This window comes from Campylobacter concisus (assembly GCF_003048405.1).
In the GTDB taxonomy this organism is placed as follows: Bacteria; Campylobacterota; Campylobacteria; order Campylobacterales; family Campylobacteraceae; genus Campylobacter_A; species Campylobacter_A concisus_Q.
Genome location: NZ_PIQS01000004.1, coordinates 110,395 through 152,137, shown reverse-complemented (window position 1 = coordinate 152,137; position 41,743 = coordinate 110,395). Strand labels below are relative to the sequence as shown.

Below are 41,743 nucleotides of genomic sequence, written 5' to 3'. Positions count from 1 at the left end.
GTCCTGCGTTGGATTCGAACCAACGGCCCCCTCATTAAAAGTGAGATGCTCTACCGACTGAGCTAGCAAGACATTTGCTTAGAAAAGAATTGAGATTATACAAAAAACATTATTACATGTCAAGAAAAGGATGTTTAAAATTTGTTTTTAGTTAACATTGTTGCATGGTTAGGTTGGTTTGGCATCAATAAGTTTTCAAAATAAAACATATTATAAAGCCCACTTGCAAGATATGCAGACACCAAATGGATGAATATTGAATTTATTTAATAAAATTTATTTACATTTAAGTATCTTGTCCTTTAGCCTCATGTGAGCAGCTATTGCTATACGATAGATGATGCGTGATTCGTGGTAAAAATTGCGAATAATATGGATCAACGATATTGATTATACATATGGCTAAATAAGTTATTTTGAACTAATAAATTGATGCTATAGAGTTATTTAAAGACAGCATATATTTGAGATATCTACCTAAATAAATTCTAATTGCCTCGTGCAAGTTAAACCAAAATTATAAGATAGTACTTGAAAATACTTTAAACTGCAGTCAATAAATAAAAATCTATAAGAACATAAATCTAGGATATTTAAGATTAGGATTAAACCCCATTAATAGGGGTTTAGTAAATTAAATAATTATAGTCCATCAAAAGGATTTGAAACTACATCTTTGCGATCTACTATGTAAGGTATAATAGCTGCATGACGAGCTCTTTTGATCGCTTTTTCTACCATTTCTTGATGTCTTTTTGATGTGCCAGTTAAACGCCTTGGCATTATTTTAAATCTCTCTGATAAACAATACTTTAAAAGAGAAGTATCTTTATAATCTATAAAATCAATTTTTGCTTCTGTAAATTTGCAATATTTACGTGAATATTTTCTTTTTTCTGCCATTTTCTATCCTTTAAATTAAAACGGTATTTCGTTGTCGCCATCAAAATTATCGGCGTCAATGTTTATATCAGGGATTTTCTCCTCATAGTACTCTTCTTGAACTTTTTTATTTTGTGGTTGCATTTGCTGTCTTTGTGGTGCTGAATTTTGATATCCACCATTACCATAGCTATTATTTGAACCATTATTTCGTTGTTGCGAGTATGAACTATTTTGATTAAATCCACCTTGACTTTGTCCATTAGCTCCGCTATTTCCGCCAAGCATCTCCATATTTTCAACTACGATTGAGTGCTTTGAACGGTTTTGTCCATTGTTGTCGGTCCATTGATCAAATTTTAATCTTCCTTCAACCAGAAGTTTGGAGCCTTTGCTTAAATATTGATTTGCTATCTCAGCTGATTTGCCAAAGAATGATATGTCAATAAAGCATGTCTCTTCACGTTTTTCGCCGTTAGTATTAAATTTTCTAGTAACAGCAATACCGGAATTTCCTATAGCAGATCCACTAGTAGTGTATCTTAGCTCGATATCTCTTGTTAAATTCCCAACTAGTACTACTTTATTGAACATTTTTTATCCTTGATTATTCTTCTGTAAAAGTTTGCTCGTCTACTTTTTCAACTCTTGGCTCACGCGGTGCTCTTGGCTCACGAGGCTCTTTTTTTATAGTTTGTTTGATACCTTTGCAAAGTCTTTCCCAAGCTGCGATTTCGCGTTTATTTTCATATTTAACGCTTAAAAATCTTATTATATCTTCAGTGATCCTTACATTTCTTGTAAGTTCTGCAAGAAGCGCTGGTAGTGCTTTGTAATAGATAACAAAGTATGTTCCACGCTCGTATTTTTTGATGGTATAAGCTAGTTTTCTAGTACCCATCTCAACGACAGTAGCGATCTCGCCACCATTTTTTGTTATAACTTCTTTTACGAAGTCAACTTTAGCTTTAACTTCCTCTTCCGTTAATGTCGGCTTAAGAATAAATAAAAGCTCGTAATGTTTCATTTCTTCTCCTTATGGATATTTAGCTCACTTTGTGAGCAAGGATTTTGCTTTAAGCAAGGGTGGATTTTAGCTTAAAGTTACTTAATATTTGCTGTTGATATGAGATATTGTAAATTTAAAATAGTTGATAATACAAAAATTTCTTTATCCATTTTTGTGTTTGTTTTTAGCTCTAGCTCGGCTAAATTTAGCGTTTTAAATATCTCTAAGTAGGCGTTTAAATTTAGTTTTAAGCTATTTGTTTTTAATAAATTTGCAACATTTACAGGCGGTTGATAACCAATCGCCTCATCTAAATTTAAGCGACCATTTATCTTTATATAAGAGTAAATTTTAAATAGCCTAAAAAATGCTTTGTAAAGCGAGTTTAGAAGTAAAATTTCATTAAAATTTGGATCTTCTAGATAGGTAAAAAAGTCGTTTTTTATATCTTTTAGAGCCATAAATTTATTGAAAAAGTCATCAAAATTTATCCCACCAAGTCCAAAAACCAGCCTTTTTACATCATCTTGTTCGATGTGTGTGTTTAGGTTCTTTAACTTTGTTAGCTCACTTGCTGCAAGGTATAAATTTTCATTATGCGTAAAATAAAGCTCATAAAGTGCATTTTTAGTTATGTTTAGGCCTATTTTGGCTGAGTTTTTGGCTAGTAAATTTATCGCTTCATCTGGAGTTGATGGCTTAAAAAATCTCGCAAAATTTGTCCCAAAAGCCTTTTGTGTATCAAAAACTAGTTTCATATCGGCCTCATAAAGCTCAAACAAAAAGTAGTTGTCTTGACTTTTTGAGCAAAGCAAGATGAGCTCCTTTAGCTCTTTTGCTGGGATCTTTTTGTCGCTTTTTACATAGAGGATATTTTTGCCGCCAAAAAGTGACTGCTCGCCTAGGTGAGAGTTTGCTTGCGCGTAGTTGTACTCGTCAAAATAAAGGCTTAATAAATTTGCATCTTCGCTTGAGTAAAAGCTCAAAATTTCCTTACCAAAAAGTTCGATCTGAAACTCATCTGCTCCAAAAAGCAAGAAGTAGTTGCTTAAATTTGCATTTGCTAAATTTAGCTCCAAATCTTTTCTATACATCGATCTTTCTTACCACTTTTGCAAAAATTTTAGCACTTGCGATGTCGGCCTCTGTGATCTTTACGACAAGCTTTTGAAGTAAATTTGCGCTGTATCCTGTTATAAAAATCCTAGCTCCGACAAAATAATCATCAAGCTTAGCAACTAAGACATTTTGGTTTTCGCTCACATAGCAGCGCACCTCTTTGCCGATGTTTGCGGCTGCCCAGCGTGCAAATTTTCTATCCATAAAGTCGTAGGCTACCTTGTCGGCCTCTCTTTCAAGCTCGCTTAAATTTGCGCAGGTGCTTTGGATGTTTAAAAGCAAAAAGTTGTAAAGCTTGTCATCTTTTGAAATTTTAGCCTTTAAAAGCCTATGTAAAATAAGGTCGGAATAGCGTCTAATAGGACTTGTAAAGTGCGTATATCTGTCAAATCCAAGCCCAAAGTGGCCTAAATTTTCACTTGAGTACTCAGCTTTTTTTTGAGACTTGATGATGAGCTTATCTATCTCTTCGCGGTTGCCAAGTTCATCGGCTTTTAGCTGTATCTTTCTTATCAAATTTGCAAGGTCGCTCTCATAGGTAAAGTCAAGTCCCAGAAGTTGCAAGTCTTCAAGCAATGTGTCTATCTTTTTAAAATCAGGCGAAGCGTGGTTTCTAAAAACGCCCTTTGTGATGAGCTTTGCAGCAGCTTTGTTTGCTAAAAGCATGCAGTCCTCAACAAGTCTATGGGAGTCGGAGTCACTCTCAAACCTAGTTTGTAAAATTTGACCCTCTTCATCAAGGCTCATTCTAAGCTCTTTTGTCCTAAAGTCAAATGCGTGCAAAAGCCTTTTTTTGCGAAGCTTTGTGGTGAGTTTAAAAAGTGGCTTGATCCATGAAATTTCACACTCTCTTTTGCCTTCTAAAATTTCATCGATCTCGTCGTAGTTAAAGCGCCTTTTTGAAAGGATGATCGTCTCAAAAAGCTCCTCTTTTTTTACCTCATTATTCGCATCAAGTGAAATTTTAAAACAAAATGCAAGGCGCGGTACATTTGGCTTTAGCGAGCAAATATTTTCACTAAGCGCGCGCGGCAACATCGGCACTGAGATGTGCGGAAAGTATATAGAAAAGCCTCTTTTTTTAGCTTCACTATCAATGGCGCTATATGCGGTCACATACTCGCTCACATCAGCGATTGCGACGTAAATTTCTCGCTTTTTCTCATCGAAATATATGGCATCGTCAAAGTCTTTAGCATCGACTGGATCGATCGTACAAAACTCTAAATTTCTTAGATCAACCCTGTTTGGATACATGCTAGCATCGACTTCGTCGCCAAAAGCCTTTGCCTCAAGCTCACAAGCCTCGCTAAATTTATCGTTTTTATTATAAATGGCAAGCGAAATTTTCTCATCGCTTAGTGGATCTTCTAAATTTCCTAAAACCTCGACTATTTCGTTATTTAGGTTGTTTACCTTAAGTAGCGTCCCAAGTGCGAGCATCTTTAGGCTTTTTTGCGTCGCTTTTAAGGTCGTGCTTAGTCCAGTTTTTAAATTTACACCTAAAATGGCCGCTCCAAAGCGTTTTGTATAGACCACACTTGTCTCATTTGCAAGCTTTAGGCTCATTACTATTTTAGCACTTTGGCGTTTTTTCTTAAGTGGCAAAAGCTTTGCTAACACAATGTCGCCAAGGTGAGAGTTGTTTAAATTTTTATTTTCTACGATGATGTCTTGCTTGAAGCGCTTGTCAAATGGCATGATAAAGCCAGTTGCGTTTTGGCTGATGTCTAGCTTGCCACAGACGTAGCCGTTATTTAGATAAAATTTATCTTTATAGGAGCTTACGGCACCAAGATTTAAGAGATTTCGTAAAATCTCTTTATCTTCGTTTGAAACTTCTTTTTCCTTGATGCCAACTAGTAGTGAGGTTAGAAATTCTTTCACAAATTATCTTTGACTTTAGCGACAGCCATTAAAAACGTATCATGTCCAAAGCCGTATTCGTCAAGAAGAGGTAGAGTATTTTGTATGCTTATATCATCAAGTTGATTAAAGATATTTACAGCCGTTTTTATCACTTTTAGGGCTTTTGCATAGTCTTTTATATGATCTGGTGCCTCTTCTGGATTATTTGAATAGAGTATTGAGCTGCTAAGCTCTGTCTCAAGGTTCCATTGTTCAAAAATTTTAGCTGTAACTTCTTCATTTGACATATCTAAAATTTCTGTTTCAAATAGGGCAAGATCGATTGGGCTAGATATATTTTTAAGTTTTTCTCTAAATTCGATGTCTTGCTTATTTTCAGCTAATTCATGAGCGAGAACTATCTTGCCAATCTCAAGCATAAATGAAGCTGGAGAGAGAATTTCTAGACTTTTAGGATTAACTTTAGAATGCCAATTGTACATCAGTGCATTTTGTATTATCGAGATATTTAAAAAATCTTGTGTAGTAATGCCATAAGGCTCTAAATTTATAGAAAAGCTCTTTTTAATCGTACTTGAAAGTGCAAAACCTCGAATAGTAGCCATACCAAAAAGAGAAATAGCTCTTGCGATGGTTGTGATCTCTTGAGAAAACCCATAAAGTGGAGAGTTTGCTGAACGCAAGATATTTGCTGTTAGCATCGGATCCTTTTCGACCACTTTTGTAAGATCGCTTATTGAGCTATTTTCGTCCGCATGTAAGCGCTGAATTTGTATAACTGTGTCATCTAATGGTGGAAGTGCTTTGATTTTTTTAAAAACTGATTCATTCATTGAGTTATCTCTTTTTTTGAAATTTCAGCGTATTTTATCAAAATAAATTATCATAAAACTTAAAAAGAGTTTCCATATATTTCAGCCGAATTTTTGCTGGCTAAAGTTATAATTTTGCCAAATTTTAATAATAGGAGTAACAATGGCTATAAATGTTTATTATGATAAAGACTGCGATTTAAGCCTTATTCAAAGTAAAAAAGTAGCAATCATCGGCTTTGGCTCACAAGGTCATGCACATGCTGAAAATTTAAGAGATAACGGTGTAAGCGTTGTGATTGGCCTTTCAAAAGGTGGCAAAAGCTGGGCAAAAGCTGAGGCAAAAGGCTTTGAAGTAAAAACCGTAAGCGAAGCTACAAAAGGCGCTGATGTGGTTATGATTTTAACTCCAGATGAGCTTCAAGCAGAAATTTATAAAAATGAGATCGAGCCAAATTTAAAAGATCATGCTGCTATCGCATTTGGACATGGTTTTAATGTTCATTTTGGTCAAATCAAAGCTCCAGCAAATATAGATGTCATCATGATCGCTCCAAAAGCTCCAGGACACACAGTTAGAAGCGAATTTGTAAGAGGTGGTGGCATACCTGATCTTATCGCTGTTGAGCAAAATGCAAGTGGAAAGGCAAAAGAGATCGCTCTAAGCTATGCTTGCGGTATAGGTGGCGGTAGAACTGGCATCATTGAGACAACATTTAAAGATGAAACTGAAACAGATTTGTTTGGTGAACAAGCAGTACTTTGTGGTGGTTTATGTGCATTAGTAAATGCTGGCTTTGATACGCTTGTAGAGGCTGGCTATGAGCCTGAGATGGCGTATTTTGAGTGCTTGCACGAGTTAAAATTAATTGTTGATTTGATGTATCAAGGTGGCATGGCCGATATGCGTTACTCTATCTCAAATACCGCTGAATACGGTGATTACGTAAGCGGCGTAAGGGTAGTTGGCGAAGAGAGCAGAAAAGCTATGAAAGAAGTTTTAAAAGAGATTCAAAACGGTAAATTTGCAAAAGACTTCATCCTAGAGAGAAAAGCAGGATATGTTAGAATGAACGCTGAACGCGGTATAGCTGAGAGAAGTTTGCTAAATCAAACTGGCAAAAAACTTCGCGCAATGATGCCTTGGATAACTAACGGCAAACTTATAGATCAAAATAAAAACTAAGCCTTGAGCGAAAAAAAGACTACAAAGAAGCGACCCACAAAAAATAGTGCAGGTCGCTCTCACAATAAAACCTATCTTGGTATCGGCATTATCGCAGCTATTTTGATAATAGCACTTAGCGTAGCCCTTAGTATAAAAAATAATGGTGCAGAACAGATAAGCAAAGCAAATGAGCCAAAGATAGAGAAGCAAATTTCTAAAAAAGCTGAGCCAAAGGTTGCCAGTAAAGAGAAAAAACAAGAATACGAAAAGAGAAAATACCCTCTAAAATTTGATGAAGATGAAAATTTAAGTAAAATTTTTACCGATCCTAAGCATAAAAGTGAGCTTGCTTTAAATTCAAAAGTTGAGCCAAAAGAGCAAAAAAAGATAGCTGAAGTAAAGAGTGAAGCCAAAAAAGAAGAGATAAAAAAAGAGCAAAACGATACTAAAAATTTACTTGCAAGTTATAAAAATACAGAGCCTAGTGTAATAGAAAATGAACAAAAGATAGAGCCATTTTATAGCTCAAAAGTCGAACAAAAAACTGAGTTAAAACCTCAAAATTTTGAAGCAAAAGTCGATCAAAATAAAAGTACTGAAATAGAAAAAAAAGAGAAAATTAAAAGCGAGAACATAAAAGTCGAGCCAGCTAAAAAAACTGAAAATTTAACTACCAAAAAGATAGAAAAAACAAAATACGAAGAAAAAAATATACAAAAAGATAGCTTTGAAGCGGTACCTTTTACGCCAAGCGCTAGCATAAAAGGACGTGCAAAGCTCGTCATCATAATAGACGATGTGGCGACATTTGAACATGCGAGTATGATAAAATCGCTTGGCCTAAAAATCACGCCGTCTATTTTTCCAGCGACAAAGACTCATCCAGATACGCCAAATATCGCAAGAACATTTGAGTTTTATATGATACATCTTCCGATGCAAGCAAAACACTTTGATAGCCCAGAGATAGGCACTCTCACGATCAATGAGAGCTTTGAGAGCATGCACGAAAAGATAAAAAAGATACGCAAAGACTTCCCACGTGCAAAATATACAAACAACCATACAGGATCGCGCTTTACAAGCGATTTTGACGCTATGGATAAGGCTTATAGGGCGCTGATAGAGCAGGGCTTTGTCTTTGTTGATAGTAAAACTATCGCTCAAACCGCAGTAGCAAGAGCTGCAAAAAAACATAATCAGCCATACATTTCAAGAGATATATTTTTAGACGACGATCCATCGGCTAGTGCTGTTAGGCGTGAGCTTGTGGCTGCTGTAAATTTGGCTAAAAAAAGAGGCTATGCGATCGCCATTGGACATCCAAAGAAAAATACGATCTCGGTTATAAAAGAGAGTAAAAATAATCTTTTAAAAGATGTTGATGTGGTTTATTTAAAAGATATTTTATGAGACTTGACTTTATTCCAGAGCCGTTAAATAGACTAAAAAATCCACCAAAACAGCTAAATTTTATCGGAGATACTTCGATTTTATCCTTACCAAAGATCGCAGTTGTTGGCTCAAGAAAGGCAAGTGTTTATACAAAAGAGTGCGTCACAGCACTTTGCGCAGCACTAAAAAGTGCAAACGTCTGTGTGGTAAGTGGTGGAGCAATCGGCGTTGATATCGCAGCTCATAAAGCTGCTATGCCACGAACAATTGGCATTTTTGCAAGCGGACTTGACACCATCTATCCAAGCCAAAATAAAGTGGCGATAAATGAAATTTACACCAAAGCCTTGGCACTTAGTGAGTATGATGAAGGTGAGCCGCCACTTGCTTATAGATTTTTGGAGCGAAACCGCATAGTTGTGGGGCTTTGTGAAGCTCTAGTTGTCGCGCAAGCTGATCTTAAAAGTGGCTCTATGCAAAGTGCGAGGCTTGCAAATGAGCTTAAAATTCCAGTGTATGTACTGCCACAGCGCATGGGCGAAAGCGATGGGACAAATTTTTTGCTTGCAAATAAAAAAGCCGAGCTTATTGATGACTATCATAAATTTGCTTCACTTTTTGGCGAGATTAAAGAGCAAGAAAAAACTAGTGATGAGATCTTAAAATTTTGTAAAAATGGCGTAAGTCTTGATGAAGTTTTAGCAAAATTTGGCGATATCATCTATGAGTACGAGCTTGAAGGGCTAGTTGAAATTTCAAATCTAAGAGTAAAGAGCGTGCTATGAGAGAGAAATTTATGGCTATTGATGTTGGGCTAAAGCGAATAGGACTTGCCTTTGGTTTTGGCGAGATCGTGACTCCGCTTGAGCCAGTGCTTAGAAAAAATAGAAATCAAGCCGCAAAAGATGTGAGCCAAAAGGTAAATGAATATGCCCCAGATACGCTAGTAGTGGGTGTGCCAATCGGCGGTAGTAGCGAAGATGAGATGAGAAGACGCATCGAGCATTTTGTCTCACTTCTTGATGTAAAGGCAAATATTGTCTATCAAGATGAGGCCTTTAGCAGTAGCGAAGCTAGTGAAATTTATACCAATACAAGGCGAGATGGTAGGCTAGATAGCATTTCAGCCACTATTATTTTAAAAAGATATCTTAGGATAAATTAAAATCATAAGGTAAAAATTGGTCTATTTCTCAAGAGAATTTTTAAAAGCTAGCTGAAAGCTATCTGTGCTAAAAGGCTGCTTTAATACTGTGATATGATTTGGCAGATCATTGGCCGACTCATCGCTTTTACAAATGGCTACAATACGAAAATTTTTAATATTTTTAAACTCAAGTATATCTTCTAGCATCGCTTCATTTTTTAAAATTTTACTATCGATAAAAATAACAAATGGGGTAAAAATAGAATCTTTTATATGTCTCATTAGATTGCTAAGGTCGTTTTTGCCGATAACTTTTAGACCTAAAAAATTTATCTGAGCACTAATGGTGTCAAACAAAGCATCGTCATCGCAAGCGATCAAGATATTTGTATTTGTTTGATTTTTGATATTTATTTGTCTTTGGATGGCTCTATCGCCTGTTAGTACCGCACTAAAAGATATTAAAAATTCTCCATCATTGTGAGAGATCATAGATTCATTTGCTTTTTTTAGATAGTTGTTTATCTTGCTGAGATAGTAGTGGCTTGGCCTCATTACGCTATGGCTAGATTTTATCTTAATATCAAAATGTACAGATTTGGGACTATAATTTTTAAGTTGAAAGAGAATGTAAATATCTGCATATTCGGTAGAGTAAAGAAAAAATTTGCAAATATTTTCAAGTGTTTTTATGAGATTTGTAGCATCAAATTTTAAAAACCTTGGATAACTTGGGTCGTAGCTAAAAATGATGGAATTCTTAGTATCTTGCGCATCTTGGTATATGGCGCTAAGAAAAATTTCCATTCTGTTTATGATATCGATAGGCTTATCTTTCATATTATCAACATCCCGTCGCCGTATGAGTAAAATCTATACTTTTCATCAACTGCCGTTTTATAAATCCTCATCGTCTCTTCAAGCCCTATAAAGCTGGTAACTAGCATTATTAGAGTTGATTTTGGTAGATGAAAATTTGTAAGAAGGTAGTTTTGCCTGATAGGCTTATTATTTAGGTTTAAAAATAACTTGCAAAAGCCGCTTGCTTGCTTACTTCTTGCAAATTCTTCAACGCAGCGAGTAACTGTCGTACCAACGCCAAGGATAGGCCTATCTGAGCTGATGATCTCGCGTGCTTGCTCGCTTAGCTCATAAAACTCGGAGTGCATTTTATGATCATTTATATTTTGACACTCAACACCTTTAAAGGTCCCGGCACCTACGTGAAGCGTGATATAGGCAACCTTGTGTTTTGCACTTATTTGCTCTAGCATCTGTTTGCTAAAGTGTAAGCTTGCAGTAGGGGCAGCTACCGCGCCAATGTTTTTGGCAAATATGCTCTGGTACCAGCTCTCATCATCCTTTGTATCGGCTCTTTTTATATACGGAGGAAGTGGAACGTGACCGATCTTTTCTAACTCACTAAAAAGACGCGCCGTATCTAAAATAACACCATTTTTGGTGAAATTTACCACCCTTGTGCCATCGTCATTTAGCTCAAGCACATTTACTTTTAGATTATCAGGAAAATTTAAAACGCTACCAGTGCTTACTTTGCCTCTTATATAGACGCTAAATTTATTTTCGCCTATGGGCTGATTTAGCATTACTTCGCAAGCCCCTCCGCTTTCTTTTTGTCCTAAAATACGAGCTTTGATAACTTTTGTGTTATTAAAAATGACCGCTGCGTCCTCTGGGATGAGGTTGGCTAGATCTTTAAATTTGTAGTGTTTTATCTCTTTTGTATTTTTAAAATAGACAAGCAATCTTGCCTCTTCTTTTGGCAAAACTGGCTCTTTTGCGATGAGCTCTTCCGGCAAAAAATAATCATAACTTGAGACGTCGTTTATATTACTCATCGCTTGCTACGTCGCTGTCTTGTTCTTCTTTTTCGTCTTCATCGTCGCTCTTGTTAGCTCTTTTAGCGACGATTATTGAAATTCCATAAAGTCCGATAAGTGGCAGTGCCATTAAGACTTGGCTTATCACATCAGGTGGTGTAACGATGGCTGCAAAGATAAAGATAATAACAACAGCGTATCTGAAGTAATCTTTTAGCATTTTATCATCGACAAGTCCGATCTTTGCTAAAAAAAATGTAATGACTGGTAGCTCAAATGAAATTCCAAAGCCAATTAGTAGTTTTGCAAAAAAGCCAACATACTCGCCAATGCTTGGTAGTGCCGTAAAGAGCTGGCCACCAAAATTTACCAAAAATGCAAAGCCAAGTGGAATCACCACGTAATAACAAAATGCCGCTCCACACGCAAACATAAATGAAGCTGAGATGACAAATGGGATCACATATTTTTTTTCATTATCATAAAGTCCAGGAGCGACAAATAGCCAAAACTGCCAAAAAATGATAGGTAGCGCGATCACGACACCAGCAAAAAATGCAACCTTCATCGCTGTAAAAAATGGCTCTTGAATTTGAGTGAATATGATATTTGAGCCAGCTGGCAAGACTTGTTTTAGCGGTTCGCTCATCCATGCAAGCAATGGATTCCAAAACGTAAAGCAGATGCCAAAACAGATAAAAACGCTTACTATGCTTATAAAAAGTCTCTTTCTAAGTTCGATTAAATGGGGTCTTAGCTCTTCAAACATTACGCCTCTTTTTTATCGTTTAAGATCGCATCTTTAACTAAATTTGTTGGATTTTGTATATTTTCTACCGTTTTTTTCGTGTCGCTTACGACGTTTTGTATACTTTCAGTGACGTCGCTTGCGCTTTTCTTGATCTCGTCAAGCTCTTCAAAAGTAAGCTTTTTGCGCACACTTTGCGTACTTTTAGTTATGCTTTCTTTATATTTTTGGGCATCTTCTTTTAGCTCAGCTATCTTCATTTCTTGATCAAATGTTGATTTTGCGTCATTTATGCCTTTTTTAAACATTTTTAGAAATTTTGCAATCTGAACCATCGCGCTTGGCAGCTTGTCAGGACCTAAAACTAACACTGCAATAATGGCGATAACTAAGATTTCAGAAAAACTCATTCCAAACATTTTTGCCTCTATTAAATTTTATTTAAGCTTTGTATTTTATCTTGACTTTGCTCAAAATTTTATAAATTCACCCTTCGATAAAGAGTGCAATTTCGTCGCTTAATAAGAAATTTGGATTATAAAATTTACCGTTTTTAAGATCAAGTTTTTTATTTTCCACAAGCAAATTTGCTCTGTTTAGTTGTGACTTATTTAAGCGAGTAGCATCTACTCCGACTATGCTTCTAAGCCCTAAAAATATATGCTCTCTTACTAACTCACTTTGGCTTAAAATTTCTTTTTCTCTATGCGTTGGCTGCGTGATGTAGGCATCTATGTTATTCTTGACGTAGTATCTGGTGCCATCCACAAAGCCCACGCTAAAAGCTCCCACGCCAAGGTAGTTTTTGCCTTGCCAGTAGCCAAGATTGTGCTTGCAAATTTGACCAAAATTTGAAATTTCATACTGTTTAAAGCCAGCAAGCCCAATTTGTTCTATCATAAATTTAGCTAGGCTGTCGCTATCCTTTTTGTAGCTTTTTTTGCCAGCAAATGGGGTGTTTTCTTCAAGTGTGAGCGAGTATGCGCTAAGGTGAGTGATATTAAGATCTTTTAAATTTGCCACTTCAGCTAAAAGACGTTTTTTGGTATCAAATTTAGTGTCGTAAATGAGGTCTAAATTTATGTTGTTAAAGTCAGCTTTTCCAGCATTTTCTACAGCTTTAAAAATTTGCTCCCTACTGTGAATGCGACCAAGAAATTTAAGCTTATCTTCAAAAAAACTTTGAGCACCAAAGCTTATGCGATTTGCACCTAAATTTTTTACATGCTTTAGCCAAGCAAGGCTTGCTGAGTTTGGGTTTGCTTCAAGTGTGATCTCAGTTGTTGGAGTGCAAAGAGGCGCTAAAATGCTAAAAATTTCATCATAAAATTTAGCATTTACCGCACTTGGTGTGCCGCCACCAAAAAAGATAGTAGAAATTTCTTTTACATTTTGGCTTTTTAGCTGAAAATTTAGATCAAGGCAAAGTGCCTTAAAATAGGCGCTGACCTTGTTAAATTCGTCATCGCTTGAGCCAAAAGCACAGTAAGGACATTTGCTTTCACAAAATGGCACGTGGATATAAACTTGCAAATTTCTCTCTTTTTAAAATTTTGGCGATTATAAGAAATTTGGTATTTATAGCAGTTTAAAAGTAGCTTTTGGTCTTTAAGAGTTTGCTTGGCAAAAAGCCAAAATTTATCTTAAAAATTTTTGCAAAATGTGCAGTATTTGCGTAGCCTACGATATTTGCGGCTTCTTTTATGCTGATATCATTTTGCTCTAAAAGAGTAAAAGCTAGCTTTAGACGCTCTTTTGCTAAGAGCTGATAGATCGTATCTTTGAAAAATAGCTTAAAATTTTTCTTTAGCCAAAAGTCATTTGTGCCACAAAGATGAGCTAGCTCTTTGATGCTTGGAGGATTTTGCATACGACTTAGCAAGATCATTTTAGCCTTTAAAAGAGTTTTTTCTTCATCGCTGCTAAGTGAAATTTCGCTCTCTTTTTGTATTTTACTTTTATAAATAAGCTCTAAAATTTTTGACTCGGTAAAGATTTCCCTCATCGCGCCTTCATATAAATTTGTCGTCTCAAGCTCATTTAAAACGCAAATTTGAGCTAAATCTTTTTTGTATTTTAATAGCTCAAATTTATCATCAAATCTAAGTCCAGCAAATATCTCAAGCTTATTTGCATAGCTTTCGTCAAAAAGTAGTGTTTTAGTCTTATAAAATTTATTTTGATACTCAAAGACACCTTTAAAATCGTCATTAACAAGCCCAATGCAAAATTCATCTTTGTTTAAGATATACTCTTTTTTATCAAGTTTAAAGCAAAGATCGTTTTTATCCTCATTAAACATTAAAAATAGATATTTTTTAGACTTGTGACGATCTCTTTTTATCCTACCATTACATAAAATTTCACTTTTTAGATAGCTGATGCCACTACTTTGCTTGAAAAACTCCACGCTTACTTGTTTTTCCTTTTGAGATATCTTGCTCGTTCCATATTTTTTGTCTAAATTTATCATTTTATCCCTCAAGCGTTAAATTTAATCCTTTTAGCGTTACGTATGATATTGATAACGATTATTTAATTTTAGTAAAATGTGCATTAAATTTTTATAAGGAGTTTTTGTGAAAAGTGCATTAAAATTTTCTATTTGTGCGGCAATTTTTATAAATTTACCGCTTTTTGCAAATGAAGATAAAGTTCTACCAGAAGTTAAAGTAGTGAGTGCGACAGGATTTGAGCAAAATATCAAAGACGCACCAGCAACGCTTAGTATTATAACCAAAGAGGCATTAGAAAAGAAAAATCACAAAGATATCGAGAGCATGACCAAAGATATCCCAAGTCTTTTTGGGACAAGTCCCGCAGCGGCAAATAGACGAGGAATTTCTATACGTGGATTCTCTCCAAGATTTACTAAAATTTTAGTAAATGGCATGCCAGTACCAGGCGATAACGCCTATAAAGGACTTAGAAGTGTTGGAGGCTCATATAGTTTCGTCCCACCAGCAAGTGCGATAAGCCGTATTGAAGTGATACGTGGACCTATGAGCTCGCTTTATGGAAGCGATGCACTAGGCGGAGTTATAAATATCATTACAGATGAGTTTAGTAATGAATTTGGTGCAAATCTTGGCTCAAGCTATAAATTTGCAAGAAATAAAAATATAAGTGGCGAGCTTTACAATAGCCTTTATTTGCACTCTGGGCTAATAGATGATGTTTTAAGTATTTCTGTTTATGGTAAAAATTTAAATAAATCAGAAGATAAAATTTCTTATGCAAATAGAGAGCAAAAGGATAGAAATTTTGGTGCAAAACTATTTTTTAAGCCAAATGAAAATAATGATCTTATACTTGAGCTTGCAAGAAGCGATGTGAAATATAAAAGAACTAAAGGCAAAACACTATCAACTGGTACTAACTCGGTTGCTAGCGAGAGAATAGAGGGAGATATGATAAATTTAAGTCACGAAGCAAGGATTGATAATATCTTGCTTCAAAGCTATTTATCTTATGGCAAGATAAAAGAGACAGCTCAACAAAATTTGACGTTAAAGACTCTAAATTTTGATACAAAAGGCTCATATTTTACTGATAATAATGCTTTTACATTAGGACTAAACGCTAAAAAAGAAAAGCTTGACGAAAAGGCTACCACAGCAGATGCGGCAAATGTAAAAAGGTATGATGTTTCACTTTACGGCGAAGATGATTATCATCTTACAAAAGATTTTATCTTAAGTACTGGTATTCGTTATAACTACGATGAACACTATGGCTCGCACGTTTCACCAAGAATTTATGGCATCTATAGCTTAAACGACTTTTTCGCCTTAAAGGGTGGAGTTAGCACAGGTTATGCGACACCTGATATCAAGCAACGCACACAAGATCTTGCGTTGCCATTTGCTGGAGGACGCGGAGCACAGCTTGGTAGAAGCAGCCTTAAGCCAGAGACAAGCGTAAGTTATGAATTTGGTGGCGTTTATAATAATAATGAAGGTTTTGAAACGTCTTTAACTGGCTTTTACACAAGTTTTAAAGATATGTTAAGCTATAACCCTATCTGCTCAAGAGGCAGCGTTTGTATGCATAAAGGTAAAATTTATCCAAATGGTATTTGGGAGAGTATAAATATCGGCAAGGCTGAAATTTACGGAGTTGAGCTAACAAATGAGTGGCAGGTGACAAATGCTCTTAGACTAAATCAAAGCTATGTTTATACAAAATCAAAACAAAAAGATGGACCAGAAGCTGGTAAAACCTTAAACAACTATCCGCTTCATACATTTAAATTTGGAGCGAACTACGAGCTAAATAGATGGCTAAATTTCTGGTCACAGATAAATTACTATGGTAGAACTAAAAACTCTTTTAACTATGCTAATGATATGAGAGCTTACGTTATCGCAGATCTTGGCATAAACTACAATGTAACTAAAAATTTCAGCCTAAACCTAAGCGTTTATAATCTCTTTAACGAGTTTTTTACGACAAGATCAAACAGATATGATATCTTAATAGCTGATGGGCAAAAGATCGAGCTTGGCTTTAATTTGAAGTTTTAAAATGTTTAAAATTTGGCGGAAATTTCACTTAATTTTAGCTCTTATATTTGCTTTGCCACTTTTGATAATCTCAATTAGTGGAGCAATTATTTCGTATCACGATGAGATAATTGAGGCTTTTAGCAAAGATGAGATAGACATAGCAACTAATAAAAGTGCTTTAAAAATAGATGAAATTTTAAAGGTCTTTAGTAAGACTTGGCCAAATTTTAACCTTAGTTATATAAAGATAAAAGGCGAGGCAAATAGAGCTTATGTGGTAAGTGGCACAAGCGAGAGTGGCGAGTTTAAGTCATTCTTTGTAGATCCTTATACGGGCGAGGTAGTCTCTGAAAACAGTGTGGAAAAATTTATAGGGCTAGCTTTAAATTTACATAAAAATCTAGGACTAGCTCTATTTAAAAATGAAAATTTATCTAAATTTGCAAGTGAGCTAGTGGCAATTTCGACGCTTGCACTACTTGTGATTTTAATAACTGGAGCGTTTATACAATTTTGGAGATTTAGAAGCAAATTTATTAGCGCCTTTAAGCTAAATCTAAAGGCAAAGAAATTTACATTTTTATATTCCTTGCATGGATTTTTAGGGCTTTATTTGGGAGCCATTTTGCTTATTATCTGTGTTAGCGGTCTATACTTTTCTTATGAGAGCTTTGCTAAGGTTATAAATCAAATTTGTGGCGAAGAGAAGGTATTTAAAAAGCCAAATTTTACTAGCAAAAATGGCTTTAGTCTAAGTGATGAGCAAAAGGTAGAAAATCTTCAAAAAGCTTATGAAATTTTTACTTTAAAATTTGGAAATGAGTTTGACGCTTTAAATTTTATTCTCAATAAAGATGGCGTAAAATTTATGATCTTTTACTTGCCAAAAGGTGCTAGTGAGAGTGATGGCGTTAGGCTTATAGTCGATACGGCAAGTGGAGAAATTTTAAAAAATACCATGCCAAAATCTTTTGAAATTTATAAATTTATGCTTGATTTGCACGCTGGATATACATTCGGAGAGGCTGGAAAATTTATCTTTTTTATGGCTTCTTTTGGAGTGGGCGTGCTACTTTTTAGTGGCTGTGTGATTTACTACAAACGGCGTAAAAAGTAGTCTTATTTATCTATCTCTTAACTCTTTTTAGTTATTATCCCAAATAAAATTTTTGGAAAAATCATGCAAAAAAAATACAGACCAAATGTGGCAGCTGTTATTTTGTCTAGCTTGTATCCATTTAAATGTGAAATTTTAGTCGCAAAAAGGGTGGATATGGATGATATTTGGCAGTTTCCTCAAGGCGGAATAGACGAAGGTGAGAGTCCAAAGCAGGCTTTAAAAAGGGAGCTTAAAGAAGAGATCGGAACTGATAAAATCGATATCTTAGATGAGTATCCGCAGTGGCTAAGCTACGACTTTCCAGCAAACGCGGCAAAGAAATTTTATCCATTTGATGGACAGACGCAAAAATATTTTTTGGTTAGACTTAAAAATGGTGCCAGCATAAATTTAAAGACAGAGCATCCAGAGTTTAGCGAGTATAAATTTGTAGATTTTGGTAGAAGTTTAGAAGGCATAAATCACTTTAAAAAGCCTATTTATGAAAAGGTTTTGAGTTATTTTAAAGAGAAAGGATATTTTTGATGTTGATCGTTCAAAAATTTGGCGGAACTAGCGTAGGAACACTTGAACGCATCGAAGCTGTGGCAAATAGAGTCATTGAGACAAAAAATAGCGGTGCAGACGTAGTTGTGGTAGTTTCTGCGATGAGCGGAGTTACAAATCAATTGGTTGAATATAGTGAGTATTTTTCAAAACATCCAGATGGCGTCGCCACTGATATGCTTTTAAGCTCTGGAGAGCAAGTAACGACCGCGCTTTTAACGATCGCACTTAATGCAAAAGGCTATGCGTGTGTAGGTATGACAGGTGCGATGGCAGGCATTATTACTGATGATATTCATACAAAAGCAAGGATCGAAAGGATAGAGACTGATAGGCTAAAAGCCGAGCTAAAAGCTGGCAAAATCGTAGTTGTGGCTGGCTTTCAAGGTATAGATGAAAAAGGTAATATCACAACCCTTGGTAGAGGCGGTAGTGACCTTAGTGCAGTTGCATTAGCAGGGGCGCTTGATGCTGATCTATGCGAAATTTTTACCGATGTTGATGGCGTTTATACGACTGATCCAAGGATAGAAAAAAAGGCAAAAAAACTTGAGAAAATAAGCTATGATGAGATGCTTGAGCTCGCTTCTGCTGGCGCAAAGGTACTACAAAATCGCTCAGTCGAGCTAGCAAAAAAACTAAATGTAAAACTCATTACAAGAAGTAGTTTTAATCACAACGAAGGTACATTAATAGCAAAGGAAGATGACAATATGGAAGCAGTTTTAGTAAGCGGAATAGCACTAGATAAAAATCAAGCAAGAGTAACACTAAGGGGCGTAGTTGATAAGCCTGGCATTGCAGCAGAAATTTTTACAGCTTTAGCTCATGAAAATATAAACGTAGATATGATAATCCAAAACGTAGGACATGACGGAACTACAAATTTAGGCTTTACAGTGCCACAAAATGAGCTTGAGCTAGCAAAAGAGACTATGCAAAAGCTCTCAGCTGCAAAACATATAGAATTTGATGACGCTATCGTGAAAGTTTCAGTGATTGGAGTTGGCATGAAGAGCCATAGCGGTGTAGCATGTTTAGCATTTGAAACGCTTGCAAAAGAGGGTATAAATATCCAAATGATCTCAACAAGCGAGATAAAAATTTCAATGATCGTTGATCAAAAATATGGCGAGCTAGCAGTTCGCGTACTTCATGATGCCTATAAGCTAGATAAATAATGCAAGATTTTATTCAGTGGACACTAAAGGCTATTAGGGACGAAGGTCCTTTGATGAGCTGGATGGAGGAAAGGCGTGTCGAATGGACGCCTTTGCTCGCATCTAGGCTTAAATTTTTACTTGAAGGAAGGGCTTTTATAACTATAAGCGATGAAGAGCGAAGATGGTTTGAAATTTATCTTTTAAAAAAGATGAACCATTCAAAAAGTATCAGACCGTTTTTGCCATTTTTTAGCCTAAGATCGCTTTATCCATCACTTGATGAGATAGAGACAAATGAGCAAAAGCAGCTTCTAAAAGATATGCTAAGTCTTGCTTTCCCAAACGGATACTTGTTTTTTTATATTGGAAAGAGCCTTGATAAATATGCGAATTTAGCTAAAAGCGATGAGGATAGTTATATGTGGCTATTTGACGAGCAGGCACAAAATAGCTTTACTCTTAGCTCAAGCGATGAAAATTTAGACATTAAACTAATAAGTCTTTGCAAAATTTTTGATAAAAGCATCGATGCGGCGCTCTTTGCAAAGGTGATACTCTAAATGCTTAATAAAATCGTCGTTACAAGCGATTTTGAAAATTTAAAAGCTAAGCTTGAAAGCGAGTTTGGCATAAATAATTTAAGATTTTTTATAAGCGATGATTTTTTGCTAGAAAATGCAAAGGAGGTCATCGCAGAAGCATACATTGCTGAAAAAGATGAAAAAATTTTAGTAATACATGCTAATTCTTTTAGGACAGAAGCTCAAAATGCACTTTTAAAGATCATAGAAGAGCCTCCAAGAAATATCAAATTTATAATAGCAACGCAGAGTAAAAATTTACTTCTACCAACGATTAGATCAAGAATGCTCATAGAAAATAATCTCACCAAAAAGCCAAAAATAACCCTTGATCTAAATTTAAAATCGCTTAGCCTAAAAGAGCTAACAAGCTTTATCGATCAAAAGATCGCAGACGAACAAGCTCAGAAATTTGGCAAAAACGAGTTAAAAGAGCTTGTTAGTGTTATCGTGACAAAGGCGGTTGATAGCGGGTATAAATTTAGTGGCGATGAGATGGATTATTTTTTCTCAATTATTAAGCTAGCTGATCTAAACGCCAAGTCTCACGCCGTGCTAACGCCACTGCTGCTTACTATATTTCAAAAAGGACGACGTTGAAATTTTATAAGATAAATAATAAAAGTGACTTTGATGAAATTTGTAAAGCCATCTCGCCAAGCCCTGCTGGTGCGAAGCTCATGCATAAAAAGAGCGAGATAAATTTTATATTTATAGATGAGATAAAAACTCCAGCGGCAAATATTCTAAAGCAAGATGCTCTAAGCGTTGGAGCTGAGCTTGTGACGCATAAAGATACGATTTTGGGTAAGCAGAGCCTAAGTAAAGCCTTGTTAATGGCGACAGATGCGCAGCTTAGGCAGCTAGCTAAAAAAGAGAAGTTGCAAGACTTTGGACTTAAAAATTTAGCAGCCTTTTTAGAGACAAAATTTATAAAGCCGACAAAGCCTCTTATAATGGGCGTTGCAAATATAAATACAGATAGTTTTAACGAGCAAAGCCGCATAAATACGCAAAATGGCATAGCAAAGATTGAAAGTATGATAGGAGCAGGTGCTGACTACATTGACCTTGGTGGCGTTAGCTCAAGGCCAGGGAGCGAGTATTGCGGCCGCGAGGAGGAGTTTAGGCGCATAAAAGATATCATTGAAGAAATTTATAGGCTAAATTTACATGAAAAAGCGAAATTTAGTCTTGATAGCTTTGATGAGTATTGCTTAGAATTTGCTCTAAATCACGGCTTTAAAATGATAAATGACATCACGGCAAACGCCTCACTTGCCACGCTTGCGGCGCGATATGACGCTGAGTTTTGCATGATGCATATGCAAGGCGATCCAGCCACCATGCAGGTTGCGCCAAAATATAATGACTTAATCGGCGAGATAGCAGACTTTTTTGAGCAAAAGATAGCCCTAGCAAATGAGCTTGGCACCAAAAAACTAGTGCTTGATGTGGGTATTGGCTTTGGTAAGACGGCCGAACAAAATTTATTGCTTATCAAGCATTTGGAGCATTTTTTAAAATTTGGCTGCCCATTACTAGTTGGTGCTAGCCGCAAATCAGTCATAAATCACTACTACAAAAGCGAGGTCAAAGAGCGCTTACCAGGCTCACTTTACCTGCATCTAAAGGCCTTTGAAAACGGCGCTCAGATCATTAGGACGCACGATGTGGCCGAGCACAAACAGCTTTTTGATATGCATGAGGCGATGAGCCAAGCCACGCTTTGGTAGGACGAGGCTAAATTTTGATAAAAGAGGCCAGATGAGAAATTTACTTCCGCCACTTTGGATTAAATTTCCAAGTATGGATCCATTTTCCATCGGCTGGAGGATGGGCGCTGGCGAGGATTATAAGTTTAAATTTAATGACTGGCTAAAAATACTGAGCCAAGATAAGCAGTGTCAATATCAGCAGCTTTTTCCTGAGCCTGCGACCTGGCGTGGATACTGGGATGAAAGTCTAGGCTCTGATGAGAGCACGCTTTTTATCAACGATGATTTTGCTATCGACCTTTGGGAGTGCGAGCCTAGATATGGGTTGAAGTGGCTTAAAAAGCGCTACAACGCTGGCAAGTCGGATAAATTTATTCTATTTTGGGGTCATCAAAAGAGTGCAGGCATAAGTGCAAGTTGCCTTAGTCAGTGGTACGCCTCTAGTTTTTGGCAAGATGAAACTAGATACCTTTGCGCTGAGCAATATATGATGGCTAAAAAGGCTGAATGCTTTGGTGATAAAGAGGCTTTGGAGGAAATTTTATCCGCTAAAGATCCAGCGCAGATGAAGGCACTTGGCAGGCAGGTGCGAGGCTTTGACGCTAAGGTCTGGGATGAGATCAAATTTGGCGTAGTACTAAATGCGAGCTATCTAAAATTTAGCCAAAATGCCCCTTTGCGAGACTTTCTGCTCCAAACTGGTAGTAAAGTTTTGGTTGAGGCAAGCCCAGTTGATAAAATTTGGGGCATAGGTTTGGCTGCAAGCGATGAAAATGCGCAAAATCCTACAAAGTGGCGAGGGCAAAATTTACTTGGCTTTGCGCTGATGAGGGCGAGGGACGAGATAGCAAAGGTCTATAAAAATGTCCATTTATGTGACGCGAGAGAGCTAAATTTAGATCATTTATAAAGTATGTTTAAGATAAAATGCGGTGTAAATTTGGAGCAAAAATGACAAAACAAGAGTATGAAAAAGCGGTAGAGACGCTAAATGCGTGGGTAAAGGCCTACTACGACGAGGATGAGCCACTTGCAAGTGACGAGGAGTATGACGCGCTATATCACGCTGTGCTTGATTATGAGCAGACAAATCCAAGCGAAATTTCTATCTTTTCACCTACAAAACGCGTGGGCGGCACCGTAAAAGAGGGCTTTAGCAAGGCTAATCACATCAAACGAATGTGGAGTATGGAAGATATTTTTGATCTAGGTGAGCTTGATGCGTGGCTAAAGCGTGGTGATAAAGAGAACTTAACCTTTGTTGCTGAGCCAAAATTTGATGGAGCGAGCTTAAATTTGCTTTATGAAAACGGCGTTTTGGTTAGGGCGATAACTAGGGGTGATGGCGTTACTGGCGAGGATGTGACGCAAAATGCAAAGACGATAAATTCTGTTTTAAAGAGCATTAGCTACAAAGGACTTATCGAAATTCGAGGCGAAGTCGTCATAAGAAAAGAGGATTTTGAGTTGCTAAACGCAGAGCGCGCAAAAAATGGCGAGGCGCCACTTTCAAACCCTAGAAATGCAGCCGCAGGCAGTCTAAGACAGCTTGATAGTGCGGTGACTGCTAAAAGAAAGCTGCTTTTCATACCTTGGGGCGTGGGCGAGCATGCTCTTGGGCTTAAAGATCATAGTGAGGTAATGAAATTTGTGCGTGATCTTGGCTTTGAAAGAGATGATTTTTTTAAAATTTTAACAAAAGACGAGCTTGAGGCTGCATACAACGAGCTTTTAGCGAATCGTGACTCAAAGAGCGTGATGATGGATGGTATGGTGATACGTGTAAACGATCTCACACGCTGCGAAGAGCTGGGCTATACTGTTAAATTTCCAAAATTTATGGTGGCGTTTAAATTTCCAGCTATTGAAAAGGTGACTAGGCTAAAAGACGTCGCGCTTCAAGTTGGCAGAAGTGGCGTAGTAACGCCTGTTGGTGTGCTTGATGAGGTAAATATCGATGGCGCAAATGTGAAATCCGCCACGCTTCATAACTTTGATGAAATAGAGCGCCTTGGTGTTATGAAAAACGACTATATAGGCATCATCCGCTCAGGAGACGTCATACCAAAGATCACAAAGGTTTTTAAAGATAGGCGAGATGGCAGCGAAGAGGCGATAGATAGGCCAAAATTTTGTCCAGTTTGTGGCTCGCACCTACTTGATGAAGGGGTCTTTGTAAAGTGTCAAAATTTAAGCTGCAGGGCAAGAGTGGTTGGCTCAATAATTCACTACGCATCGAAAAAATGCCTAAACATAGACGGCCTTGGCGACGCGATCGTAAATTTGCTATTTGACAAGGGGCTGATCTCTTGCATAAAAGACATCTACGGTCTTAAATTTGATGATCTCATGGCGCTTGAGGGTTTTAAAGAGAAAAAGGTAAATAACCTTTTAAATGCTATCGAAGCCAGTAAAGGTGCGGAGCTTTCGCGCTTCATCACGGGGCTTGGCTGCGAGCACATCGGCGAAGTGGCGGCTAAAAAGCTCGCAAGTAGCTTTGGACATGGCTGGCTTGATGCTAGTTTTGAAGAGCTAACCTCGCTTGAAGGCTTTGGCGTGGAGATGGCAAATAGTTTAATCGACTTTACCGAGGTAAATAGGGACGAAATTTTAGCTCTAAGCCAGATCGTGCAGCCAAGCGTGACGCAGGTGCAGAGCATCTCAAATGCGCTAAGTGGCAAGACGGTCGTGATAACTGGCACGCTAAGTCGCCCAAGAGATGAGATAAAGGCGGAGCTTGAGAGCTTTGGCGCAAAGGTTTCTGGTTCAGTTTCTAAAAAAACGGACTTTGTCTTAGCTGGCGAGGAGGCTGGCAGTAAGCTAGAAAAAGCAAATGAGCTAGGCGTGCTGGTGATCGATGAGAGCGAATATGAGAGGCTAAAACTTGAGGTTTGATAACTACGTCGCAAGCGTTTTAAACATCAGTAGAAACAAGGCGAGCGAGCTTATAAAATCTGGCAAGGTACTAGCAGACGGCGTGATTTGCACCAAGGTTTCAAGCGAAGTTATCGAGGCTAAAATTTCGCTGCTTGATGAAATTTACGTTGGGCGAGGCGCGCTTAAGCTAAAAAGTTTTTTAGGGGCGATGAAATTTGACCTAGCTGGCAAAAACGCACTTGATATAGGCAGCTCAACAGGTGGCTTTATGCAAATTTTACTTGAAAGCGGCGTAAAGAGCGTGACTGGCGTCGATGTGGGCACTAATCAGCTTGACGATAGTTTAAGAAGCGATGAGCGAGTAAAAATTTATGAAAAGACCGATATCAGAGAGTTTGCTAAGCAAGAGCAAGGCAAATTTGATCTAATAGCATGCGATGTTAGCTTTATCTCTTTAGCTGAAATTTTACCAGCTATAGGCGAGCTAGCAAGTGCAAATTCGCTCATTATCACGCTCTTTAAGCCACAATTTGAGGTCGGACTTGGTGTAAAACGAAATAAAAAAGGTGTCGTCACTGATATGAAAGCTATAAATTTAGCAATGAAGAAGTTTGAAGTGATGGCTGCAAATTTAAAATTTGAGATGATAACTTGCAAAGAGTGCGAAGTAAAAGGGAAAGAGGGAAATGCCGAATTTTTCTACGCTTTTAACAAAAGATAATATCACTGCCGTTGCGATCGGGCATTTTGACGGTGTGCATAGAGGGCATAAACAGCTTTTAAAGCAGCTAGGCGAGTTTGGCGGACTTGTCGTAATCGATAAAAATAAGGCCAACATCACGCCAAAGCTAAAACGAGCCGAGTACTCAAACTATCCTTGCTTTTTGTATGATTTTGACGCTATAAAAGGGCTTAGCGGCGAAGAATTTATCACACTTTTAAAGAGGGATTTTAAAAATTTAAAAAAGATCGTTGTTGGCTTTGATTTTAGATTTGGCAGAGATAGAGCGTGGGACAAGCACGATTTGAAAAGAATTTTTGATGGAGAGGTGGTCATTGTTGATGAGGTTTGCTACGATGGTATGGGCGTGCATAGCTCAGCTATTAGGGAGCTGATACGTCAGGGCAACATTGAAGAGGCAAACAGACTAATAGGCAGGGAGTACTCGATCGAGGGCAACGTGATAAAAGGGCAGGGTATCGGTGCAAAGGAGCTAGTTGCAACGCTAAATTTAGAGATCAAAAGCTATCTTTTACCGCGCGAGGGCGTCTATGCGACAAGAACTAGGATGGGCTCATACACCTATGGCTCGGTCACTTTTATAGGCAACAGACTTAGTACAGATGGAAATTTTAGTGTCGAGACGCACATCTTAGACGAGATCGCGCCAAAAGTAACGAAGCACGTTGCCGTTTGCTTCATAAAACGCCTAAGAGATAATAAAAAATTTAATAATCTTAGCGAGCTAAAAGAGCAGATAAAGCGTGATATAAACGAGGCTAGACAGTGCGTTGGCGTGTGCGATCTCTTTTTTGGAGAGACGATGAGATATTTTGATGGATACGGAGCTGGCATATGAGAGATGAAATTTTTAAAGAGCCTATAAGCAAGCAGTTTGAGTTTGACGATTTTGTGGCGAGCGTTTTTGATGATATGATCTCGCGCTCGGTGCCGTTTTATGATGTGAGTTCAAATTTAAACGCAAAGCTGCTAGCTAAAATTTTGCCAAAAGATGCAAGTGTATGCGACCTTGGCTGCTCGACGGCAAATAGCCTGCTTTTGCTAAACAACCTTAGAAACGACCTCGTGCTGAGTGGCGTGGATAACTCTGAAGCTATGCTAGCAAATGCCAAAAATAAGGCAAAGGCATATGGAGCAAAGATAAAATTTTTGCTTGATGATATTTTAAAGTGTGAGCTAGCGGGCTTTGATGCAGTTTTGGCAAACTATACTTTGCAGTTTATAAGACCACCAAAAAGGGCCGATCTAGTGCAAAAAATTTATAACGGACTAAATGAAAATGGAGTTTTTTTGTTTAGTGAAAAGATCATTTTTGAAGATAAAAAGCTTACTAAAAGCGTCATAGAAATTTATGAAGACTACAAGCAGGCGCAAGGCTACTCACGCTATGAGATCGCCCAAAAAAGAGAGGCACTTGAAAATGTGCTGGTGCCATACACTGAAGAAGAAAATAGAAGCTTAGCCATAAATGCTGGCTTTAAGCGAGTCGAGAGCACATTTAAGTGGGGAAATTTCATGAGCTTTTTGGCGTTTAAATAAATTTAAAAATATCTGCTTTTGTGTTTAATATAAAATTTAACTACAAACAGTGAAGTTAAAATTTAGATTTTTTGGCTTCGCAATGTCAAAATTTTTGGATTATGAAATTTGGTAGTAAAGAAATTTAGCGGGAATTTCCCGCTAAATTTACTCATTTATCGCTGCATTTCCGTGGTGGTGGAAGTCATCGTAGATGATCTTTGAAGTTTGGAATTTTATGCGTTTTAGTTCGCGAACTCGTAAAAATTCCTCTTCGTCGATCTTTTTGATCTGGATAGCTGCTTTAAATGTCGGAGTCTTGCTGATGTAGTCCCAACCGCTGCTTGTTAGCTCGTTGCAAGAGCTCTCCCAGTAGTGGAAAGTCATCTGGATGATGCCATCAGGCACGATGTCTGTTATTTCGGCCTTTACGACGATGTAGCCATATCTACTCCATGCTTTGATGAAGTCGCCTTGTTTTAAGCCATATCTTGCTGCAAGTGCTGGATTCATCTCGGCGATAGGTCCGATGCTATCTCCGCCTTCTTCAATCGCTCGTGAGCGTCTTGTCATAGTGCCAACGGTGTATTGATAGACCTTTCTAGTGGTTAGAAGCTGTATCGGATACTCATCGTCAGTCTTTTCATCGACTGAGCCAGCCATGATAGGATACTCAGGCGACATATTCATCTTCTTAGCAAACTCAAGTTTTGCGCTCTCGATCTTATCGGCCTTATCCACAAAGAGGCATGGCACAAAACGACCTTTGCCATCAGGTGTGAAAAATTTCTTATCAAGATAGAGGCTTTGACCGCCCATATCATCTTCGTTTGGACATGGCCAGTGAAGTCCATGATACTTTTTGATACGGTAATAACTCATGCCACCATATCGTCTTGGGTCGCATTTTCTAACTTCTTCCCAAATTTCTTCTGGTGAGTTGAAGTTAAATCCCTCTGTTGCACCTAAACGGCGTGCGATCTCACAAACGATCCACCAGTCTTGTCTAGCATCTCCTGGAGGTGTGATGACTGCTTCGTTGTGCTGTACGCGGCGCTCTGCGTTTGTATAAAGTCCTTCTTTCTCGCTACTTGCAACACCTGGAAGTATGACATCAGCTTTTAGTGAAGTCTCAGTTAAAAATAGATCTTGCACGACGTAGAAATCAACATGAGCGATACCTTTTAAGAAGTGGTTTGTATTTGGCTCAGAGATGACTGGATTTTCGCCGATAGTCCAGAAGAAATGCACTTTGCCATCAAGGATCGCATCAGGTACTTCGGTTTTGTGAACGCCTATTTTTGAGCTCAAAAATCCAGGTTCTAGGTGCCACATTTTCTCAAACCAAGCTCTTTGCTCTGGATCAGTTACTGAGCCAAGATTTGGGAAAATATTTGGTAAAACGCCCATATCACAGCAGCCTTGAACGTTCTCTTGACCTCTAAGCGGCAAGTCGCCTGTGCCAAGCTCGCAGATGTTGCCGGTGATCAAAAATAAATTTGACACATCGCAAACTCCGCCAACGCCGTGGTTAAAGTGAGTTACGCCCATGCCGTGAGTGATGACAGCTGGTTTTGTGGTAGCGTACATTCTAGCAGCCGCTCTGATATCCTCTGGATTTAGCCTTGTGTATTTAGCCACGACCTCTGGAGCATAGTCTTTTACAGCTTCTTTGACATACTCAATGCCTATTGTGTGGTCTCTTACAAATTCCTCATTTACAAGGCCTTCTTCGATGATAGTGTAAAGAAGTGCGTTGATAACCGGGATATTGTGCTCAGGCTCTAGTTGTAAGTGAATGTCAGCTCTGCTTGCAAACTCGGTCTTAATAGGGTCGATAACGATCAGTTTTGCGCCGCGATTTAGCGCTCTTTGGATGTGCATAGCTGCGATTGGGTGACCATTTTCTGGGTTTGAGCCTATCATTAATATACAATTACTATAAGTGCCAATCTCTGTAAAGCTATTTGTGGCAGCTCCGTTTCCGATTGTTTTAGCAAGTCCTGCTACTGTCGGAGCGTGTCAAATTCTAGCGCAGTGATCGACGTTGTTTGTGCCTATTACAGCGCGCATTAGCTTTTGAGCGACGTAGTTGTCCTCAAGCGTACAGCGTGCTGAGAAGTTTCCAGCTAATGCGTCTGGGCCATATTTTGCTTTGGTTTCTTTCATTTTCTCTACGACAAGATCAAGCGCCTCGTCCCAGCTGGCTTCCTCAAAATCACCATCTTTTGAAAATACGCCATTTTTCTTTCTAATAAGTGGTTTTGTGAGTCTATCTGGACTTGCAACGTAATCCCAGCCATAAAAGCCTTTTAAACATAAATTTCCTTGATTGACTGGATTGTCTTCAACACCAGTGGCGGCACGAACGACATTGTTTTCCACATGCAAGGTTACTTGACAGCCTGTCCCACAATAAGGACAAATGACTTTGCCTTCTTTCATCATTTTCTCCTTTGCTATGCAATATATGCATATTTTTATATGGATAATATTACTAGCCGAATTCTTAATCTTTAATAAAAATTCTTTATCTATGAAAATAAATTTTTAATTTAAGTTAAAATTAATTTAATTCTACTAAAGTCAATTATTTAGGGATTTTAAAATTTATTTAAAATTGATAAATTTATTATAAAAGAAATAAAGATATAGAGATTTAGCTTTTTATATAAAATGAAGAAATTAATTCTAATTTTACTTTATTTAAAAAGGTTAGTCATATTGTGAGTAGATAAATTAATACTAAAGATGAGAAATTTAAAATAGACTGTAAATTTTTGAATAAAAGAAATGTATAAATGAAATTTAGTAAGGAGAGCAGATCGCTCTCCGATGGATTATTTATCTCTTAAGCCAAGCTCAGAGATTAGTTTTGAATATGTAGTGTAGTCTTTATTTTTAAGATACTTTAAAAGTCTTTTTCTTTGACCAACTAGTTTTAAAAGACCCAAACGTGATGAAAAGTCTTTTTTGAAAATTTTAAGGTGTTCTGTAAGTTCAGTTATTCTAGCTGTTAAAAGAGCTATTTGAACTTCTGGAGAGCCTGTATCTCCCTCTTTTCTAGCGAATTTCGCAACTATTTGAGCTTTTTTAGCCGAATCCAAAGCCATAATGACCTCCTGATTGGTGAATTTTGGAAGAACGATTATAGCATTTAAAACATAAAGTTAGATAAAACTACGCTTTTTAAAAATTAATGAAAAATGCAGTAAAAATTTAATAAAATTAGGGCTATTTAAAGACTTAAGGAAGATAAATGCTTTTTACAAAGGCAAGCGAATACGCCCTACTTTCACTTATTTTAATATCTCAAAAATCATCTCCAGTTGATGTTGATACGATCTCAAATGAACTTAAAATTTCAAAAAGCTTTTTAGCCAAAATTTTACAAAATCTTGCAAAAGATGGAATTTTAAAGTCGTTTAAAGGGGCAAATGGCGGTTTCGCGCTAAATAACGAACCTGAAAATTTAAGCATAAAAAAGATAATAGAGTGCGCTGAAAAACGTGAACTTAACGTCTTTGAGTGCTCATCTTCTGCAGATGGCTGCCCGTCAAATAAAGCCTCGAGCTGTCAAATTTGGTCGATGTTTAGCGGTCTTCAAAGCAAGATCGACGAGATGCTTGATGCGATCAAACTAAGTGACATCATTAAGAAGTAAAGTTGGCAAAGCAAAAAAATAACATCTTAACTCTTGTTGCGCCGTTTCTTGCGCCAATTGTTAAGTTTAAAAGTCTTAGCATCGTCGGTATCATTGTTGCCATCCTTGCTATCATCATCGTACCGCTTCCAAGCGCGGTGCTTGACTTTTTCCTAGCACTTTCGATCTCGATTTCTGTGCTTATAATTTTAATTTCGATTTATGTGCCAAAACCAACCGATCTTAGTACGTTTCCGACACTGATCCTTATCGTTACGCTTTTTCGCCTCTCGCTAAATATCGCAACCACTCGTATGATCTTAAGCGAAGGTCACAACGGCCCAGAAGCGGTCAGTGAGATCATCTCAAGTTTTGGAAATTTCGTAGTTGGTGGCAACTTTGTCATCGGCACCATCGTCTTTTGTATCTTGGTTCTCATAAATTTCATGGTCGTAACAAAGGGCTCAACCCGTGTAAGTGAAGTGCAAGCGCGTTTTACACTTGATGCGATGCCAGGTAAGCAAATGGCGATAGATGCGGATCTAAACGCAGGTCTAATTGACGAAAAAACGGCGCGAGAAAGACGTCAAGCCATCATCGGCGAGGCAAATTTCTACGGCGCGATGGATGGTTCGTCTAAATTTATAAAAGGTGACGCCGTCGCTGGCATCATCATCACTATCATTAATATCATCGGTGGCTTTGCTATTGGCTCGTTTCAGCATGGCCTTGATATGGCGACATCGGCTCAGTACTATACGATCCTAACCATCGGTGATGGCCTTGTGAGCCAGATCCCAGGACTTATCACTTCAACAGCAACTGCCATCATCATTACAAGGGCTAGCAAGGACGACGAGGACTTTGCAGAGGGCACGTTAAATCAGCTCTTAGGAGACTATAAAACCTTGTTGATAGTGGGCTTTATACTATTTATGTTTGCCCTTGTGCCTGGGCTTCCGACTCTTTCTCTTGGCTTTATTGCAGTGCTATTTTTGGGACTTGGCTACATCATCAAGCAGACCAAAGATGGCGGGCTAAATTTAAGCCTTGCGTCAAAAGACAAAACAGCTTCTAAAAAAGCTGGAGCCGCTACGCAAGGTGGAGCAGGGGCAGCTGCTGCAAGTGGTGGGGCTACTAAGGCTCCAAAGAAGAGCGACGAAGAGATCGCAAGAGAAGAAGAGACAAAGATAAATGACATCTTAAAGCTTGAAATTTTAGAGCTTGACCTAGGATATGGCCTACTAAAGCTAGCTGATGTGGATCTCATTGAGAGGATTCGCGCCATGAGGCGAAATATCGCTTCAAGTCTTGGCTTTTTGATGCCAAAGATAAGAATTCGCGACAACCTTCAACTACCGCCAAACGAGTATCGCTTCAAACTAAAAGGCATCGTGATCGGTCAGGGTGAAATTTATGCTGATAAATTTCTAGCGATGGATAGTGGCCTAGTTAGCGAAGATATCGAGGGAATTCCGACAAAAGAGCCAGCTTTTGGGCTGGACGCACTCTGGATCGATGCTAGCGTCAAAGAGGACGCCATACTTAGCGGCTACACGATAGTTGATCCTGCAAGCGTCATCTCAACGCACATGAGCGAGCTTATCAAGCAAAACGCAGCCGAGCTTCTAACTCGCCAAGAGACGCAAAATTTATTAGACAAGCTAAAGATCGACTACCCAGTTGTGGTCGAGGATACGCTAAGAATCGCGCCTATAAATTTGATTCAAAAGGTTTTAAAAGCACTGCTTAAAGACAATATCCCGATAAAAGACCTGCTTAGCATACTTGAATCAATTAGCGACATCGCCGAGGTTAGCAAAAACCTAGACATGATCATCGAGCACGTGCGCGCAGCGCTCTCGCGTGTCATCACCTCGCTTTACGTCGATGAGAAAGGTCAGCTAAATTTTTACATTTTAGATAGTGCTGCGCAGCAAAAGCTTATGGACGCGGTGCAGTATAAAGACGGCGCGTATCACCTGATGATAAATGTGGCTCAAACTTCAGCGATAGTTCAGGCTCTAAGGCATGAAAAAGAGAAACGTCCGATGAGTCAGCACGGCGAAATGGTGCTTTGCGTGGAGCCAAGCCTAAGAAAATTTATAGCAAATATCTGCGCAAATTTTGCCATCGACATTGTGGTGCTAAGCTTTGCTGAGATCTCGGCAAATACGCCATTTGAAACGGTTGGCGTCATAGAAATAGAAAATTTATAAAGGAAAACGATGAAAATTTATCACCTCTCACACACCGATCTTGACGGATACGGCGCGCAATACATAACAAATTTTTACTTCAAAGATGTGAAATTTTTAAACTCAAACTACGGCAGAGAGATAGATGATAAATTTGCTCAAATTTTAGCTGAGATAGATGCCTCAAACGATGATAAAAACATCATTTTGATTACTGATCTAAATTTAACTCTAGCCCAGTGCGAGAGCTTTACTGAGATGATAGAGGGTAAAAATATAAAGCTATTTTTGCTTGATCATCACCAAAGCGGTGCAGAGTGTGCAAGTGCCTATCCGTGGTATTTTTTGGATAGTTCAAGGTGTGCTACAAAGATCACTTACGACTTTTTTGCAGGAATTTTTGGCAAAAATAAAGAGCTTGAAATTTTTAGTGACGTCGTAAATGCCGTGGATATTTGGCTAAAAGATGATAAAAATTTTGAGATGGGCAAGGTCTGTTTGGGACTTGTGGCAAACGCCAAAGAGATAAATAAGGTGATGTTTGAGGCTGAAAACAACCTATATATGGATCATATCTTAAAAGAAGCTAGCAAATTTTTTAACGAGAAAAACGACTATATAGGCCTTGACATGCAGGTGCATGCTATTAAAAAGTCATTTTTCAAAGAGGATAAAGACGATACGCTAAGCAATCTAATCTCAAACTACGTCGTAAAAAAACTTAGTGAAAATAAAGAGAAATTTAGCATCACTTATAAAGATCATAAAGGAATTTTAACCTACAATGTCGGCAATGTTTCGGTTATCGGTAACGACTTTTTAGTGGCAAATCCTGAATTTGACTTCTTTATTGATGTGACAAATAAAAAAACGCTAAGCTTTCGCGCAAATGGTAAGCTTGACGTTAGCGCCATGGCAAAGCATCTAGTTGGTGGCGGCGGACACGTGAACGCAAGCGGCGGACTATTTGCAAATTTCAAAGATGGCTTTAGCTATGAGCCGATTAAAGCACAGATAGTTGATCTAATAACCAAAAAAATACAGGAGGATATATGAAAGAAGAAGAGGTGAGTGTAGAAGAACTTAGCTATGAGCTTAGTATGGTGCTTGAGGCGATGTTCTACTATGCTGGAGTAAAAAAAGATAAACTTGAAGAGGCGGCAAATCTTTATGTTGAGTGCATAGATGATGCGTTAGAAAATTCTAACGCTAGCGGTAGCGATGAGGTCATAGAGATAGTTGAATATATGAAAAAACATCATTCAAAATTATTTAAATAAGGAAAGAAAATGAAGAAAATTTTAGTTTTAGTGGCAACGGTTTTTGCGTTAAATGCTATGGCAAATGAAAATTTAGACAAAGCAAACGAGCTTTATGCAAAGAAAAATTTTAATGAAGCCTATCTTTATTTTAATAAGGCTTGTGGAGAGGGCGAGAAAAAAGCTTGCACGATGAATGCTATCATGCTATTTAACGGTGATGGCGTGGCAAAAGATAGAGTTCAAGCTGAGAAAATTTTTACAAAAATGTGCGACGAAAACGAAGGCATGGCTTGCGAAAAACTAGGCGAAATGATCGCTTATGGCCTAATAAAAGATAAAGATGGAAATGAAGCAAAGAACGAAGAAAAAGCAAAGGCTTTATTTAAAAAAGCTTGTGATAACGGCTACCAACCAGCTTGCGACTTTGTGACAAAATAAATTTAAGAGGCTTAAAATGGGCTACAAACATAAAGATTTGATAGGAACTAGAGAGCTTAGCAAGGAAGAAATTTTATATTTTTTAGAGGCGGCGAAAGAGTTTAAGGAGCTAAATTTAAGCCAAGTGAAAAAAAATGACTATCTTCGCGGAAAGACCACGATCAACGCATTTTATGAAAACTCGACAAGAACTAGAACATCCTTTGAGATCGCAGCAAAGAGACTTGGGGCTGATACGATAAATTTCAGCTCGTCAAGCTCTAGTGTGACAAAGGGCGAGAGCCTAAATGACACGATGAATAACATGGCTGCAATGAGAAGCGACATCATCGTGCTTCGTCACCCAAGCTCTGGTGCGGCGAAATTTGCAGCTGATAGGACAGAGGCTAGCGTCGTAAACGCAGGGGACGGTACAAATGAGCACCCAAGCCAAGCCTTGCTTGATCTTTTCACGCTAATAGAGCATGGCAAAATTTTGGATAAAAACCTAAATGTAGCGATCATCGGCGACATCGCTAGAAGCCGCGTGGCAAGGTCAGACATCTGGGCGATGAAGAAATTTGGCATAAATTTAAAGCTCTTCGCGCCAAGGATGATGATGCCAAAAGATGCTGAGGTCTTTGAGTCTCAAATTTGCAAAAATATGGATGAGGCTTGCGAGGGTAGCGACGTCATCATCATGCTTCGCATCCAACTAGAGCGTGGCGGTGCGGACGTGGCATTTCCAAGCTCGAGAGAGTACTCGAAATTTTTTGGACTAAATAAAAATAGGATAAAGCTAGCAAAGCCTGACGCGATCGTACTGCATCCAGGGCCGATAAATAGGGGCGTGGAGCTAAACTCTGACGTGGCTGATGGCACACACTCAGTAGTGCTAAATCAAGTTGAAAACGGCGTTGCTATAAGAATGGCGATACTAAATACGCTTGCAAAAAATAGGGGCTAACTATGAAAATAGCAATAATTAACGGCACTATCGTAAATAGCGACGAGAAATTTAAGGCAAATATCCTAATAGAAAACGGCAAAATAGCCAAAATCGGAAGTGAGAAATTTGAGGCCGATAAGGTCATAGACGCTACAAATAAGCTCGTCATGCCAGGACTTATCGACATGCACGTGCACTTTCGCGATCCTGGCCAAGAGTATAAAGATGACATCATCTCAGGCTCGCAAGCGGCCGTGGCTGGAGGAGTAACCACCTGCCTTTGTATGGCCAATACAAACCCAGTAAATGACAACGCTTCAATCACAAGAGCGATGATAGAAAAGGCTAAAAACTGCGGACTGATCGATCTTTTGCCAATCGCGGCCATTAGCAAAGGGCTTGGTGGCAATGAGATCGTTGAAATGGGCGATCTTATAGAGGCTGGCGCAGTTGCATTTAGTGACGATGGCCTACCAGTGACTAGCTCAAGCGTGATGAGAGCGGCACTTGAGTATTCAAGCATGTTTGGTAGCTTTTGCATAAGCCACTCAGAGGACTGCTCGCTTTGCAGGCAGGGCGCCATGCACGAGGGCAAGGTCTCGGCCATACTTGGACTTCGCGGCATGGCGAGAGAGAAAGAGGAGATCGCAGTGAGCCGTGATATGTTGCTTGCAAAGCTCACCAAAGCGCACATCCACATCGCTCACGTAAGCTCGGAGTACTCACTAAAGATCATCGAAATGGGCAAAAAAGAGGGCATAAACATCACTTGCGAGGCCACACCTCACCACTTTAGCTTTAGCGACGATGAAATTTTGAAAAATGCCTATGATACAAATTTCAAAATGTCACCGCCACTTCGTGAGATAAGCGACGTAAAAGCGGTGAGAGAGGCACTAAAAAGCGGACTTATAGACGTTATCGCCACTGATCACGCCCCGCACCACACAGACGAAAAGATAGTGGAATTTGACAAGGCGCCATTTGGCATCATCGGACTTCAAACCCTTGTGCCACTCACTCTAAAGCTCGTAAATGAGGGCGTTATAAGCCTAGAGCGCATGGTGGAGCTAACATCTACAAATGTAGCTAAGATGCTAAATTTAAAAGATAAAGGCAGGCTTGCTGAGGGCATGCTAGCTGACATCGCGGTGATAGATCCTGAGATCGAGTATGTTTATGATGAGAAGATAAACCGCTCAAAATCTATAAATTCTCCACTCTTTGGTAAAAAACTAAAAGGCGCAGCGACTACCACGATAAAAAGTGGCAAGATCGTTTATGAGTTTGGGAAATAGTCTAAAATTGCTCGAGTTTGCGGGTAAATTTGACTTATCCTATTTGATAGATAAAATTTGCTAGAAATTTCTAGCAAATTTTATTTTTTATGAGTTATATTTTTTAACGATACCGCGAACTACTTTTTCTATAAAAAGCGCAGATTCAACCTCGCAGCATTCTCTTGTTGAGTGAGGTGAGTGGATATTTGGTCCTATTGAGCAAGCACTAAGACCCGCTTTTTTCTCCAAAAGTACGCCACATTCAAGTCCAGCATGCACAGCTGTTATCCTTACATTTGGCTTATAAATTTTTAGCTCTTCTAAGATATCATTTGCAAATTTATCATTTATAGGCTTCCAAGCAGGGTTTCTATCTTTTGCAATAACGCTAAAGCCAAGCGCTTTTGCAAGCTCTGAAATTTCAAATTCCATCCTATTTAGCCCGTCTTTGCTCATTGACCTTGCAAAAAACTCCACTTCAAGCATGTCATCATCTTTGATCTTTACAAGTGAGAGATTTACGCTATCTTGTGGTATGCCTAGCTCGCAGTTATAGGCTCTTACGCCTTGTGAAAATGAGTTAATTAAAGCTAAAATTTTCTCGCCATTTTCTAAAATTTCATCTCCCTTGCCAAGCTTTTTCACACTTAAATTTTCACACTCGCTCTTTAGCTCCTTATCGCTTAGAACCAGTGCGGTTGCGCCACTTGGGATAGAGTTGCTTCGCTCGCCACCTTCAAATTTGACAAGCTTGCAGCCATTTTTAGTCACAAATGCCGCCAAAACCTTGATTGCATTTGGGATATTTTTATGTATCTCGTTGCCAGAGTGTCCGCCAGGCAGTCCGCTCACTTTTACTTCATAAAGCGTGCTCTCTTTTATTTTTTTGCTATTAAGTGAGATGGTGGCAAATAAATTTACACCGCCAGCACAGCCGATAGTGACGCGGTCGTCTTCTTCGCTGTCTAAATTTAAAAGCTTATCGGCTTTTAACTCGCCACTAAAGCCAGTGGCTCCGATCATGCCGACTTCTTCGTTGTTTGTAAAGAGGCACTCAATGTCGTCAAATTCGCTTATCATCTGCATCATGATAGCCACGCCGATGCCGTTATCGGCACCTAAAGATGATTTTTTAGCCCTCATGTAGCCATCATCACCGTAAACTATTTCGATCTTTGGAGCATCGCCCATGCAGACCATATCGTAGTGGCTTTGCAAGCAAATTTTTGGCTTACCTTTAAACGCATGAATGTTGCCAAATTTATCGACTGTAACCTCACAGCCCTTATCTTTTGCATAGCTAGCTAGAAAATCACGCATCTTATCGGTCTCATAACTGCAGTGTGGTATCGCAGCAAGTGTCTCAAATTTCGTTAGAATTTCACTATTTGACATATTTGCCTCCGTAGATTTATTTTATCTCGCCCTTATAGCCAGTCGCATCGACTGCTTTTAAAAGCTCTTTTTCATCGACCTTATCATCTGCTATAACGACAGCTTTTCGCTCTTTTAGCGATACATCTGCCTTTTTTACGCCCTCAACGCTAAGTGCGGCCTTTCTTACTATCGCTGTGCAAAGCGGACAGTGCATGCTAGGTACTGAAATTTCTATCTTTTTATCAGCGTAGCAACTAAGTGCAAAAAGGGTTAAAACTAAAATTTTACGCATAAATTTCTCCTAAAAGCTCCGGATATGTAAGGAGTAAAAGCAAAATCACTCCAAAAAGTATATATATAAGTATCCATTTTTTCTTTTTATAGCTTAGGTTACAGCTTTTTGGCTTGTAAAATAAAGCTACACCTGAGATCACAAAGCAAATGACGGCCACGACGCTTAAAGGTACGCGGTACTCGTATAAATTTTGTGTCCAAGATAGAAATGAAAAAGATGTACCAAAAAGTAGAAAAAGAAGTGCCGGCAAGCAGCACAAGGTAGCGCCGATAGCGCTACCTATGGATGTTAGTATCAGCCAAAAGGCTCTCATTTTAGCTCTGTTGATACGTAGTCGTAGCTAAATTCTTTTGGCGAATAGTAGTTTTGTGTGTTGCCATCAACTTCAGCGTATGGGTAACCAAAGTTATTTAGCGGAGTTTGCTCAGGCTCTGGCTTTAAGATAAAGTCACGTCCGTAGTTAAAGCCTATCCAGCACATCTCCCAGTTGCCAAAGCAATAGTCTCTAATAGCTACGATCTTGGCGTCATCATTTGTTAACTTCTCGCCTAGTCTTACTTTTGTGACGTCCGCTGGATCAACAGGTATCCAACCATAGCCTTTTAGGTAAAACTCGGCCCTGCAGTGTTGTCCGCCTGAAATTTTAGCGACGCCTTCTTTTGCACTACCCATCTGATCTGAAAATCTAGACTGACCAACTCTAATTCCAAAAATTTCTCTTGCAGGGATGCCAACTGATCTGCAAAGCCCCACAAAAACCGAGTTTATGTCGGTGCATTTGCCTACAAGCTTGCCACTTTCTAGTATAGCTCTAACGTCGCCCGTACCACATCCTAGGATGCTGTTATCGCGCTGCATAGTGTTTGCAACCCACGTGTAGATCGCTTTTGCACGCTCTAAATCGCCCTTTAAATTTCCAACTATATCTAGTGCTTTTGCTCTTACGACACCATCAGTTGGGATGTGCGAAGTTGGTTTTAGATACTCTAAAATCGCAGGATCTACCTTCTCGTTTGGATCGTAATTTACCTTGCTAAAGTCAGTGTTACGCTCTGTTGTTTGGATTTTAAACTGCACATTTAAAATAGGTCTTGGCTCGTTTTCTTCAAAATCAGCATACATTGTTGGTATTAGCGTATCTGAAATGTAGACGTTTTTAGCGGTTGTGTTTATGACGTAGTCCTGAGTTAGGTGCTGATAGCTGGTATTTAGCGGAAGTGGCAGCCAAATTCTCGAGTTTTTACCCTTTTCAAGAAGCAGATGTTTGAAATTTACGTCGAAATTTCTAACTACTGGGCTTGCTGGCTCGTCACTAGCTAGAGTGACACTTGGAAGCAGACTTGCTGCACCTAAAAAACTACTGAATTTAAAAAAATCTCTTCTTTGCATAAAATGCCTTTTTTTGCTTAATATTAGCCAAACTTGGCTCTAAAACTGCTTGCTATTCTAGCATAAAATTTTTATTTATGATAAAATCCGCCACATGAAAAAGATTATATTTTTAGGCTTTATAGCGCTATTTTTCAATGGTTGTCTTTATATGAATGAGCGTGGAGTTTCGACTCAATATTATAATGATTGTAAAGAGTATTATGACGCTACTGGCACCTACCAAAAAGAGTGTCCGCACAACATCGTAGACTGGAAATAGCGTGGATCTTAGCAAATTTAACGAGCAGCAAAAGCAAATTTATAATAGGATAGAAAATTTAGCAAATTTTGACTGCGAATTTAGCCTCTCTGACAGCGTAAATGTAAAATTTAAAAATTTAGACCAAGCTAAAAAAGATGAAATTTACAACCTCGCCCTTAGTCTAAAGCCTTGGCGAAAAGGGCCATTTTTACTTGATGATATATATATAGATAGCGAGTGGCAAAGTTTTATTAAATTTAACATCCTAGCCCCACACCTAAATTTAGCTAGCAAGTGCGTGGCTGATGTGGGTTGTAATAATGGATATTATATGTTTAAGATGCTTGAGTACGGTCCAAAAAGCATAACTGGCTTTGATCCTAGCGTGCATACATATTTGCAGTTTGCTTTTTTAAATAAATTTATCCGCTCAAATATCGCTTACGAGCTTCTTGGAGTAGAGAACTTGCCTGAGTTTGGAGTGAAATTTGATACCATTTTTTGCCTTGGCGTGATATACCACAGAAGCGATCCTATCAAGATGCTAAAAGAGCTAAAAACCGCGCTAAATCCTAGAGGAGAGCTATTTTTAGATACCATGTATATTGATATGGATGGCGATTTTGCGCTAAGTCCAAAGGATAGATACTCAAAAATTCCAAATATCTACTTTGTACCGACACTCTCGGCACTTCAAAACTGGTGCGAGAGAGCTAAATTTAGGGATTTTACCCTACTCGAGACAAAGGCGACTGATCTAAATGAGCAGCGAAAAACGCAGTGGATAGATGGCGAGAGTCTTGGAAATTTCTTAGACCCAGATGACATTACAAAGACCATCGAGGGCTACCCAGCGCCAAAAAGAGCATATGTTAGAGTTAAAATTTAAGGATAAAAATGGCAGAAGAAAATATCTATGATGTAAGAGATGAGTCGCAAATAATCTTACCAGAAGATGAAAATCCATTAAGAAACGAGATCAAAACTGCTCCACTTACAAAGCTAAATTTTAGTGGAACGGCATTTTTACTTGAAAAAAATCACGCAAGGACTAGATTTTTTACTACGGATGATATGGTGTGCGACGCCGAGGGGCTTATTCATAGTGGGTTTGTTTTTATGGGGGCAAATCACGCTGCGCTTTTAGCCATAAATGAAGAATTTTGCGTTAGTATCGGTGCTAGGATAAATTTCTTTGGACCGCTAAAGCTTGGTGACGTGGTGGAATTTGACGCGCAAGCAAGATTTGAAGAGAGCAGAAAAAGAGAAGTGAAAGTGCTTGGATATGTTAAAGATATAAAAATTTTTGAAGGAATATTTCAACTTGTCACACTTGAAGAGCATATCTTCTTGGCTCAACAAAAAAATATCCAAAAAGAAGCTGCTATAAGGCAGAAAAAAGAACGAGAAGAAGCTAAAGATAATAGCTAAAAGTAAGTAAAAATTTTTGATTTTCTTGCAATTACTCCCAAATAAAGTGAAATTTTAAAAAGACAATCTTTATCTCATTATCCTATTTTGGTAAATAATTGGTAACATTTTTTAAATTTTTAAGAAAAATTAAGCAATAAAATTAATTTTCTATGATAATATCCTTTCAAAACTTTTTATCAAAAGGAGATTTAGATGAAAATTACAAAAGTTAGCTTAGCTGCTTTGGTTGCTTTAGGTGCATTTTCAAGCGTTGCAAGTGCAACTCCACTTGAAGAAGCTATAAAAAATGTAGATCTTTCAGGATTTGCAAGATATCGTTATACAAATGATAGCACTAAGAAAACTACAGCTGGTACTGTAAAGGGTAATAATGCAGGCCATGCTTTTAGAATGCAAACATCATTTAAAGCCGCTATTGATGATAATTTCTTTGGTGTATTGACACTAAGATATGCTGCTACTGATGATTCAGGCGATAAAGTAGCAACTGGT

At 38.3% G+C, this 41,743-nt stretch carries 45 protein-coding genes (1 of these 45 cut by a window edge); 27 read left to right on the top strand and 18 right to left on the bottom strand.

The window, feature by feature from the left end:
* Positions 1-642: 642 nt before the first annotated feature.
* The 6 genes from rpsR to CVT18_RS08555 all read right to left on the bottom strand — a co-directional run bounded on the left by rpsR (position 643) and on the right by CVT18_RS08555 (position 5,712).
* Positions 643-903 (bottom strand): 30S ribosomal protein S18, encoded by a 261-nt coding sequence (gene rpsR, locus CVT18_RS08580; RefSeq protein ID WP_021091467.1) that lies wholly within the window; start codon positions 901-903, stop codon positions 643-645.
* 15 nt (positions 904-918) lie between these two features.
* Positions 919-1,476, bottom strand: a complete 558-nt coding sequence (locus tag CVT18_RS08575) for a single-stranded DNA-binding protein (protein WP_103589590.1) — start codon at positions 1,474-1,476, stop codon at positions 919-921.
* Positions 1,477-1,489: 13 nt separating this feature from the next.
* Positions 1,490-1,909, bottom strand: coding sequence for a 30S ribosomal protein S6 (rpsF, locus tag CVT18_RS08570; RefSeq protein WP_103628808.1), 420 nt, complete (start codon positions 1,907-1,909; stop codon positions 1,490-1,492).
* A 77-nt stretch (positions 1,910-1,986) separates the two neighbouring features.
* Positions 1,987-2,985, bottom strand: coding sequence for a DNA polymerase III subunit delta (locus tag CVT18_RS08565; protein WP_103628807.1), 999 nt, complete (start codon positions 2,983-2,985; stop codon positions 1,987-1,989).
* Complete coding sequence (locus CVT18_RS08560; RefSeq protein WP_103628806.1) at positions 2,978-4,897, bottom strand: RNB domain-containing ribonuclease; 1,920 nt, start codon at positions 4,895-4,897, stop codon at positions 2,978-2,980. Before CVT18_RS08560 ends, CVT18_RS08565 begins: the two co-directional genes overlap by 8 nt.
* Positions 4,894-5,712 carry an HDOD domain-containing protein gene (locus CVT18_RS08555; RefSeq protein WP_103628805.1) on the bottom strand — a complete coding sequence of 273 codons (819 nt, stop codon included), beginning with the start codon at positions 5,710-5,712 and terminating at the stop codon, positions 4,894-4,896. The genes CVT18_RS08560 and CVT18_RS08555 overlap by 4 nt, the downstream gene beginning before the upstream one ends.
* Before the next feature lie 142 nt (positions 5,713-5,854).
* Between CVT18_RS08555 and ilvC the strand changes: the two genes are divergently transcribed.
* From ilvC to ruvX, 4 genes are read left to right on the top strand one after another with little or no spacing between them, the layout of a single operon-like run.
* The gene (gene ilvC, locus CVT18_RS08550; RefSeq protein WP_054196937.1) at positions 5,855-6,877 is read left to right on the top strand and encodes a ketol-acid reductoisomerase; all 1,023 of its coding nucleotides are present in this window, start codon (positions 5,855-5,857) and stop codon (positions 6,875-6,877) included.
* Between the two features lie 3 nt (positions 6,878-6,880).
* Positions 6,881-8,272: a divergent polysaccharide deacetylase family protein gene (locus tag CVT18_RS08545; protein WP_103628804.1), complete on the top strand. Its 1,392-nt coding sequence runs from the start codon at positions 6,881-6,883 to the stop codon at positions 8,270-8,272.
* On the top strand, positions 8,269-9,039 hold the full coding sequence (locus CVT18_RS08540; RefSeq protein WP_103628803.1) for a DNA-processing protein DprA: 771 nt from the start codon (positions 8,269-8,271) through the stop codon (positions 9,037-9,039). Before CVT18_RS08545 ends, CVT18_RS08540 begins: the two co-directional genes overlap by 4 nt.
* Entirely contained in the window at positions 9,036-9,419 is a 384-nt protein-coding gene (ruvX, locus tag CVT18_RS08535; protein ID WP_085658238.1) for a Holliday junction resolvase RuvX, read from the top strand. The genes CVT18_RS08540 and ruvX overlap by 4 nt, the downstream gene beginning before the upstream one ends.
* Positions 9,420-9,440: 21 nt before the next feature.
* Here ruvX and CVT18_RS08530 read toward each other — a convergent pair whose 3' ends face one another.
* The 6 genes from CVT18_RS08530 to CVT18_RS08500 all read right to left on the bottom strand — a co-directional run bounded on the left by CVT18_RS08530 (position 9,441) and on the right by CVT18_RS08500 (position 14,463).
* Positions 9,441-10,241, bottom strand: a complete 801-nt coding sequence (locus tag CVT18_RS08530; protein WP_103628802.1) for a hypothetical protein — start codon at positions 10,239-10,241, stop codon at positions 9,441-9,443.
* On the bottom strand, positions 10,238-11,260 hold the full coding sequence (queA, locus tag CVT18_RS08525) for a tRNA preQ1(34) S-adenosylmethionine ribosyltransferase-isomerase QueA (RefSeq protein ID WP_103628801.1): 1,023 nt from the start codon (positions 11,258-11,260) through the stop codon (positions 10,238-10,240). Before queA ends, CVT18_RS08530 begins: the two co-directional genes overlap by 4 nt.
* Complete coding sequence (tatC, locus tag CVT18_RS08520) at positions 11,253-12,011, bottom strand: twin-arginine translocase subunit TatC (protein ID WP_103628800.1); 759 nt, start codon at positions 12,009-12,011, stop codon at positions 11,253-11,255. The genes queA and tatC overlap by 8 nt, the downstream gene beginning before the upstream one ends.
* Entirely contained in the window at positions 12,011-12,409 is a 399-nt protein-coding gene (gene tatB / locus CVT18_RS08515; protein ID WP_021091442.1) for a Sec-independent protein translocase protein TatB, read from the bottom strand. Before tatB ends, tatC begins: the two co-directional genes overlap by 1 nt.
* A 67-nt stretch (positions 12,410-12,476) precedes the next feature.
* Complete coding sequence (gene hemW, locus CVT18_RS08505; protein ID WP_103628799.1) at positions 12,477-13,523, bottom strand: radical SAM family heme chaperone HemW; 1,047 nt, start codon at positions 13,521-13,523, stop codon at positions 12,477-12,479.
* Positions 13,524-13,578: 55 nt separating this feature from the next.
* The gene (locus tag CVT18_RS08500) at positions 13,579-14,463 is read right to left on the bottom strand and encodes a helix-turn-helix domain-containing protein (protein WP_107824447.1); all 885 of its coding nucleotides are present in this window, start codon (positions 14,461-14,463) and stop codon (positions 13,579-13,581) included.
* 106 nt (positions 14,464-14,569) lie between these two features.
* On the opposite strand from CVT18_RS08500, the gene CVT18_RS08495 reads away from it, so the two are divergent.
* From CVT18_RS08495 to cmoA, 12 genes are all read left to right on the top strand, one after another.
* On the top strand, positions 14,570-16,516 hold the full coding sequence (locus tag CVT18_RS08495; protein WP_103628797.1) for a TonB-dependent receptor domain-containing protein: 1,947 nt from the start codon (positions 14,570-14,572) through the stop codon (positions 16,514-16,516).
* A 1-nt stretch (position 16,517) separates the two neighbouring features.
* Positions 16,518-17,615 (top strand): PepSY-associated TM helix domain-containing protein, encoded by a 1,098-nt coding sequence (locus CVT18_RS08490; protein ID WP_103628796.1) that lies wholly within the window; start codon positions 16,518-16,520, stop codon positions 17,613-17,615.
* 63 nt (positions 17,616-17,678) lie between these two features.
* Entirely contained in the window at positions 17,679-18,143 is a 465-nt protein-coding gene (locus CVT18_RS08485) for an RNA pyrophosphohydrolase (RefSeq protein ID WP_021091471.1), read from the top strand.
* Positions 18,143-19,345, top strand: a complete 1,203-nt coding sequence (locus CVT18_RS08480) for an aspartate kinase (RefSeq protein ID WP_103628795.1) — start codon at positions 18,143-18,145, stop codon at positions 19,343-19,345. The genes CVT18_RS08485 and CVT18_RS08480 overlap by 1 nt, the downstream gene beginning before the upstream one ends.
* Complete coding sequence (locus CVT18_RS08475; protein WP_054196924.1) at positions 19,345-19,887, top strand: HobA family DNA replication regulator; 543 nt, start codon at positions 19,345-19,347, stop codon at positions 19,885-19,887. The genes CVT18_RS08480 and CVT18_RS08475 overlap by 1 nt, the downstream gene beginning before the upstream one ends.
* Positions 19,888-20,508 carry a DNA polymerase III subunit delta' gene (locus CVT18_RS08470; protein WP_103628794.1) on the top strand — a complete coding sequence of 207 codons (621 nt, stop codon included), beginning with the start codon at positions 19,888-19,890 and terminating at the stop codon, positions 20,506-20,508. It begins immediately after the preceding gene.
* Positions 20,505-21,644 carry a dihydropteroate synthase gene (gene folP, locus CVT18_RS08465; RefSeq protein ID WP_103628793.1) on the top strand — a complete coding sequence of 380 codons (1,140 nt, stop codon included), beginning with the start codon at positions 20,505-20,507 and terminating at the stop codon, positions 21,642-21,644. The genes CVT18_RS08470 and folP overlap by 4 nt, the downstream gene beginning before the upstream one ends.
* 31 nt (positions 21,645-21,675) lie before the next feature.
* Positions 21,676-22,536, top strand: a complete 861-nt coding sequence (locus CVT18_RS08460; protein ID WP_103628792.1) for an NADAR family protein — start codon at positions 21,676-21,678, stop codon at positions 22,534-22,536.
* A gap of 41 nt (positions 22,537-22,577) precedes the next feature.
* The gene (gene ligA / locus CVT18_RS08455) at positions 22,578-24,521 is read left to right on the top strand and encodes an NAD-dependent DNA ligase LigA (protein ID WP_107824446.1); all 1,944 of its coding nucleotides are present in this window, start codon (positions 22,578-22,580) and stop codon (positions 24,519-24,521) included.
* Positions 24,511-25,224 (top strand): TlyA family RNA methyltransferase, encoded by a 714-nt coding sequence (locus CVT18_RS08450; protein WP_103628790.1) that lies wholly within the window; start codon positions 24,511-24,513, stop codon positions 25,222-25,224. Before ligA ends, CVT18_RS08450 begins: the two co-directional genes overlap by 11 nt.
* A complete protein-coding gene (locus tag CVT18_RS08445) occupies positions 25,190-26,083 on the top strand; it encodes a bifunctional riboflavin kinase/FAD synthetase (protein WP_103628789.1) in 894 nt (297 codons plus the stop codon). Before CVT18_RS08450 ends, CVT18_RS08445 begins: the two co-directional genes overlap by 35 nt.
* Entirely contained in the window at positions 26,080-26,784 is a 705-nt protein-coding gene (gene cmoA, locus CVT18_RS08440) for a carboxy-S-adenosyl-L-methionine synthase CmoA (RefSeq protein ID WP_103628788.1), read from the top strand. Before CVT18_RS08445 ends, cmoA begins: the two co-directional genes overlap by 4 nt.
* 147 nt (positions 26,785-26,931) lie before the next feature.
* Here the strand turns inward: cmoA and CVT18_RS10835 are convergent, their stop codons facing one another.
* On the bottom strand, positions 26,932-29,211 hold the full coding sequence (locus tag CVT18_RS10835; protein ID WP_413784334.1) for a molybdopterin oxidoreductase family protein: 2,280 nt from the start codon (positions 29,209-29,211) through the stop codon (positions 26,932-26,934).
* A gap of 392 nt (positions 29,212-29,603) precedes the next feature.
* Positions 29,604-29,876, bottom strand: coding sequence for a 30S ribosomal protein S15 (gene rpsO, locus CVT18_RS08425; protein ID WP_004317763.1), 273 nt, complete (start codon positions 29,874-29,876; stop codon positions 29,604-29,606).
* A 146-nt stretch (positions 29,877-30,022) separates the two neighbouring features.
* Between rpsO and CVT18_RS08420 the strand changes: the two genes are divergently transcribed.
* From CVT18_RS08420 to CVT18_RS08390, 7 genes are read left to right on the top strand one after another with little or no spacing between them, the layout of a single operon-like run.
* Complete coding sequence (locus tag CVT18_RS08420; RefSeq protein ID WP_087580603.1) at positions 30,023-30,427, top strand: RrF2 family transcriptional regulator; 405 nt, start codon at positions 30,023-30,025, stop codon at positions 30,425-30,427.
* A gap of 2 nt (positions 30,428-30,429) precedes the next feature.
* Positions 30,430-32,625, top strand: a complete 2,196-nt coding sequence (gene flhA / locus CVT18_RS08415; RefSeq protein ID WP_107824444.1) for a flagellar biosynthesis protein FlhA — start codon at positions 30,430-30,432, stop codon at positions 32,623-32,625.
* Positions 32,626-32,634: 9 nt separating this feature from the next.
* The gene (locus CVT18_RS08410) at positions 32,635-33,660 is read left to right on the top strand and encodes a DHH family phosphoesterase (RefSeq protein WP_107824443.1); all 1,026 of its coding nucleotides are present in this window, start codon (positions 32,635-32,637) and stop codon (positions 33,658-33,660) included.
* Positions 33,657-33,884: a hypothetical protein gene (locus CVT18_RS08405; protein ID WP_107824442.1), complete on the top strand. Its 228-nt coding sequence runs from the start codon at positions 33,657-33,659 to the stop codon at positions 33,882-33,884. Before CVT18_RS08410 ends, CVT18_RS08405 begins: the two co-directional genes overlap by 4 nt.
* A gap of 9 nt (positions 33,885-33,893) precedes the next feature.
* A complete protein-coding gene (locus tag CVT18_RS08400; protein WP_107824441.1) occupies positions 33,894-34,304 on the top strand; it encodes a tetratricopeptide repeat protein in 411 nt (136 codons plus the stop codon).
* A gap of 16 nt (positions 34,305-34,320) precedes the next feature.
* Complete coding sequence (locus CVT18_RS08395; protein ID WP_103628731.1) at positions 34,321-35,250, top strand: aspartate carbamoyltransferase catalytic subunit; 930 nt, start codon at positions 34,321-34,323, stop codon at positions 35,248-35,250.
* Positions 35,251-35,252: 2 nt separating this feature from the next.
* Entirely contained in the window at positions 35,253-36,530 is a 1,278-nt protein-coding gene (locus CVT18_RS08390) for a dihydroorotase (protein WP_103628730.1), read from the top strand.
* A gap of 87 nt (positions 36,531-36,617) precedes the next feature.
* On the opposite strand, the gene CVT18_RS08385 is transcribed toward CVT18_RS08390, so the two are convergent.
* From CVT18_RS08385 to CVT18_RS08370, 4 genes are read right to left on the bottom strand one after another with little or no spacing between them, the layout of a single operon-like run.
* A complete protein-coding gene (locus CVT18_RS08385) occupies positions 36,618-37,907 on the bottom strand; it encodes a M28 family peptidase (RefSeq protein WP_103628729.1) in 1,290 nt (429 codons plus the stop codon).
* 16 nt (positions 37,908-37,923) lie between these two features.
* The gene (locus tag CVT18_RS08380; protein WP_103628728.1) at positions 37,924-38,181 is read right to left on the bottom strand and encodes a heavy-metal-associated domain-containing protein; all 258 of its coding nucleotides are present in this window, start codon (positions 38,179-38,181) and stop codon (positions 37,924-37,926) included.
* Complete coding sequence (locus CVT18_RS08375) at positions 38,174-38,497, bottom strand: hypothetical protein (protein WP_009294140.1); 324 nt, start codon at positions 38,495-38,497, stop codon at positions 38,174-38,176. Before CVT18_RS08375 ends, CVT18_RS08380 begins: the two co-directional genes overlap by 8 nt.
* Complete coding sequence (locus CVT18_RS08370) at positions 38,494-39,573, bottom strand: transglutaminase-like domain-containing protein (protein ID WP_103628727.1); 1,080 nt, start codon at positions 39,571-39,573, stop codon at positions 38,494-38,496. Before CVT18_RS08370 ends, CVT18_RS08375 begins: the two co-directional genes overlap by 4 nt.
* Before the next feature lie 94 nt (positions 39,574-39,667).
* Here CVT18_RS08370 and CVT18_RS10325 point away from each other — a divergent pair, with 94 nt between their 5' ends.
* The 4 genes from CVT18_RS10325 to CVT18_RS08355 all read left to right on the top strand — a co-directional run.
* On the top strand, positions 39,668-39,835 hold the full coding sequence (locus CVT18_RS10325) for a hypothetical protein (protein ID WP_178139671.1): 168 nt from the start codon (positions 39,668-39,670) through the stop codon (positions 39,833-39,835).
* A 1-nt stretch (position 39,836) separates the two neighbouring features.
* The gene (gene cmoB, locus CVT18_RS08365; RefSeq protein ID WP_103628726.1) at positions 39,837-40,706 is read left to right on the top strand and encodes a tRNA 5-methoxyuridine(34)/uridine 5-oxyacetic acid(34) synthase CmoB; all 870 of its coding nucleotides are present in this window, start codon (positions 39,837-39,839) and stop codon (positions 40,704-40,706) included.
* A gap of 8 nt (positions 40,707-40,714) precedes the next feature.
* Positions 40,715-41,248 carry a thioesterase gene (locus tag CVT18_RS08360; protein ID WP_103628725.1) on the top strand — a complete coding sequence of 178 codons (534 nt, stop codon included), beginning with the start codon at positions 40,715-40,717 and terminating at the stop codon, positions 41,246-41,248.
* A 195-nt stretch (positions 41,249-41,443) separates the two neighbouring features.
* Positions 41,444-41,743, top strand: the start of a protein-coding gene (locus tag CVT18_RS08355; protein WP_103628724.1) for a porin. It continues 948 nt past the right edge of the window; only the first 300 of its 1,248 coding nucleotides appear in the window; the start codon lies at positions 41,444-41,446; its stop codon lies beyond the right edge, outside the window.

What these genes read in the sequence shown, in the direction of transcription:
- queA (WP_103628801.1), bottom strand. Translation starts at nt 11,260, where the DNA reads ATGAGTAATATAAACGACGTCTCAAGTTATGATTATTTTTTGCCGGAA.
- CVT18_RS08405 (WP_107824442.1), top strand. Translation starts at nt 33,657, where the DNA reads ATGAAAGAAGAAGAGGTGAGTGTAGAAGAACTTAGCTATGAGCTTAGT.
- CVT18_RS08400 (WP_107824441.1), top strand. Translation starts at nt 33,894, where the DNA reads ATGAAGAAAATTTTAGTTTTAGTGGCAACGGTTTTTGCGTTAAATGCT.
- CVT18_RS08555 (WP_103628805.1), bottom strand. Translation starts at nt 5,712, where the DNA reads ATGAATGAATCAGTTTTTAAAAAAATCAAAGCACTTCCACCATTAGAT.
- rpsF (WP_103628808.1), bottom strand. Translation starts at nt 1,909, where the DNA reads ATGAAACATTACGAGCTTTTATTTATTCTTAAGCCGACATTAACGGAA.
- CVT18_RS08380 (WP_103628728.1), bottom strand. Translation starts at nt 38,181, where the DNA reads ATGCGTAAAATTTTAGTTTTAACCCTTTTTGCACTTAGTTGCTACGCT.
- ligA (WP_107824446.1), top strand. Translation starts at nt 22,578, where the DNA reads ATGACAAAACAAGAGTATGAAAAAGCGGTAGAGACGCTAAATGCGTGG.
- CVT18_RS08375 (WP_009294140.1), bottom strand. Translation starts at nt 38,497, where the DNA reads ATGAGAGCCTTTTGGCTGATACTAACATCCATAGGTAGCGCTATCGGC.
- CVT18_RS08420 (WP_087580603.1), top strand. Translation starts at nt 30,023, where the DNA reads ATGCTTTTTACAAAGGCAAGCGAATACGCCCTACTTTCACTTATTTTA.
- CVT18_RS08475 (WP_054196924.1), top strand. Translation starts at nt 19,345, where the DNA reads ATGCAAGATTTTATTCAGTGGACACTAAAGGCTATTAGGGACGAAGGT.
- CVT18_RS08470 (WP_103628794.1), top strand. Translation starts at nt 19,888, where the DNA reads ATGCTTAATAAAATCGTCGTTACAAGCGATTTTGAAAATTTAAAAGCT.
- CVT18_RS10325 (WP_178139671.1), top strand. Translation starts at nt 39,668, where the DNA reads ATGAAAAAGATTATATTTTTAGGCTTTATAGCGCTATTTTTCAATGGT.
- CVT18_RS08390 (WP_103628730.1), top strand. Translation starts at nt 35,253, where the DNA reads ATGAAAATAGCAATAATTAACGGCACTATCGTAAATAGCGACGAGAAA.
- CVT18_RS08360 (WP_103628725.1), top strand. Translation starts at nt 40,715, where the DNA reads ATGGCAGAAGAAAATATCTATGATGTAAGAGATGAGTCGCAAATAATC.
- CVT18_RS08565 (WP_103628807.1), bottom strand. Translation starts at nt 2,985, where the DNA reads ATGTATAGAAAAGATTTGGAGCTAAATTTAGCAAATGCAAATTTAAGC.
- CVT18_RS08480 (WP_103628795.1), top strand. Translation starts at nt 18,143, where the DNA reads ATGTTGATCGTTCAAAAATTTGGCGGAACTAGCGTAGGAACACTTGAA.
- CVT18_RS08485 (WP_021091471.1), top strand. Translation starts at nt 17,679, where the DNA reads ATGCAAAAAAAATACAGACCAAATGTGGCAGCTGTTATTTTGTCTAGC.
- CVT18_RS08490 (WP_103628796.1), top strand. Translation starts at nt 16,518, where the DNA reads ATGTTTAAAATTTGGCGGAAATTTCACTTAATTTTAGCTCTTATATTT.
- CVT18_RS08385 (WP_103628729.1), bottom strand. Translation starts at nt 37,907, where the DNA reads ATGTCAAATAGTGAAATTCTAACGAAATTTGAGACACTTGCTGCGATA.
- CVT18_RS08410 (WP_107824443.1), top strand. Translation starts at nt 32,635, where the DNA reads ATGAAAATTTATCACCTCTCACACACCGATCTTGACGGATACGGCGCG.
- ilvC (WP_054196937.1), top strand. Translation starts at nt 5,855, where the DNA reads ATGGCTATAAATGTTTATTATGATAAAGACTGCGATTTAAGCCTTATT.
- cmoA (WP_103628788.1), top strand. Translation starts at nt 26,080, where the DNA reads ATGAGAGATGAAATTTTTAAAGAGCCTATAAGCAAGCAGTTTGAGTTT.
- tatC (WP_103628800.1), bottom strand. Translation starts at nt 12,011, where the DNA reads ATGTTTGAAGAGCTAAGACCCCATTTAATCGAACTTAGAAAGAGACTT.
- CVT18_RS08500 (WP_107824447.1), bottom strand. Translation starts at nt 14,463, where the DNA reads ATGATAAATTTAGACAAAAAATATGGAACGAGCAAGATATCTCAAAAG.
- tatB (WP_021091442.1), bottom strand. Translation starts at nt 12,409, where the DNA reads ATGTTTGGAATGAGTTTTTCTGAAATCTTAGTTATCGCCATTATTGCA.
- CVT18_RS08445 (WP_103628789.1), top strand. Translation starts at nt 25,190, where the DNA reads ATGCCGAATTTTTCTACGCTTTTAACAAAAGATAATATCACTGCCGTT.
- CVT18_RS08530 (WP_103628802.1), bottom strand. Translation starts at nt 10,241, where the DNA reads ATGAAAGATAAGCCTATCGATATCATAAACAGAATGGAAATTTTTCTT.
- CVT18_RS08370 (WP_103628727.1), bottom strand. Translation starts at nt 39,573, where the DNA reads ATGCAAAGAAGAGATTTTTTTAAATTCAGTAGTTTTTTAGGTGCAGCA.
- CVT18_RS08540 (WP_103628803.1), top strand. Translation starts at nt 8,269, where the DNA reads ATGAGACTTGACTTTATTCCAGAGCCGTTAAATAGACTAAAAAATCCA.
- rpsR (WP_021091467.1), bottom strand. Translation starts at nt 903, where the DNA reads ATGGCAGAAAAAAGAAAATATTCACGTAAATATTGCAAATTTACAGAA.
- CVT18_RS08575 (WP_103589590.1), bottom strand. Translation starts at nt 1,476, where the DNA reads ATGTTCAATAAAGTAGTACTAGTTGGGAATTTAACAAGAGATATCGAG.
- rpsO (WP_004317763.1), bottom strand. Translation starts at nt 29,876, where the DNA reads ATGGCTTTGGATTCGGCTAAAAAAGCTCAAATAGTTGCGAAATTCGCT.
- CVT18_RS08395 (WP_103628731.1), top strand. Translation starts at nt 34,321, where the DNA reads ATGGGCTACAAACATAAAGATTTGATAGGAACTAGAGAGCTTAGCAAG.
- CVT18_RS08460 (WP_103628792.1), top strand. Translation starts at nt 21,676, where the DNA reads ATGAGAAATTTACTTCCGCCACTTTGGATTAAATTTCCAAGTATGGAT.
- ruvX (WP_085658238.1), top strand. Translation starts at nt 9,036, where the DNA reads ATGAGAGAGAAATTTATGGCTATTGATGTTGGGCTAAAGCGAATAGGA.